Origin of the sequence: Pseudochrobactrum saccharolyticum (assembly GCF_008801715.1) — a bacterium.
Lineage (GTDB): Bacteria > Pseudomonadota > Alphaproteobacteria > Rhizobiales > Rhizobiaceae > Pseudochrobactrum > Pseudochrobactrum saccharolyticum.
Genome location: NZ_VZPG01000003.1, coordinates 1 through 55,053, shown reverse-complemented (window position 1 = coordinate 55,053; position 55,053 = coordinate 1). Strand labels below are relative to the sequence as shown.

General features: G+C 50.0%; 66 protein-coding genes. 21 read left to right on the top strand and 45 right to left on the bottom strand.

The annotated features are described in order from the left end of the window. The first annotated feature begins 169 nt into the window (after positions 1-169). The 4 genes from repA to F7P81_RS10340 all read left to right on the top strand — a co-directional run bounded on the left by repA (position 170) and on the right by F7P81_RS10340 (position 5,070). The gene (gene repA / locus F7P81_RS10355) at positions 170-1,432 is read left to right on the top strand and encodes a plasmid partitioning protein RepA (RefSeq protein WP_075656952.1); all 1,263 of its coding nucleotides are present in this window, start codon (positions 170-172) and stop codon (positions 1,430-1,432) included. After that, the gene (repB, locus tag F7P81_RS10350) at positions 1,429-2,514 is read left to right on the top strand and encodes a plasmid partitioning protein RepB (RefSeq protein WP_151159443.1); all 1,086 of its coding nucleotides are present in this window, start codon (positions 1,429-1,431) and stop codon (positions 2,512-2,514) included. The genes repA and repB overlap by 4 nt, the downstream gene beginning before the upstream one ends. Before the next feature lie 330 nt (positions 2,515-2,844). Then, a complete protein-coding gene (gene repC / locus F7P81_RS10345; protein ID WP_151159442.1) occupies positions 2,845-4,083 on the top strand; it encodes a plasmid replication protein RepC in 1,239 nt (412 codons plus the stop codon). Between the two features lie 228 nt (positions 4,084-4,311). Further along, entirely contained in the window at positions 4,312-5,070 is a 759-nt protein-coding gene (locus F7P81_RS10340) for an SURF1 family protein (RefSeq protein ID WP_151159441.1), read from the top strand. A 76-nt stretch (positions 5,071-5,146) separates the two neighbouring features. Here F7P81_RS10340 and F7P81_RS10335 read toward each other — a convergent pair whose 3' ends face one another. The 11 genes from F7P81_RS10335 to F7P81_RS10285 all read right to left on the bottom strand — a co-directional run bounded on the left by F7P81_RS10335 (position 5,147) and on the right by F7P81_RS10285 (position 17,994). Then, positions 5,147-5,977: a substrate-binding periplasmic protein gene (locus tag F7P81_RS10335; protein WP_210246215.1), complete on the bottom strand. Its 831-nt coding sequence runs from the start codon at positions 5,975-5,977 to the stop codon at positions 5,147-5,149. 23 nt (positions 5,978-6,000) lie between these two features. Beyond that, the gene (locus F7P81_RS10330; protein ID WP_151159440.1) at positions 6,001-6,654 is read right to left on the bottom strand and encodes an amino acid ABC transporter permease; all 654 of its coding nucleotides are present in this window, start codon (positions 6,652-6,654) and stop codon (positions 6,001-6,003) included. Then, on the bottom strand, positions 6,651-7,292 hold the full coding sequence (locus F7P81_RS10325; RefSeq protein ID WP_121993294.1) for an amino acid ABC transporter permease: 642 nt from the start codon (positions 7,290-7,292) through the stop codon (positions 6,651-6,653). Before F7P81_RS10325 ends, F7P81_RS10330 begins: the two co-directional genes overlap by 4 nt. After that, positions 7,292-8,062, bottom strand: coding sequence for an amino acid ABC transporter ATP-binding protein (locus F7P81_RS10320; protein ID WP_075656879.1), 771 nt, complete (start codon positions 8,060-8,062; stop codon positions 7,292-7,294). The genes F7P81_RS10325 and F7P81_RS10320 overlap by 1 nt, the downstream gene beginning before the upstream one ends. A gap of 300 nt (positions 8,063-8,362) precedes the next feature. Beyond that, positions 8,363-9,316, bottom strand: a complete 954-nt coding sequence (locus F7P81_RS10315; RefSeq protein WP_151159439.1) for a LysR substrate-binding domain-containing protein — start codon at positions 9,314-9,316, stop codon at positions 8,363-8,365. A gap of 81 nt (positions 9,317-9,397) precedes the next feature. Then, on the bottom strand, positions 9,398-10,603 hold the full coding sequence (locus tag F7P81_RS10310; RefSeq protein ID WP_151159438.1) for an NAD(P)/FAD-dependent oxidoreductase: 1,206 nt from the start codon (positions 10,601-10,603) through the stop codon (positions 9,398-9,400). After that, positions 10,600-11,415, bottom strand: a complete 816-nt coding sequence (locus tag F7P81_RS10305; protein WP_374828121.1) for an NAD-dependent epimerase/dehydratase family protein — start codon at positions 11,413-11,415, stop codon at positions 10,600-10,602. The genes F7P81_RS10310 and F7P81_RS10305 overlap by 4 nt, the downstream gene beginning before the upstream one ends. Next, complete coding sequence (locus F7P81_RS10300) at positions 11,416-12,633, bottom strand: pyridoxal phosphate-dependent aminotransferase (RefSeq protein WP_151159436.1); 1,218 nt, start codon at positions 12,631-12,633, stop codon at positions 11,416-11,418. Then, on the bottom strand, positions 12,630-14,249 hold the full coding sequence (locus F7P81_RS10295; RefSeq protein ID WP_151159435.1) for a hydantoinase B/oxoprolinase family protein: 1,620 nt from the start codon (positions 14,247-14,249) through the stop codon (positions 12,630-12,632). The genes F7P81_RS10300 and F7P81_RS10295 overlap by 4 nt, the downstream gene beginning before the upstream one ends. Then, the gene (locus F7P81_RS10290) at positions 14,246-16,330 is read right to left on the bottom strand and encodes a hydantoinase/oxoprolinase family protein (protein WP_151159434.1); all 2,085 of its coding nucleotides are present in this window, start codon (positions 16,328-16,330) and stop codon (positions 14,246-14,248) included. Before F7P81_RS10290 ends, F7P81_RS10295 begins: the two co-directional genes overlap by 4 nt. After that, positions 16,327-17,994, bottom strand: a complete 1,668-nt coding sequence (locus tag F7P81_RS10285; protein ID WP_151159724.1) for a thiamine pyrophosphate-dependent enzyme — start codon at positions 17,992-17,994, stop codon at positions 16,327-16,329. Before F7P81_RS10285 ends, F7P81_RS10290 begins: the two co-directional genes overlap by 4 nt. A gap of 245 nt (positions 17,995-18,239) precedes the next feature. On the opposite strand from F7P81_RS10285, the gene chrA reads away from it, so the two are divergent. The 4 genes from chrA (at position 18,240) to F7P81_RS10265 (ending at position 22,359) form a co-directional block, all read left to right on the top strand. After that, on the top strand, positions 18,240-19,472 hold the full coding sequence (gene chrA, locus F7P81_RS10280; RefSeq protein WP_151159433.1) for a chromate efflux transporter: 1,233 nt from the start codon (positions 18,240-18,242) through the stop codon (positions 19,470-19,472). A gap of 123 nt (positions 19,473-19,595) precedes the next feature. Then, on the top strand, positions 19,596-20,054 hold the full coding sequence (locus tag F7P81_RS10275) for a GNAT family N-acetyltransferase (protein WP_151159432.1): 459 nt from the start codon (positions 19,596-19,598) through the stop codon (positions 20,052-20,054). Positions 20,055-20,657: 603 nt separating this feature from the next. Further along, positions 20,658-21,194, top strand: a complete 537-nt coding sequence (locus F7P81_RS10270; RefSeq protein ID WP_151159431.1) for a lipocalin family protein — start codon at positions 20,658-20,660, stop codon at positions 21,192-21,194. Between the two features lie 466 nt (positions 21,195-21,660). Further along, positions 21,661-22,359 carry an outer membrane protein gene (locus F7P81_RS10265; RefSeq protein WP_028233229.1) on the top strand — a complete coding sequence of 233 codons (699 nt, stop codon included), beginning with the start codon at positions 21,661-21,663 and terminating at the stop codon, positions 22,357-22,359. Here the strand turns inward: F7P81_RS10265 and F7P81_RS10260 are convergent. Both F7P81_RS10260 and F7P81_RS10255 read right to left on the bottom strand, forming a co-directional pair. After that, positions 22,347-22,700 carry a hypothetical protein gene (locus F7P81_RS10260; protein WP_151159430.1) on the bottom strand — a complete coding sequence of 118 codons (354 nt, stop codon included), beginning with the start codon at positions 22,698-22,700 and terminating at the stop codon, positions 22,347-22,349. The two genes, F7P81_RS10265 and F7P81_RS10260, sit on opposite strands and share 13 nt — an antisense overlap. 406 nt (positions 22,701-23,106) lie before the next feature. Beyond that, positions 23,107-23,514, bottom strand: a complete 408-nt coding sequence (locus tag F7P81_RS10255; protein WP_151159429.1) for a lysozyme inhibitor LprI family protein — start codon at positions 23,512-23,514, stop codon at positions 23,107-23,109. Between the two features lie 373 nt (positions 23,515-23,887). On the opposite strand from F7P81_RS10255, the gene F7P81_RS17070 reads away from it, so the two are divergent. Continuing rightward, the gene (locus F7P81_RS17070; protein ID WP_022709160.1) at positions 23,888-24,043 is read left to right on the top strand and encodes a hypothetical protein; all 156 of its coding nucleotides are present in this window, start codon (positions 23,888-23,890) and stop codon (positions 24,041-24,043) included. A 72-nt stretch (positions 24,044-24,115) separates the two neighbouring features. Here F7P81_RS17070 and F7P81_RS10250 read toward each other — a convergent pair whose 3' ends face one another. The 4 genes from F7P81_RS10250 to F7P81_RS10235 all read right to left on the bottom strand — a co-directional run bounded on the left by F7P81_RS10250 (position 24,116) and on the right by F7P81_RS10235 (position 25,620). Continuing rightward, a complete protein-coding gene (locus F7P81_RS10250) occupies positions 24,116-24,475 on the bottom strand; it encodes a hypothetical protein (RefSeq protein ID WP_151159428.1) in 360 nt (119 codons plus the stop codon). Positions 24,476-24,579: 104 nt separating this feature from the next. Further along, a complete protein-coding gene (locus tag F7P81_RS10245) occupies positions 24,580-24,951 on the bottom strand; it encodes a hypothetical protein (protein ID WP_151159427.1) in 372 nt (123 codons plus the stop codon). Positions 24,952-25,024: 73 nt separating this feature from the next. Beyond that, complete coding sequence (locus F7P81_RS10240; protein ID WP_151159426.1) at positions 25,025-25,375, bottom strand: hypothetical protein; 351 nt, start codon at positions 25,373-25,375, stop codon at positions 25,025-25,027. A 29-nt stretch (positions 25,376-25,404) separates the two neighbouring features. After that, the gene (locus F7P81_RS10235) at positions 25,405-25,620 is read right to left on the bottom strand and encodes a DUF4287 domain-containing protein (RefSeq protein ID WP_075656894.1); all 216 of its coding nucleotides are present in this window, start codon (positions 25,618-25,620) and stop codon (positions 25,405-25,407) included. A 160-nt stretch (positions 25,621-25,780) separates the two neighbouring features. On the opposite strand from F7P81_RS10235, the gene F7P81_RS10230 reads away from it, so the two are divergent. Then, on the top strand, positions 25,781-26,356 hold the full coding sequence (locus tag F7P81_RS10230) for a DUF1003 domain-containing protein (protein ID WP_151159425.1): 576 nt from the start codon (positions 25,781-25,783) through the stop codon (positions 26,354-26,356). A 117-nt stretch (positions 26,357-26,473) separates the two neighbouring features. Here the strand turns inward: F7P81_RS10230 and F7P81_RS10225 are convergent, their stop codons facing one another. From F7P81_RS10225 to F7P81_RS10215, 3 genes are all read right to left on the bottom strand, one after another. Further along, positions 26,474-27,106 (bottom strand): LysE family translocator, encoded by a 633-nt coding sequence (locus F7P81_RS10225; RefSeq protein WP_151159424.1) that lies wholly within the window; start codon positions 27,104-27,106, stop codon positions 26,474-26,476. Positions 27,107-27,575: 469 nt separating this feature from the next. Then, on the bottom strand, positions 27,576-30,056 hold the full coding sequence (locus tag F7P81_RS10220; protein WP_151159423.1) for an HMG-box domain-containing protein: 2,481 nt from the start codon (positions 30,054-30,056) through the stop codon (positions 27,576-27,578). 149 nt (positions 30,057-30,205) lie between these two features. Continuing rightward, complete coding sequence (locus F7P81_RS10215) at positions 30,206-30,535, bottom strand: hypothetical protein (protein ID WP_210307635.1); 330 nt, start codon at positions 30,533-30,535, stop codon at positions 30,206-30,208. 176 nt (positions 30,536-30,711) lie between these two features. On the opposite strand from F7P81_RS10215, the gene F7P81_RS10210 reads away from it, so the two are divergent. Together F7P81_RS10210 and F7P81_RS10205 are read left to right on the top strand one after the other, a co-directional pair. Then, entirely contained in the window at positions 30,712-30,954 is a 243-nt protein-coding gene (locus F7P81_RS10210; protein WP_151159422.1) for a helix-turn-helix domain-containing protein, read from the top strand. Between the two features lie 22 nt (positions 30,955-30,976). Further along, a complete protein-coding gene (locus tag F7P81_RS10205; RefSeq protein ID WP_151159421.1) occupies positions 30,977-32,122 on the top strand; it encodes a lysozyme inhibitor LprI family protein in 1,146 nt (381 codons plus the stop codon). 141 nt (positions 32,123-32,263) lie between these two features. Here F7P81_RS10205 and rnhA read toward each other — a convergent pair whose 3' ends face one another. The 4 genes from rnhA to F7P81_RS17265 all read right to left on the bottom strand — a co-directional run bounded on the left by rnhA (position 32,264) and on the right by F7P81_RS17265 (position 36,580). Then, the gene (gene rnhA / locus F7P81_RS10200) at positions 32,264-32,749 is read right to left on the bottom strand and encodes a ribonuclease HI (RefSeq protein ID WP_151159722.1); all 486 of its coding nucleotides are present in this window, start codon (positions 32,747-32,749) and stop codon (positions 32,264-32,266) included. Between the two features lie 449 nt (positions 32,750-33,198). Beyond that, entirely contained in the window at positions 33,199-33,960 is a 762-nt protein-coding gene (locus F7P81_RS10195) for a ParB N-terminal domain-containing protein (RefSeq protein WP_151159420.1), read from the bottom strand. A gap of 599 nt (positions 33,961-34,559) precedes the next feature. After that, positions 34,560-35,174, bottom strand: coding sequence for a recombinase family protein (locus F7P81_RS10190; RefSeq protein WP_151159419.1), 615 nt, complete (start codon positions 35,172-35,174; stop codon positions 34,560-34,562). A gap of 548 nt (positions 35,175-35,722) precedes the next feature. Then, positions 35,723-36,580, bottom strand: a complete 858-nt coding sequence (locus F7P81_RS17265) for a DUF4236 domain-containing protein (protein ID WP_151159418.1) — start codon at positions 36,578-36,580, stop codon at positions 35,723-35,725. A 450-nt stretch (positions 36,581-37,030) separates the two neighbouring features. Here F7P81_RS17265 and F7P81_RS10180 point away from each other — a divergent pair, with 450 nt between their 5' ends. Then, on the top strand, positions 37,031-38,146 hold the full coding sequence (locus F7P81_RS10180; protein ID WP_151159417.1) for a TIR domain-containing protein: 1,116 nt from the start codon (positions 37,031-37,033) through the stop codon (positions 38,144-38,146). Between the two features lie 128 nt (positions 38,147-38,274). Here the strand turns inward: F7P81_RS10180 and F7P81_RS10175 are convergent, their stop codons facing one another. The 19 genes from F7P81_RS10175 to F7P81_RS10090 form a co-directional block, all read right to left on the bottom strand. After that, positions 38,275-40,047 carry a DUF6538 domain-containing protein gene (locus tag F7P81_RS10175; protein WP_151159416.1) on the bottom strand — a complete coding sequence of 591 codons (1,773 nt, stop codon included), beginning with the start codon at positions 40,045-40,047 and terminating at the stop codon, positions 38,275-38,277. A 140-nt stretch (positions 40,048-40,187) separates the two neighbouring features. Beyond that, on the bottom strand, positions 40,188-41,231 hold the full coding sequence (locus F7P81_RS10170) for a tyrosine-type recombinase/integrase (RefSeq protein WP_151159415.1): 1,044 nt from the start codon (positions 41,229-41,231) through the stop codon (positions 40,188-40,190). A gap of 181 nt (positions 41,232-41,412) precedes the next feature. Next, entirely contained in the window at positions 41,413-41,949 is a 537-nt protein-coding gene (locus tag F7P81_RS10165) for a hypothetical protein (RefSeq protein ID WP_151159414.1), read from the bottom strand. Beyond that, positions 41,939-42,082 (bottom strand): hypothetical protein, encoded by a 144-nt coding sequence (locus tag F7P81_RS17065; RefSeq protein WP_170265247.1) that lies wholly within the window; start codon positions 42,080-42,082, stop codon positions 41,939-41,941. The genes F7P81_RS10165 and F7P81_RS17065 overlap by 11 nt, the downstream gene beginning before the upstream one ends. Before the next feature lie 2 nt (positions 42,083-42,084). Beyond that, on the bottom strand, positions 42,085-42,687 hold the full coding sequence (locus tag F7P81_RS10160; protein WP_151159413.1) for a hypothetical protein: 603 nt from the start codon (positions 42,685-42,687) through the stop codon (positions 42,085-42,087). Continuing rightward, a complete protein-coding gene (locus tag F7P81_RS10155; protein ID WP_151159412.1) occupies positions 42,684-43,388 on the bottom strand; it encodes a hypothetical protein in 705 nt (234 codons plus the stop codon). Before F7P81_RS10155 ends, F7P81_RS10160 begins: the two co-directional genes overlap by 4 nt. Next, complete coding sequence (locus F7P81_RS10150) at positions 43,385-43,633, bottom strand: hypothetical protein (RefSeq protein ID WP_151159411.1); 249 nt, start codon at positions 43,631-43,633, stop codon at positions 43,385-43,387. Before F7P81_RS10150 ends, F7P81_RS10155 begins: the two co-directional genes overlap by 4 nt. After that, positions 43,633-44,040 carry an HNH endonuclease gene (locus F7P81_RS10145; protein WP_151159410.1) on the bottom strand — a complete coding sequence of 136 codons (408 nt, stop codon included), beginning with the start codon at positions 44,038-44,040 and terminating at the stop codon, positions 43,633-43,635. Before F7P81_RS10145 ends, F7P81_RS10150 begins: the two co-directional genes overlap by 1 nt. After that, on the bottom strand, positions 44,040-44,273 hold the full coding sequence (locus F7P81_RS10140) for a M3 family oligoendopeptidase (protein WP_151157915.1): 234 nt from the start codon (positions 44,271-44,273) through the stop codon (positions 44,040-44,042). Before F7P81_RS10140 ends, F7P81_RS10145 begins: the two co-directional genes overlap by 1 nt. Continuing rightward, positions 44,270-44,695, bottom strand: a complete 426-nt coding sequence (locus tag F7P81_RS10135) for a recombination protein NinB (RefSeq protein ID WP_151157913.1) — start codon at positions 44,693-44,695, stop codon at positions 44,270-44,272. Before F7P81_RS10135 ends, F7P81_RS10140 begins: the two co-directional genes overlap by 4 nt. Positions 44,696-44,703: 8 nt before the next feature. After that, positions 44,704-45,024 carry a hypothetical protein gene (locus F7P81_RS10130; RefSeq protein ID WP_151159409.1) on the bottom strand — a complete coding sequence of 107 codons (321 nt, stop codon included), beginning with the start codon at positions 45,022-45,024 and terminating at the stop codon, positions 44,704-44,706. Then, a complete protein-coding gene (locus tag F7P81_RS10125; RefSeq protein ID WP_151159408.1) occupies positions 45,024-45,647 on the bottom strand; it encodes a lambda exonuclease family protein in 624 nt (207 codons plus the stop codon). Before F7P81_RS10125 ends, F7P81_RS10130 begins: the two co-directional genes overlap by 1 nt. Further along, a complete protein-coding gene (locus F7P81_RS10120; RefSeq protein ID WP_151159407.1) occupies positions 45,647-46,420 on the bottom strand; it encodes an ERF family protein in 774 nt (257 codons plus the stop codon). Before F7P81_RS10120 ends, F7P81_RS10125 begins: the two co-directional genes overlap by 1 nt. Positions 46,421-46,502: 82 nt before the next feature. Then, positions 46,503-46,883 (bottom strand): DUF7694 domain-containing protein, encoded by a 381-nt coding sequence (locus F7P81_RS10115; protein WP_210246214.1) that lies wholly within the window; start codon positions 46,881-46,883, stop codon positions 46,503-46,505. Further along, the gene (locus F7P81_RS10110; RefSeq protein ID WP_151159406.1) at positions 46,880-47,137 is read right to left on the bottom strand and encodes a hypothetical protein; all 258 of its coding nucleotides are present in this window, start codon (positions 47,135-47,137) and stop codon (positions 46,880-46,882) included. The genes F7P81_RS10115 and F7P81_RS10110 overlap by 4 nt, the downstream gene beginning before the upstream one ends. Continuing rightward, a complete protein-coding gene (locus F7P81_RS10105; protein ID WP_151159405.1) occupies positions 47,137-47,340 on the bottom strand; it encodes a hypothetical protein in 204 nt (67 codons plus the stop codon). Before F7P81_RS10105 ends, F7P81_RS10110 begins: the two co-directional genes overlap by 1 nt. Continuing rightward, on the bottom strand, positions 47,337-47,612 hold the full coding sequence (locus F7P81_RS10100; RefSeq protein ID WP_151159404.1) for a hypothetical protein: 276 nt from the start codon (positions 47,610-47,612) through the stop codon (positions 47,337-47,339). The genes F7P81_RS10105 and F7P81_RS10100 overlap by 4 nt, the downstream gene beginning before the upstream one ends. Before the next feature lie 862 nt (positions 47,613-48,474). Beyond that, on the bottom strand, positions 48,475-48,672 hold the full coding sequence (locus F7P81_RS10095) for a hypothetical protein (protein ID WP_151159403.1): 198 nt from the start codon (positions 48,670-48,672) through the stop codon (positions 48,475-48,477). Further along, a complete protein-coding gene (locus F7P81_RS10090) occupies positions 48,669-49,187 on the bottom strand; it encodes a hypothetical protein (protein WP_151159402.1) in 519 nt (172 codons plus the stop codon). Before F7P81_RS10090 ends, F7P81_RS10095 begins: the two co-directional genes overlap by 4 nt. Before the next feature lie 602 nt (positions 49,188-49,789). On the opposite strand from F7P81_RS10090, the gene F7P81_RS10085 reads away from it, so the two are divergent. Beyond that, complete coding sequence (locus F7P81_RS10085; RefSeq protein ID WP_151159401.1) at positions 49,790-50,533, top strand: outer membrane protein; 744 nt, start codon at positions 49,790-49,792, stop codon at positions 50,531-50,533. Between the two features lie 338 nt (positions 50,534-50,871). On the opposite strand, the gene F7P81_RS10080 is transcribed toward F7P81_RS10085, so the two are convergent. Continuing rightward, positions 50,872-51,273 (bottom strand): hypothetical protein, encoded by a 402-nt coding sequence (locus tag F7P81_RS10080; protein ID WP_151159400.1) that lies wholly within the window; start codon positions 51,271-51,273, stop codon positions 50,872-50,874. 301 nt (positions 51,274-51,574) lie between these two features. Between F7P81_RS10080 and F7P81_RS17060 the strand changes: the two genes are divergently transcribed. The 7 genes from F7P81_RS17060 to F7P81_RS10055 are packed head-to-tail and all read left to right on the top strand — an operon-like array spanning position 51,575 to position 54,599. Further along, positions 51,575-51,883 (top strand): hypothetical protein, encoded by a 309-nt coding sequence (locus tag F7P81_RS17060; protein WP_170265246.1) that lies wholly within the window; start codon positions 51,575-51,577, stop codon positions 51,881-51,883. Continuing rightward, on the top strand, positions 51,876-52,184 hold the full coding sequence (locus F7P81_RS10075; protein WP_238481584.1) for a hypothetical protein: 309 nt from the start codon (positions 51,876-51,878) through the stop codon (positions 52,182-52,184). The genes F7P81_RS17060 and F7P81_RS10075 overlap by 8 nt, the downstream gene beginning before the upstream one ends. A 48-nt stretch (positions 52,185-52,232) precedes the next feature. Beyond that, complete coding sequence (locus F7P81_RS10070; protein WP_151159399.1) at positions 52,233-52,586, top strand: RusA family crossover junction endodeoxyribonuclease; 354 nt, start codon at positions 52,233-52,235, stop codon at positions 52,584-52,586. Then, positions 52,583-53,419 (top strand): YdaU family protein, encoded by an 837-nt coding sequence (locus F7P81_RS10065; protein ID WP_151159398.1) that lies wholly within the window; start codon positions 52,583-52,585, stop codon positions 53,417-53,419. Before F7P81_RS10070 ends, F7P81_RS10065 begins: the two co-directional genes overlap by 4 nt. Continuing rightward, positions 53,367-53,873 carry a hypothetical protein gene (locus F7P81_RS17055; RefSeq protein WP_170265245.1) on the top strand — a complete coding sequence of 169 codons (507 nt, stop codon included), beginning with the start codon at positions 53,367-53,369 and terminating at the stop codon, positions 53,871-53,873. The genes F7P81_RS10065 and F7P81_RS17055 overlap by 53 nt, the downstream gene beginning before the upstream one ends. After that, positions 53,870-54,325 carry a helix-turn-helix domain-containing protein gene (locus F7P81_RS10060; RefSeq protein WP_151159397.1) on the top strand — a complete coding sequence of 152 codons (456 nt, stop codon included), beginning with the start codon at positions 53,870-53,872 and terminating at the stop codon, positions 54,323-54,325. Before F7P81_RS17055 ends, F7P81_RS10060 begins: the two co-directional genes overlap by 4 nt. Positions 54,326-54,335: 10 nt before the next feature. Then, entirely contained in the window at positions 54,336-54,599 is a 264-nt protein-coding gene (locus F7P81_RS10055) for a DUF2312 domain-containing protein (protein WP_151159396.1), read from the top strand. Positions 54,600-54,617: 18 nt separating this feature from the next. Here F7P81_RS10055 and F7P81_RS10050 read toward each other — a convergent pair whose 3' ends face one another. Further along, a complete protein-coding gene (locus F7P81_RS10050; protein ID WP_139316432.1) occupies positions 54,618-54,836 on the bottom strand; it encodes a hypothetical protein in 219 nt (72 codons plus the stop codon). Positions 54,837-55,053 lie beyond the last annotated feature (217 nt).

Genomic DNA, 55,053 nt, shown 5'->3' with positions numbered 1-55,053 from the left:
CCACTGCATCTGTTATTTGCGTTTTCCAGTGTTGATTTAAGCACTTGCGTTAACAGATTAGTAATTTTGTCCGAATCGTAGCATGATGGACAAAGAAAAGCAGTGGTTTACGACTATACGCGGCCATTGCGCATAAAGGTTGGATAAATTGACGACGAATTGGGCAGATATTGTTGCTGATGCACAGCAGCATTTAGCAACCACAAACAAGGCTGCAAATGCACCTTTGGCGGCAGACCGTGCAATCGCTGCGGATGCCGAGCTTTTATCTGCGCAATTACAAGCCATGCGCGAACGTCTGTTTGCACCGGCGTCGAACAAGATCCTGCGCAAATTCAGCAGCAGTGAAGCAGCCAAGCTTATTGGCGTTTCCGACAGCTATCTGCGTCAACTGTCCATTGCCGGTGAAGGCCCGCAACCAGAAACCGGCTCCGGCGGTCGCCGTCTCTATACGCTGGAAGATATTAATGCGCTGCGTCATTTGCTGACCGAGCAAAATGCGAATAAAAACCGCAACTATCTGCCATGGCGCGATGAAGAACGCGGCGAGCATCTGCAGGTTATTGCCGTCACCAATTTCAAAGGCGGCTCTGGCAAAACCACAACCACTACCCATCTGGCGCAGCATCTGGCTTTGTCCGGCCTGCGCGTTTTGGCAGTTGATCTCGATCCGCAGGCATCTATGTCGGCCTTGTTCGGTTATCAGCCGGAACTGGATCTGAGCGGCAATGATACGCTCTATGGTGCTATCCGTTACGATGAAGCACAGCGCCCTTTGCGAGATATTATCCGTAAAACCTATTTTGACGGGCTCGATCTTGTCCCCGGCAATCTGGAACTGCAGGAATTTGAACATACCACGCCGCGTGTTCTCGCCGAGCGCCGCGGTCCTGCCGCTGATATGTTCTTCACCCGTGTTCAGGCTGCTTTGCAATCAGTCGCAGATGATTATGACGTGGTTGTTCTGGACTGCCCGCCGCAACTCGGCTTTCTGACCTTGTCAGCTTTGTGCGCAGCAACATCAGTGATTGTTACCGTGCATCCACAAATGCTTGATGTCGCATCCATGAGCCAGTTTCTGTTCATGACATCCGACCTGCTTTCAGTCGTACGTGAAGCCGGCGGATCGCTGAATTTCGACTTCCTGCGCTATCTGATTACGCGTTATGAACCAAATGACGGCCCGCAAGCACAAATTGCAGGTTTCTTGCGCGCCCAATTTGGTGACCGTGTGCTCACAGCACCCATGGTTAAATCAACTGCTGTTTCCGATGCCGGTCTGACCAAACAGACACTTTATGAAGTTGGTCGCGAGAATTTCAGTCGTGTCACTTATGACAGGGCGATGGAGTCGTTGACAGCTGTCAACGGCGAGATTGAAGCACTGATCCATTCCGCCTGGAACCGTCCGGCGAGGGGAGGTAAGGCATGAACAGCCCAAGCCGCAAAAATCAGTTAAAGGCATTGTTCGGTGCGCCCTTACCGGCAGCATCAGAGCCACAAGCTCCAGAGGTTTCAGTCTCATCATCACAAGCTGAGGCTTCGGTATCAGTACCGGAGAAAACACCCGATCAGCTGATCCGTCCTTCAGCCAGCCGTTCCGGCGCCGTCAAGGCTATGGGGCTGTCCTTGGCCGATATGTCCCGTGAGTTGGAAAGTGCCAAACAACTCTCTGAAAGCCTCGCCAAAGGCGATCAGGTGGTTGAACTTGATGCTTCGCTGATTGACGGTTCCTTCGTTGAAGATCGTCTGACCCGTCAGGAAACCGATGATCCGGAATTTCTGGCTCTGGTGCAAAGCCTGCATCAGCATGGCCAGCAGGTGCCTATTCTGGTACGCCCGCATCCCTATCAGGCTGGGCGTTTTCAGGCCGCCTATGGTCACCGTCGTATGCGTGCTGCTGCACGGCTTGGATTACCGGTAAAAGCGCTTATCAAGCCGCTGACCGATGCAGAGCTCGTTCTTGCGCAAGGTAAAGAAAACAGCGAGCGCCGTGATCTTTCTTTCATTGAGCGTGCTTTATTCGCTCAGGCTTTGATTGAGCGTGGTTTTGAACGCTCCACTGTTCAGGATGCTCTGTCGCTGCATAAGGCAGAAATGACACGTTTCCTGCAAGTGGCAGCAGCCATTCCGGAACAGATTATCCGTGCGATTGGGCCAGCACCAAAAGTCGGAAGACCGCGCTGGATGCAATTAGCAGATGTTCTGCGTGATAAGCTGCAGCTCAAACAGGCTCAGCGTATTATCACTGACAGTGACTTCAAAGATGCGGAAACGGATCTACGTTTTCAGCATCTGCTCCAGAAGCTCACCGCAACAGAGAAGCCGGAAATAAACAAACCTGCAGAGCAGAAGCTGCAAACACGCAATGGCGAGAGCCTTGGCTTGTTACGGTTACAGCAGGGCAGGGCGCAGTTTGATCTGCAGCGTCATGATGCGGAAGGTTTTGCGGAATATCTCGCCGGTGAGATGGCTGAGCTTTATGAACAATTTCAGCAGAAGAAAAACGGATAAATCTATCCCCGTCTTCTCTCTGCGCGTTAGTAATGCGTATCAGGCGTTACAAATAATTTCAGAAATAACAGACTGAAATTATCAACAGCATAAATGAAGGAACCACACGGTTTATGGAGTGAGAAGGGCGCTACCAGATCAAAAGCCCCGAAAACGACAGAGCCAGTTTTAACAGATAGGAAAAAACGGCAAGAAAAAAGGCCCCCTGAACGTTACCGAACCGGAAGCCCTCTTTCGATGTAGCAATTAGAGAGAATCACTTTCGCGATCAAAAGTCAAGAGTCGGCAATGTTCCGGCAGTGTTTTTGCTTGCCTCAAATGAGGTAACAAATGACTGAGCATTTTGCGACGTCCCCGTTTGGCGGACGAATGATGAATGCTGCGCATTTTCTGAGTTACGAGAAACTTCGTCAACAACAGAAAGAAGTGCGTCAGAAACAGAGTGAAATTGAACAGGATCATCACAGCTTTGATCGCTGGAAGTTGTTGCGTGCTTTAACAGAAGCCCGTGAAGCCTATCAGCTGTCTTCGCGCACTATTGCTGTGCTTGAAGCTCTGCTGAGTTTTTATCCCGATAAAATTCTCGACAGCCGCGTTGCTCTGATCGTCTTTCCGTCCAATCACGAGCTTTCCATGCGCCTGCGCGGAATGTCAGCCCCGACAATCCGTCGTCATATTGCCATTCTCGTTGAACTTGGTTTCATTTTGCGCCGTGACAGCCCCAATGGTAAGCGTTTTGTGCGCCGCGACAGCAATGGTGAAATTGCCATGGCCTTTGGTTTTGATCTGTCACCACTGACATTTAAAGCCTCAGAAATTGAAACCCATGCAACTGAATTGCGTGAACAGGCACGTATCCGTCAGCAATTGCGTTTCAACATTACAATTCATCTCCGCGATATTTCCAAAACCATTCTGGCCGCCCTCAATGAGGGGAGGGAAGGGGACTGGAATACTCTTTATGATCAGTTACAGGCACTTTCCGGCCGCGTTGAACGCAATGGCACGCTGGAAAATCTGGGTAAACGCGAACAGGCTTTGAGCATTTTACGCAAAAACGTGGAAAATCTTTATCTTTCAAAGGTTTCAGAACAAAAAACGAGCGGCAATGTATGCGAAAATGAGCACCACATTCAGAATTCAAACATAGAATCTTTTGATAACAAACAGGTACAAAATCGCGAAAACATTAAACCAGAGCCAATATCAAAAAATTTGCGGCATGACTCTAAAGTGCAAACTCATACATCAACACCTGATCTTCAGGAAATTTTACAACATTGTCCGCAAATCAGCCATTACGCACAGCATGGTATTCATCAATGGCGTGATTTAATCCTTACAGCAGGGCATATTCGTCCGATGCTCGGGATTACCGTTTCTGCATGGCAAAAGGCTTGTGAAATTATGGGAGAGATCAATGCAGCGGTTACCCTTGCGGCAATCCTTGAACGCTCAGATAAAATACGCTCTGCCGGCGGATATTTGCGAAAATTAACCCAGCAGGCAGAACACGGCCAATATTGCGTAAAACCCGCACTGCGCGCCCTATCCAATATAAGGCACTAAGCGTCTATTTCAAACTGAATCCTTTGTTTGTCGTATTATCGCAACCTGTCCAAGTTGATTTAACATGCTTGGGAAATGCTCTGAGTGAAGGTCATTGTACCGACATAGTCGCTTTTTATGACAACAACGCGTTCAAACAATTGTGCGTAATGTAAATTCTGATTTGCCTGACTAGGGATAAGGCATAGAGACAAAGACCAGCATCAAAGACATAAAGAGATTAAGTTCATGGCAGAAAATCAGACCCATTCATCCGGATCAAAACGCACGAAAATTGTGCTGATTTCTCTGATTGCCGGTCTGCTAATCACCGGTCTGAGCGCGCTTGGTCTCTGGCAGGTCAAGCGTTTAAGCTGGAAACATGATCTGATCGCCCGCGTCGAGCAAAATATCAATGCAAACCCTGTTTCCGCGCCTGATATCAATGCCTGGCAGAATGCTGACAAGAAAGCTTATGAATATCGTGCTGTGACGCTCTCCGGTCATTATCTTAATAATAAGGAGATCGCCGTCGGTGCACTGACCGAGCGGGGTTCAGGCTATTGGATTGTCACACCTTTTCTGCGCGATAATGGCGAGACCGTCTTTATCAATCGCGGTTATGTTGCAAGTGCCAGGCGCGATCCTCTCAACCGTACAAGCGGTCAGATTGAAGGCGAAACAACAGTCACAGGCCTGCTACGCCTGACAGAGCCGAAAGGCTTCTTCTTGCGTCAGAATGAGCCGGAAAAAAATATCTGGTATGCCCGTGATATTGAGGCTTTTGCCAAACATGCCGATGTGAAGAATGTGCCGGACTATTTCATTGATGCGAATGGCGCCCAAAACCGTGCTGACCGGCCGGAAGGCGGGCTGACCGTAGTAAAATTTGCAGATAATCATCTGGTCTATGCACTGACATGGTTTTCATTGGCCTTGATGGTTTTAGGCATGGCCGTCTTCCTGATCCGGTATGAAGGCAAACCCAAATCGGAAGACGATGATTAAATTATATAATAATATCAATTAGTTAAATATAACTCCCCCGCCTTCAATAAAGCAGGGGAGCCATCAATAAAACCTGTTACTTGATCAGGCGGGCTTCACCGACATCTGCAGCGCTCTCAGACAGGCCGTATTCTTTGAGAATTTCGACCATACGACCGGATTTATGCAGCTCTTTGACCACATCATCGGCGGCAGCGAGCAGATCCGGATTGTTTTTGGAAAGCGGCAGACCGGCCTGTGCCGGATAGACAGAGCTTTGTACGCGCTCGTCTTTTTCTGAAACTTTAATCTGAACATCTTTCAGCGCGCCGCCTTGCTGCGCGGCAGTACCGACAGCAACGCCGTCAATTGCGATCTCGATACGTCCGGCTTCCAGATCCTGATAAAGCGCGACATAGTTGTTATAGAGGCTGAGTTTATCGCCGAGAATGGCTTTCAGCTCATTGACCCAGAGATAGCCCTGTACGGTACCGACATTACGGCCTTCAAGCTGGGCAACAGCGGTCACACCTTCTTTGGAATAGAGCCCCATCTGATCGAGATAGAGCGGAGCGGAAAGATTGACCACTTTCTGCCGCTCATCGGTGCGGTAATAATTGCCGATGGCAATATCTGCACGACCTGAAACAACAAACGGAATGGCTGTTGCATATTCAACCGGTGCGATTTTGATTTTCAGGCATTCTTTGGCAGCGATTTCCTTGACGATTTCACCATCCACACCGCTGAGATCGCTTTCGCCTTTAGGAATGGAGAAAGGCGGGAAAGTCGGTGCTGCAATCGTCAGATAACCGGCTTCAACAGTGGTGATTTTATGCTGCGGCGTGCAATCTTGTGCAAAAGCAGCGCCTGCCAGAAAAGTGCTGCTAAGACCGGCAGCCAGTGTGAGTGTAAAAAACTTATTCATGATTTCCCCTTTTTGTTGCTTATTTAATGCTGCGCACGGGCTTCGATGACGCCGACAATCAGCGTCGCCGGAATGCAAATGAGCAGGTAGAGAAGACCAGCCAGGATCAGGGCTGGCAGATATTGGAATGTATTGGTTCCAATTTCATAGGCGCGGGCTGTCAGCTCCGGCAGCGCAATGGCAAAACACAAGGATGTGGTCTGAAAAATCAGGATCGCAAAGCCGAGCAGAGCCGGAATGGCGATACGCAGACCTTGCGGCACAACGATAAAGCGCATCATATCCAGCGGTGTCAGACCGATTGCTTGAGCTGCCTCACGCTGCCCAGCGGGGACAGATTGCAAACCGGCACGGATGATCTCACTGGTATAAGCACCGGTTGTCCAGCTCAGAGCCACAATACTGGCCGACCAGGAGGTTAGTGTCAGACCGACAGAAGGCAGGCCGAAATAGGCAAATTGCAGCAGAACCAGAGACGGCGCACCACGCCCCACTTCAACTAGCGTCAGCGCAGCCCAGCGGGTTGGTTTTGTCTTGGACATTACGCCGAGCGACAGAAAAAAGCCCAGCGGGATGCCGATCAGCAGGCTCATTCCGGTGACAATCAGGCTGATCCGCAGGCCGCTGAGCATTTGCGGTAGCCAGTTATGGAATTGTTCCGCCAAAACCGGGATCATCGGGACACCTTCTTTCGCATACGCGCATCAATCTCGCGTGACATCCATGCAACCGGCAGGCTGAGGGCGATATAGAGCAGGGCGACAAAGCTGAAGACTTCAAGCCCGCGATAGGTCGCCATAGAGGACTGATTGGCATAGAAGGTCATTTCAGAAACGCCGATTGTCGAGGCAATCGCAGAATCTTTCAAAAGACCGATGGCATAGGTTGCCATTGCCGGCAGGGCGACGCGGATAAGCTGCGGCATGATCACATCAATCCACATCCGCACCGGATGCATACCCAGAGCGGCAGCGCCTTCCCATTGACCACGATGAATGGAGAGAAGCGCGCCGCGATAAATCTCCGCCATGTAGGCCGAAGCAATCAGACCGAGACCCGCCGCAGCAGCGGGGAAGGGGGCAACACGGAAATAACCGCTGCCAAGCCCAAAAAAGATCACAAACAGCCAGACAATCGGCGGAATACTGCGCACAAAGGTAATCAGCGCCATGGCTGAGTAGCGCAGCCAGTTATGACGAGAAATACGTGCCAGCATCAGCGGCACACCGAGAATAAGCCCGATCATCAGCGCTGCAGCCGTTAAAGCGATCGTCGCAGGCAAGCCTCTGATAATATTAAAGATAATATCCTGCATCAGCGATCTCTCACGGCATGCAGAAACCGGCGTGCGCGTTCTGTCTGCGGATCACGCATCACGTCTTTGCTGATACCGGATTCAATGATGTTGCCGTCTGCCATGATCATCACATGGTCGGAAACGCTCTCGGCAAAATGCATTTCATGGGTCACGACAATCATCGTCATACCGTCTTGCGCCAGTTCACGCATGACCGCGAGAACCTCTAATCCGAGTTCCGGATCAAGTGCCGAGGTCGGCTCATCGAACAGCATGATTTTCGGGTTCAGTGCCAGTGCGCGGGCAATTGCGATACGCTGCTGCTGGCCACCGGAGCAGCGATGCGGATATTCGGCAGCCTTGGAGTCCAGTCCCACGCGTTTGAGGAGTTCAATAGAACGCTCATCGGCTTCCTGCTGCGAACGGCCGAGAACGCGTTTCTGTGCGAGCGACACATTTTCCAGCACATTCATATGCGGAAACAAGTTGAAAGACTGAAACACCATGCCTGCCGAACGGCGCAGATCGAGAATTTGCTTTTGGGACGGATGTTTCTCGGCAACAAGTTCCATATCACCGAGTGTGATGCGACCTTTATCCGGCACTTCCAGATAATTCAGACAGCGCAGCAATGTGCTTTTACCGGAGCCGCTGGGCCCGATAATAGCCAATACACCGCCCGGATTAACGCTTAAACTCACACGATTGAGTACTGTGAGAGCTCCGAAGCTCTTTTCAAGCGCTTCCACGCGCACCAGTGGCTTAATGTTATTTTGTGTCTGCTGCATTGCCTTTTCCGTCACCGCCGCCGGATAAAATCTGAGCGGCACTGAAATATGTTTCCCCGCAGGACGGCGGCGTGCTGGCAAAGCTGTTTTTATTTTGCAATTGTTTACACCGTCCCGTGCTGAGAGCAGTTTGCCGCGTCGGACGCGCGTACCAAATCAAGAAAAGTGGCTAAACGACAAGATTTTCTTGATGATATATTCAGGTGGAAATTTTGCAGAAAACGGGCGTGTTTCAGCACGCAGCCGCTTGCGAAAAGAGCAGGCTGACAGGTGCAGACGCAAGATAATCTGAGGGCTTACTTATATATCGTAAGGCATGTCGCCGATGGTCATTTCACGGCGCAGCATGGCTGACCAGTCTTCGCCTTTGATCCAGTCGCAAAAAGCCGCAATGGTTTTCACACGCCGGTAACCGCGCGGCACAACCAGATAAAAACCCGGAATATCTTCTTCTTTCATGGTGCTCAGGGCATCAATGCCGAGCGGTGCAATCAGCCGCCCCTGACGCAAATCATCCATAGCATCAATGGCCGAAACCAGCCCCATCCCCATCCCTGCCAGAGTAGCGCGGCGCATGGTGGCGGCATCCTGAAACTGCACATCGCCTTTGGCTTCAATATCCTGCAAATCCAGATGACGCAGTACTTTTTGCCATAGATTGGTGGCCAGCACCGGATGCAGCAACGTCATGCTCAGCAGATCTTCCGGTTTCCGCACCCGATGTGCGAGCGCCGGTGCACAGCAGATAATTTTCGGGTCACGCACCAGCAATGTCTGGTCGAATTCTGTCCACTCGCCGAAGCCCCATTGCACGGAAACGTCGATATCATCGCGGGAAAAATCAGGGATTTCCACCATAGTGGTCAGCTGTAATACCACGCCGGGCATTGTGGTGCGGAATTGCTCAAGGCGGTCCATCAGATAGCGGGTGGCAAAATAGGGACTGGCATTGACATTGATGCGGTTGCGGTGACCGGTCTTGGTGACGCGACGCACACCTTCGGCAAATTCGTCAAAACCGGCCTGCACAAAATGCGCGAGCAGAATGGCCTGTTCAGTCGGGTCAACCATGCGACCTTTACGGTCAAACAGCATGATCCCTAATGTGTCTTCCAGCAGTTTAATCTGCTGGCTGACGGCTTGCGGACTGACAAATAATTCGTCAGCTGCTTTGCGGAAGCTGCGATAGCGCATCACCGCATGAAAGACGCGTAAAGCATTGAGCGGGGGGAGGCGCGGCACCCTGTCATTCATGGTCTGTGACCATGTTTATAACGACCTGATTAATGTGCATTACCTGCCTCCGCTCGCCCTTATGCTTGCTTAGGGTCTATATCATATCACAGCCTTTTCAAGGAAAGGCTTATTGGCAATCACGCGTTCATAGCCGACTTCGGAGAGGTCGAGAGTACGGAACCCATTATAGGTGATCAGCTCGGATACAGCGCGTCCCGTTGCAGGGCCTTGTTGCAGGCCATGACCGGAGAAGCCATTAGCATAGATGAAGTTTTCCACCTCAGGGTGACGGCCGACAATCAGATTATGATCCAGCACGTTGAAGTCATAATGCCCCGCCCATTGGTTGACGACTTTGATCGCCTCAAAGGCTGGTGAGCGCTCTGCAAGAGCAGGCCAGATGATCTCTTCAAACTCTTCATAACGCGGGGTGAAATCATCCCAATCGACCGCAGGGTCTTCTACCGGCGGACAACCGGTTAGGAAGAAACGGCCTTCAGGACGGCAGAAAACACCGCTCGGATCAATCATCAGCGGCAGACGACCGCCGTTGACCGTGGCGCTGCCTTCCGGTGTCTGAGCACAGTCATAGACAAACAATGTGCGTTTGCGCGGTTCAATCGGCACGTCCAGCCCTGCCATACGTGCGGTCAATGCCGCACTGACACCGGACGCATTGACGATTGTACCCGCCGAGATGCTCTGACCGGATTTCAGCTCGACACCGGTGACACGATTGCCATCGCGATGAATGGCCACCACTTCATCAGTGATATAATCGGCACCGAGTTCACGGGCTTTGTTTTTAAAGCCATACATCAGGCCGGTATTGTTGAACCAGCCTTCACCGGAGCGACCATAGGAGGCCAGCAGAATATCGTCCGTATTGAGATGCGGGAAGGCACGGCTCAGTTCCTCACGATCCCACAGCACCACATCGGCACCGCAGGCGATCTGCACTTCGTGATTTTCGCGCAAAGTCTGCACCTGATCCGGCGTATTGGCGAGGAACAGATAACCGCCTTCATGGAACTGCTGATCCGGCTTGTCACCGGCAACCTGCATCACCTCCGCAAAATTGCGGATAAATTCTGTGCCGAAACGGCTGATTTCCACATTAATCGGGTTGGAAAACTGGTTGCGGATCGAAGAAGATGACAGCGATGTAGCTGCGCGCACATAGGTTGGGTCGCGTTCCACAACGAGGATTGAACCGTTAAAATCAGGGTTCTGCGACAGGAAATAGGCAACCGAAGAACCGATGACCGCGCCGCCGATAATCACAACATCATAATGCTGTTTCATGATTTTGCCTCATCATCAGGATGACCGATATCGACGAACCAGCCACCGAGATAACGGGTGGCAGGGGCATAAGGATCGGAGCGTTTGGTGCGGCTTTCGACAGCTGCACGATAGCTTTCCGTATTATCCTGCGGCTGATAGCCGAGATGACCCGCCTTGCTGTTATTAACCGGCGAGACACGGTTATCCGACATGCCGAAGCTGACGGTAAAACCAACACGCGGCGCAGTGAGGGCGGCGGAAACGAGACGCACACAATCATCAAAGGACAACCACGACCACAGCATGCGGCGGTCTGCCGGTTCAGGGAAGGATGAGAAAATGCGCAAGGCGACTGTCTCAATGCCGAATTTATCCCAATAGAGCCGCCCTAAGTCTTCGACAAAACATTTGGACAGACCATAGAAACTGTCAGGCCGGTGCGGGGCATCCGCATCAATATGGGTTTCCAGCTCGTGATAGCCGATGGCATGAACGGAAGAGGCGTAGATCACGCGTTTCACGCCATTTTTGCGGGCGGCTTCATAAATATTATAGCTGCCCTGAATATTGGAGCGCAGAATACGCTCCCATGACACTTCCAGCGGCTCACCACCGAAATGCAGGATCGCATCCACGCCTTCTGCCAGTTTCATGATCGTATCGGCATCATCAAGATCGCAGATCACTGCTTCTTCATTCGGCTGCAGATCATTGATTGCAACGCGGTCTGTGAGGCGCAATTTGCGCGCCAGTGGTGCCAAGCCGCGGCGTAGTTCGGTGCCGAGCCTTCCGGCCGCCCCGGTGATAAGAATTGTATCAAAATCCATGATTTATGCCTTTGATGCCGGTTTCAGACGTGCAACAGCACCGGCAATGCGTCTGATAGCTTCACCCAGAACCTCATCGGAGGTTGCTGTCGAGATGCGGAAATAAGGTGACATACCGTAAGCGGCGCCCGGTACAGCTGCGACATGGCCTTCATTGAGCAGGTAATTTGCCACCGCCGTATCATCATTCAGCACGGAACCGTCCGGACATTGCTTGCCGATCAGACCGGCACAATTGATAAAGGCATAGAACGCGCCTTCCGGCACGCGCAGGCTCAGGCCTTCAATCGCATGAATGCCTTTGACCACCAGATCGCGGCGGCGCTGGAAAGCATCGCGGAAGGTGCGGATATGATCCTGCGACCCTTCAAGTGCCGCTGTACCGGCGGCCTGTGCAATGGAGCAGACGGATGTAATCGACTGGCTCTGCACCGTGGCCATGGCCTTGATCAGCGGCAATGGGCCAGCAGCATAACCGACACGCCAGCCGGTCATCGCATAGGCTTTGGACATGCCGTTGACGATCAGGCTGCGGGTTTTCAGCTGCGGGCAGGCTTTGGCAAAAGAGATAAATTCCAGCCCGTCAAAGATGATGTGTTCATAAATCTCGTCGGACAGAACCAGCACATGCGGGTGCCGTTCCAGCACCGCGCCGAGCGCTTTGAGGCTGGCTTCATCGTAGACTGCACCGGACGGATTGCCGGGTGAATTGAGGAATAGCCATTTGGTTTTCGGCGTGATTGCCTGTTCCAGAATTTCAGGCGTTAAACGAAACCCGTCTTCTTCACGGCAATGGGCAATCACCGGTTTGCCGCCAAGCAATTTCGCCATTTCCGGATAGGATACGAAATATGGTGTCGGCAGAATAACCTCGTCACCATCCTCCAATGTTGCCATCAGTGCGTTAAAAATGATCTGCTTGGCACCGTTGGAAACGATGATCTCATCAGTGGTAAAATCTAGCCCGTTCTCGCGGGAAAATTTGGCGACGATCGCCTTGCGCAGTGCCAATGTGCCGAGCGCAGCGGTATAGAGCGTGTCACCGGCTTTGGCTGCCTGATAGGCAGCTTCGGTAATATGCGCCGGTGTCGGGAAATCCGGTTCACCAAGCCCCAGATCAATCACATCAATGCCTTTGGTACTCAGTGCTTTGGCAGCTTGTGAAACGGCCATGGAGGCAGACGGTTTAACCGCTGCCAGCCGTGAAGAAATATAGGTCATTGTCTCTCCTCCGTGACATAACCCTGAATTTTATCCTGCTCGCGTGCCTTTGCGCAGCGCTGTGCGGGGTCGCCATAGCCGCCGCCGCCCGGCAGGTTAAGCACCAGTCTTTTACCTGCAGGCACATGCTGCCAGCCTTTAGAGCGCATTGCGGTGCCGTCATCGAGTTTTACGGAGCCCGCAGTTCCGTTTTTCCCGCCATTGCGGCCACGCGGCGCTTGTGTAACACGGTCAAACATCGCGGAAAAATCAAATTCATGATTATCCGCCGCACCGATTTCAATGATTTGTCCGAGACCACCACGGAACTCACCGTCACCGCCGGAATCCGGTCGCAATTCCTTGCGCCAGATAATCACAGGGCCGGTATGCTCCGTGGCTTCAATCGGCATAGTGTGTACACCGGACGGGAAGGCGGTGGCCGACAAGCCGTCAAGGGCAGGGCGCGCGCCCATACCGCCGGAATTGAACATCAGCACTTCGGCATTCTGTCCGCTTTGTCCTGCCACAGGGCGTACGGAAATATGAATATTCCACAGCGCACCGGCACCTTCAGCCATAATCTGACCCGGCAAAGCCTTGGCCAGAGCACCAAACACCAGATCCGGCACCATATGACCGATCACATGGCGCAGGGATACCGGCGCAGGGCGTTGCGCATTGAGAATATTGGTCTCGGAAGACACGGTGAAGAAAGCCAGCGAGGCCGCATTATTCGGGATTTCCGGTGCCAGTACGCATTTCAGCGCATAGGATGCATAGGCTTTGGTATAAATGATCGGAACATTGATGCCCCAGCGGCTCATCGGATCGCTGCCGGTGAAATCCACATTCACCAGACCGTCTTTCATATCAACCACGGCTGCAAGACGGATCGGTTCATCATAACCGTCTGTCATCAGCTCATTTGACCACGAGCCTTCAGGAAACTGTGCAAGACGCTCACGCATAGCGTTGGTGGTGCGCGAGAAGATAAATTCCGACAGATTATCAAGTGATGTCAGGCCGATCTCACGCATCATATCGACAAGACGGCGATGACCGACTTCGTTACAGGCGGAGAGGGAGTAGAAATCGCCGATCACCTGATTAGGCTCACGCACATTGGCACGCAGAATACGGATCAGATCTTTATTGACCGCGCCGCGTTCGGCAAATTTCATAATCGGAATCTGAATGCCTTCTTCATAGACAGATTTACCGTCTGCGCCGAAACCACGACCGCCGACATCGACCACATGGGCGGTACAGGCGAAGAACGCGACCAGTTCGCCATTGAGGAAAGACGGTGAAACCATTGTGATATCATGGAGATGGCCGGTACCTTTCCACGGATCATTGGTGACATAGGTATCACCCTCGAACATCTCATCACGCGGAATTTCATTGATAAATTCCAGCACGGCTTCGGCCATAGTATTCACATGACCCGGTGTGCCGGTGACTGCCTGCGCCAGCATTTGCCCTTGCGGATCAAACACACCGGCGGAGAGATCGCCTGCCTCGCGCACCGAAGTGGAAAAAGCCGTGCGCAGCAAAGTCAGCGCCTGTTCTTCCACCACGGAAATCAGGCGGTTCCACATGACCTGCATGCGGATTTCATCCAATTCACTCATGCGGATTTTCCTTTTTTCACCAGCAGAATTGTGCCGTCATGCTGGATAACCGCATCAAAAGGCGCGGTCACAATGGTGGAGGTTTCGCGTTCGGTAATGATCGCAGGGCCCGCTACACGGTCGCCGCTCGCTAAAGAACCACGATCAAAAATGCCGGTCGGCAGCATTGTGCCGTTACTCGGATCAAACACATCGCGTTGTTGAGTAGGCGTGATGACACGATCGCCATAGCTGACAGTGCCGCTTTGCGTGACGCTTTGTTTGACTTCCACTTTCACCGACCATGTGACGATTTCAATCTCTGCGCCTTCAATCGGGCGGCCAAAGAAACGGGCATAATTCTCAAGGAAACGCTCGCGAATTGTCGCCAGTGCCTGCTCATTAAACGGCGGCTGCGGCGCGGTGACCGGAATTTCCCAGCCCTGACCGGCATAGCGCATGAAGGCGGTGACTTCACGCTCCAGCGGTGCATCAGTGCCGCTGCGCACAAAGCTTTCCGCTGCGGTACTGAGGTCTGCCAGCGTGGCATTAACCGCATCGAGATTGATGCCGGACAGCTTGGCCAGATGCGACACCAGAGCTTCATAGCCGAATGGTGCTTTGAGGAAGCCGATAGCGGAGCCAACACCGGCACCCTGCGGGATCAGGCATTGCTCAACGCCGAGTTTTTCGCACAGACGGGCGGCATGCAAAGGTGCGGCGCCGCCAAAGGCAATCATAATATTATCGGAGATGTTTTTGCCGTTTTCCACCGCATGAACACGGGCAGCATTGGCCATATTCTCATCGACCACTTCACAAATGCCGAAAGCAGCGGAAAGCGGTTTCAGATTGAGCTTGGAGCCGACATCTTTGTCGATGGCAGTTTCAGCATTCTGTACCGAGAGCTTAATCGCACCGCCGGCGAAATTATCGGCATCAAGTTTACCCAGCATCAGATCGGCATCGGTAATCGCAGGACGGGTACCGCCGCGCTGATAACAGGCAGGGCCTGGTTCAGAGGCAGCGCTTTCCGGGCCGGTCTGGATGCGTCCCATCGAGTCCACCCATGCAATGGAACCGCCACCTGCACCGATTTCGATCATCTCGATCACCGGAATGGAGATCGGCATGCCGGAACCCTTGCAAAAGCGATAGGTGCGGGCGACTTCAAAAGTACGCGCGGTTTTCGGGACAAAATTTTCGATCAGGCAGATTTTGGCTGTAGTGCCGCCCATATCGTAGGAAACGACATTCTCAATGCCGAAACGGCGGGCAATATCCGCGGCAAAGATCGCGCCACCCGCAGGGCCGGATTCCACCAGACGCACCGGAAATTCAGACGCTGTATCAACGGAAATCAGACTACCGCCGGAATGGATCATGAAAACAGGGCAGGTTGCGCCCATTTCTTTGAGCCGTACCTGCAAACGCGCCAGATAATCGGCCATTTGCGGGCGCACATAGGCATTGGCGCAAACTGTGTTGAAGCGTTCAAATTCGCGCATTTGCGGCGAGACTTCCGCCGAGATGGAAATTGGCACAGAAAGCTTGCGCTGCAAAATCGCACGGGCACGGCGTTCGTGCTCCGGATTCATATAGGAGTGGATAAAGCCGATGGCGACTGCGCCGAAACCACCTTCTGAAATCGCATCGGCGATTTCTTCCAGCTTTGCCTCATCCAGCGGCTGCAATTCCTGACCCTGTGCATTCATGCGGCCTTTGACGGTAAAGCGATGTTCACGCGCGACCAGAGGGGAAGGCAGTTTCAGATTGAGATCATATTGCTCGAAACGGTTTTCACTGCGCATTTCGATAACATCACGATAGCCTTCGGTGGTCACAAAAGCTGTCTTGGCACCTCGCCGTTCAATCAGCGCATTGGTGGCCAGTGTGGTGCCGTGAATAACAATATCGAGCTCGGCAGGGCTGATGCCTGCCTGTTCCGTGACAATGCGGATACCGTCGAGAATTGCCTGTTCCGGTGCGGTATAATTGGTCAGAACCTTGGTGGAATAGAGTGTTCCGCGCATATCCAGTGCGATATCGGTGAATGTGCCGCCGATATCGGCACCGAGCCGGATGTCGTTTCGGGATGTCATGCCATTTCCTTCGCTGCCAATGCGGCGGCGCGCATCTGGCTTAATGTCTGGCGGGGTGTAAGGGCTTCCGGTGAAATATTAAGTTCCAGCACCGCGCCGGTTTTTGATGCTGCAGCACGTTCAAAAGCGGCGGCGAAATCTGCCGTGGTTTCCACTCGCTCCGCATGAAAACGATAGGATTTTGCCAGTGTCACAAAGTCCGGATTTTCCATTGTGGTGCCGGAGACCCGTGCCGGATAATGCTTTTCCTGATGGGCGCGGATCGTGCCGTAAATCCCGTTATTGAGTATGAGGATGATCGGCTGCGCACCTGCTTGCATGGCGGAGCCGAGCTCCTGACAATTCATCTGGAAATCGCCGTCACCGGCAAAGCAGACCACCATACGTTCAGGCTCGGCAACTTTGGCGGCAATAGCTGCCGGAACACCATAGCCCATAGCACCGGATTGCGGGGCGAGCAGCCGTGCTTTGGTGCCGAATTTTGCAAACTTATTCGGCCAAACAGTGAAATTGCCTGCGCCATTGGTCAGGATCACATTTTCCGGCATACGGTCGCGCAAATAGGCCATCACTGCAACCATATCCACCGGCGACGGCTGGGCAGGGGCATCAAAACTGGCAAGATAGGCATCACGGGCGGCTTTGCGCCAGTCTGCCCATGCACCGCTGACCGGTTGCAGGCTTTGGGCAAAACTGTTCGGACAGGCGTGAATGCCCAAATCCGGCACATAGATTTTGCCGATTTCCGCATCGGACGGATGCACATGGATCAGCTTCTGCTGCGGCACCGGTACATTGAGCAATGTATAACCATCAGTGGTCATCTCACCAAAACGGACATTGATCGCCAGAATAAGATCGGCATCACGGATCAGCGCTTTGACATGGGGCAGCATGCCGACACCGGCTTCACCCGCGAAGGCTGGAGAGAAATTGTCGAACTGATCCTGATAGCGGAAGGCAGCAACCACAGGAATATCGGACTGTTCTGCGAAGCTTTGCAGTGCCGCACGACCTGTTTCTGACCAGTTGGTGCCACCCATTAAAATGACCGGTTTCTTCGCGACTTTCAGCATTTGTTGTGCTGTTGCCATTGTTTCTGCCTGCGGGGCAGGGGAGGCGATTTTAGCCGGTGCGGTCAGAGGCGCTTTGTCTGTCAGACTGGTCAGCATATCTTCCGGCAGTGCAATCACCACGGGACCCGGACGACCGGTTGTGGCCATTGTCCATGCGCGTGCCAGAATTTCCGGAATACGCTCGACCTGATCGATCTGTACCGCCCATTTGGCAACTGTGCCGAACATGGCGCGGTAGTCGATTTCCTGAAAAGCTTCACGGCCGGTCATATCGGTGCCGACTTGACCAATAAACAGCAGCATCGGTGCGCTGTCCTGCATGGCCGTGTGCACGCCAATGGAGGCGTTGGTGGCACCGGGGCCACGGGTGACAAAGCAAATGCCGGGGGTGTTGGTTAGTTTGCCGTAAGCGGCAGCCATAAATGCAGCGCCGCCTTCATTGCGGCACAGGATATAATCCAGCTTGCCTTTGGTGTCGTGAAGTGCGTCCAGCACTGCCAGATAACTTTCTCCCGGAACACCGAAACTCTTACGCGCACCAAGCGCGATCAGGCTTTCTACAAGGAGTTGTCCCCCGTTGCGCATTATGCCTTTACCTCCCGACATATAAACTCGCAAAAGCCGGAAATACGCATGACCGGCGGAGATTATAAATGCATGTCATGTCACGATCAAAAATCAAGAAAACACGTTAATCGACAAGATTTACTTGTCTGAATGGCTGCGCAAAATATTTTGTGTCATTTGTCTGACATTCAGGCACTTTATGAGCCGGTTGATTTGTATCGGATCAAATCTCTGCCAGAAACAAAGCGTTGCGGATGAGGGGCATAATGCGCTCAGGAAATGAAAGCGGATCACTGACAAAACCAGCACAGGGTTCCTGTGCTGAAGTTTTCCGCGTGTTTCTTAAACTCGGGCTGACATCGTTTGGCGGGCCGGTTGCACATCTGGGCTATTATCGAGACGAGCTTGTCGTGCGCCGCAAATGGATGGATGAAGCCGGTTATGCCGATCTGGTTGCCTTATGCCAGTTTTTGCCCGGCCCTGCGTCCAGTCAGGTCGCTTTTGCGCTTGGTCTTTTACGCGGTAATGGTCTTGCCGGTGGTCTGGCGGCTTCACTGGCCTTCACACTGCCATCAGCACTCCTTCTTGCGGCTTTTGCACTGGGCGCAGCATCATTCACAGGTGTGTATGCGGAAGGTCTGCTGCATGGTTTGAAACTGGTTGCCGTGGCAATTGTTGCGCAGGCGGTCTGGGGTATGGCGCGCAGTCTGACACCGGATAAGCCCCGCGTTTTCATTGCGCTTTCAGCAATCGTGCTTGTGGTTTTTGCAGCGGGAGCAATCGGGCAGATCGCGGCTATTACCGGCGGTGCCATGCTTGGCCTGTGGCTTTGCCGTGGCAATGGTACGGCTGTGACCGGCAATCTGAAATTTCCTGTATCGCGCAGAGGCGGCTTTATAGCTTTAAGCCTGTTTGCGGTTTTATTCGCATTTTTGCCGGTGCTGACCGCTGTTACAGGATATCAGCCTGTTGCTGTGTTCGATGCTTTTTATCGTGCCGGTTCGCTAGTTTTTGGTGGCGGGCATGTGGTTTTGCCGCTGTTGCAGGCAGAAGTTGTGACACCGCAATGGGTGAGCAAAGAGGCTTTTCTGGCAGGTTATGGGCTGGCGCAGGCTGTACCGGGGCCGTTATTCACATTCGCAGCCTATCTCGGTGCAGTGATGCAACCGGAGCCAAACGGAATTGCCGGTGCTTCTATTGCTCTGATCGCGATATTCTTGCCGGGCTTGCTGCTTGTTTATGGCATGCTTCCGTTCTGGGACAGGCTGCGTTTGCGCCCGACAGCACAGGCGGCAATGCGTGGTGCCAATGCAGCGGTTGTCGGCATTCTCGGCGCGGCACTGTATAATCCGGTATGGACAGGGGCGGTTTTTACCAATCAGGATTTTGCGCTGGCACTGACAGGGTTTTTACTGCTCACAGTCTGGAAAGTGCAGCCCTGGATTGTTGTCGTTTTGATGGCCTTTGCAGGAATGATGATGCCGCTTTTGCCGTTGTGATTGAGGTAGCAGATGGTTCGTTAAAGCTTTGAACAAACCTGACAGGTTCTTTGCAGCGCTATACTAGCTGGAGTTAAATCGGAAGTGTGTGGCTTTCTTTGTCGGGTATGATCGGAATTTAGTGTGAAATTAGAGATACGTCTGGCAGCGAAAGCTGAGAAATCAATCATAAGCGCTTTCATGACGGAATATTTCGCTGAAATGCGCGCTTACGAAGAGACAGACGATGATTATCCGTATTTTGATTTATACTGGTCAGAAGCAAACAGATGGCCATATCTGATATCTTTTGAGGGAAAAGATATTGGTTTTGCCTTTATCAATAACTGGTCACCTTCCGGTAAAGGCACGGACTATTCATTTGCGGAATTTTTCATTCTGAAAGCTTATCGCAAGCAGGGACTGGCACGCTATACAGCTGTTGAGATTTTGCAAATGCATAGCGGGGTTTGGGAACTGCGTGTCGCGCCAAAAAACACAACTGCGCTCCATTTCTGGCAGGCTGTGATCAAATCAGCTCAAGCTGAAGATGTAGAAAAGCTTGAAACTGAAGAGGATCTGATTTTCCGCTTCCGGCCATAGGCCGCAAGATTTTGCACATTATATGAGATAATCAGGGTGTTTAAATTAGGGTATGCTCTTATAAAGCCGTATATATAATTCCAAGAATTAAAATAAATGGAGTGAATGACCAGAATAATATAATTAATAATAGTTTTAAAATAATTATTGTTGTGTGATTATGAAGAATTAATTTTATCATTATTATATAATCTTCGTCTATATTATCTCTTATTTCATCTAATATCATTTTTGAGAATGGAAATAAGACAGTGCATAATCCGAAATAAATATAAATCGTAATGCTTAATTCCGTAAACTCATCTTTAAATATAAGAAGACTTGCATATAAGAAAATGCCTATCAACCACGATTTTATTAAATAAGTCTTTTCTAGACCGTTTAAAATTCGTCCTAGCATATTGTATCCAATAAATATTCGCGTGATTAAAATATTGTTTTAAAATCAATACACTTAAATTCTGAGAGTGGGAATAACACTTTTTAGTAAGTCATATTCTAAGGCAAAAAATGTCGATAATAGTTGATTTTTTGTTCTGCATCATAGTTTCGGGAACTCTCAATATCTATATGCGTTCACACTATAACTGACGGGAGTTTGTTATGAGCGTGAAAAAGCTATTGATGGCCGCTATCGGCCTGTTTGCCGGATATAAATTATATAAAGCCGCTAATCCTAAAATTCCTGATAATGTGGTGCCGGTTACCGGTTTCGAACTCAATCGCTATCTGGGGAAGTGGTATGAAGTCGCCCGTGTAGAAAACCGGTTTGAAAAAGGCCTGATTAAAACCACGGCTGAATATACACTCAATGGTGATGGCACTGTAAATGTGCTGAACAGCGGTGTCGATGAAATCTCCGGCCGGCATAAGCGTGCATCGGGGACGGCTGTTTTTGTACGCGGCCAATCTGAGGGCGCATTGAAGGTATCGTTTTTCGGCCCGTTTTATGGCGGCTATAATATAGTTGCTTTGGATGAGGATTATCGCTGGGCAATTATTGCCGGATCAAGCCCGAAGTATTTTTGGGTTCTTTCCCGCACGGCTGAAATACCAGAGGAGTTAAAAGACAGAGCGATTAAGGTTGCATCTGGGGTTGGTGTTGATCCTGATAATATTAATTGGGTAAAACAATTTTAAAAATATAAGCTGTCCTGATCTTTTTTAAGACACAATCACTGTCTATATACACGGCATAGACATTGCTAAGCAGCGCGTTTCTCACAGCGCTCGCAAATGTCTTCATCAATTTAAGCTTTTGACCACGGATGTACTGGCACTGGCAATTAATTGATGAGTAGGAAGGTCGGTGCATTTTTGCCCCGGCCTTTTTTATTGTCTGCATTTGAAATTTTACAACTCTGCATTGTGAAATGCACGAGAAACTATATCATCAGATCGGGATGTTGTTTCTTTTATATTTTTGATGATAGAGTATATATAATTATGATATTGAATATAAATGATAATTTAATGTCAGTTATTATGTTTTGTAAAAAATATTGCCTATATTTTAATTAATTATTATTACCTGTTGCTATTTTACTATATGAATAATTGTCTTCTATAATGTAAAAATAATTATCAATAAATAAAGGGGACAATCATGAAGAGTATTATTCTGGCCTCCGTGCTGGCATTAACAGCAGGCTCAGCTTTCGCTGCTGATGCCGTTGTATATAATGATCCGGCACCTGCAGTTGTCGACACCTTCTCCTGGACAGGTGGTTATATCGGTGTGAATGCCGGTTATGCAGGTGGAAAGTTCAAAACTGATTTCAACGAATTGCTTGGCGACGTTTCACTCAGAGGTAATGCCAGTGGTTTTATCGGTGGTGTTCAGGCCGGTTATAACTGGCAGTTTGATCAGGCAGTTGTTGGTATTGAAACTGATATTCAAGGTTCAGGCGTGAAATCCGATTTTGATGTCAGTGTTCCGGGCGGCACATTGGTGAATCTCGGAACCAAGGTTAGCTGGTTTGGTACAACACGTGTCCGTCTTGGTTACACCCCGGTCGATCGTTTTCTGGTCTATGCAACCGGTGGTGTTGCCTATGGTAAAGTTAAAACCTATGCGAACAACTATTTAGATGGCTCATCCCAGTCTGACACCAAAGTCGGCTATACGGTTGGTGCCGGTGCAGAATACGCTATTACAAATAACGTAACGCTGAAGACCGAATATCTCTATACCGATCTTGGTAAGCTCAAACTGGATTATGTTGATCTCGACAGAAGCTGGCGTATTGGTGAAGCCAAATCGCAGTTTCATACAGTTCGGGTTGGCTTGAACTATAAATTCTGAGCTTTTGGCTTGGTTTTTACTAACCCCGCTTTGGCGGGGTTTTTTATTGTCTGCTTGGCTTTGGCAGGCTGAGCCTTTGCGGCTTTTAACTTTTCCGTTTCTTCAGCGGCTTTTTTTGCTTCCAGAAATTTGTCTGCACATTTGTTTTTAGTCATTGCTGCATTGAGCTTCGCCTGACCTGTTTCATCAATGAGGGGCTTGGCGGTTTCGATGTTTCGGCACCATTCCAAATCCCTTACCTGTTGCGACACGCAGCCAGTCAGTCCGAGAAGGGGGAGTGCAAATGTCAGGCTGCGGATAAGTGAAATTCTGGTTCGTGCGCTCTCAGTCGGTTGATCCATGTTTCGCCCCTCAGTTATGTGCAGGAATTGAACAGCGACTTGCATAGTAAATCAAGAAAAATTCACTTGATGAGTGATGACACAATCAAAACGGCATTTGTACCAATGGTGATTAACGGCCGTTTCTCATAATGAACTGTTTGCAGGTTCTTGTGAAATCTTCCATTAGGTTAACCTGATACCCGAACACAAGTACTTCACCTTTCCCGCGGGTAACAAAACCATCTTGCATGACAATTTTTTGGACACGTTTTATTTCAGTGTATTTTACGCGGCATGCAGAGCCCGGCGTTGCTCTTTGCGTGAAAAAGGTTCCGTCACTGAGCTGGATGTGCGGTGTAGAAAATTGAGCGCCCTTTTCTGCTTGACGGGATTGCGGATCTCTTTCTCTTTCGGAGGGGGAGGGTTAATCTGCTGACGGTACAGGGCAGGTGAGATCGCCTTCTTCGCAGTTGAGATAATCTGATAATTGTTTGTTACGTGCAGTTGTTAATTGGGTTCTGCATGTTGCAACCATCATTGAATGAATACTTCCGCCGGATGTTGTCGATGTTGCAAAGTTACATTCTGCGTCTCTGAACTTCATCCAAAGGCGCTGTGAGCTTACCAATAATTTCTTGGTTTCCTCATCATCAGCCAAACGTTTTTCTATTTTTTTGTAGTTTTCGTTAAGTTGCTTATCTACCTTGGTCAATGCATCACTGGCGCATTTGGTCATTGTTGACTGGTCTTCGGCTTTGTCGCAGTCAGTAGATGCATAAGCTGGCAGCGATATAAAGATTGATCCCAAAGCAGCCAAAGTAACTAACTTCATTTCCACCTCCCTATATTATCTGATGATTGAAGCGTGACTTTCATGTCAAAGCAAGAGACATTTACAGAAGAGGTTTAGGAATGAAGAATAATCAGTAAAGAAATGCTGGTCTCATATATGTGAACTTCAGGTGGTAGTTAAATCTGTGTTGTTTCTTAAGCCTTCTAGAAGAGCATCACTATCCGCCGTATTTCATGTACTTGCCCACATCCCAGACATTCAAAATCATGGCAATAAAATCCGTCCCAGGCGTGTGAAGTAAGGGGGGATTTATCTGTTCACCAAAGCGTGATCAGATAAAAATGAGCTGTTTAATCAGAATTATTCTGCTAGTGCTCTGCACCATAGATTGCAGCATAGAAAGCTTCAAAAAATGGATTGGGTTCCTATCGTCTTCGGTATCTTCAAGCTTGGTGTATTAGGCGTTTGCATGTTCTTCGCTATCAAGTGGCATTATGATAAAGATAAGGAAGAAGCGCAGAGAAAAAGAGAAGAAGCGCAGATGAGCGGCGAAGCAAGCGGGCTGTAAGAGCCCGCCTATTGCATACCATATGCTAGATCATGCGAGTAAAAAGCGTGTACGAAGCGGGCGGGATGAGTGCTATATGTCAGGGGTATTGTTCGTTAACTTCAAGACAAGCATATCCTGTTGAGAAGCAATTTGTGATAGCTCTGGTTTGCCCTTAATAACTTTATCATGAACTTCAGATGCTAGCCCCCTCACAATAATTTTTATGCAATCAGGGTGGTGCTCCAGCACAGTTGGGAGCACCATAATTATATTCGTAGCAGCATCGCCTCGATCTCTGAATGTTGTCACTGATCTGACAGATATGTCCGCTCTCAACCTATCTGCAACCGATAAATTCTCTGGTGAATCAACGATCCAAAGATCACAATATTGGTCTTCCTGTCTAAGATTGAAGTGCTGTTCTGTAGAAAGAATGATGGTGTTTTCCATAACGCTATCCATTTGATATAATTATGTATTTTATTGCAAATATTTGCAAAATGAACGTTAAAGAAAACCGCCACACTCCTGCACTCAGCTATGCCTGTAGCTAATCAATTTTCCCGCACGGATACGATGACATAATCCTCATATATCTCAACGTAGATCAAAGGCGTTCCATTGAGAATTGCTTTTTCTGTGCCATCATAAAATTTACCTTTGGCGGCCATGCGTTCGAAACGGGCGCGGTTTTCTTTGGATGAGAATGTGTAATCAGGTTCATCTTCCTGATCGCGCTTGCCATAGACATGATAGTTTGCGCGATCCTGCCGAATAATCGCCGCAGCGGATGTAAGGCGCTTTCCCGCTGAATTGAAATGATCTTCTGCACTTAACCGCGCATAATAAGATTCAAGTGGTTTTTCTGCTCCATGGGCTGAAATAGCAGATGCCAGCAATATACCTGTAACAATAATTCCCCGCATATAATCCTCTTGATAGGTTGTTTCATGCTATTTCCGCAGTGACTATGTAATGGGCTGCCACTCCCTGAAACACTTATTTGGCTGAAGCAATCAAAACTGCGGCTCTCTCAGAAAGATAGCAGCCTCTGCCCCGCAAATATATGAGGGCTTTGCAGGTCATGTCACGATCACCTGTATTCCCGATGAATGTATTGAAGGTATCGTTGAACTCTATGACGATGTTTTCAGTACGCCATGCTGATCGGTAATCAACGCGTGAAATAGCCGAATATGGTTTCTGGCGAAGGCGGAATAACCGATACTCTATCTTGTCAGGATGGAGCGTCAGTACGGGTTTCATATTGTTGCTTCCCCATGCAAACCACGGAAGGGCTTTCCAGCCTCCAAATGATGCTTTGAGAGGGATGTTCAGGGAGGTTTGCATACTGATCTGTGATGGCCTTGATTGAAGAATTATTCTGCAGCTGAGGCCATATGATAGGCAACCAAAGCATTTGCGTGGCCATGGCCAAGTCCGTGTTCGGATTTGAGTATAGCTACCATTTCCATATGTTTTTTACCTTTTACCCCGCTTAAAATCTCTAGCCAATGACTGACTGGTTTTCCGTATGTTTTCTCAATGGACGGAAAGTATGAAGCAGGGCCTTTTACATTCTTATCTGTGGTCATGGTGTTCCCTTTATAAGAGCAAATATTATTGTTGCGAGGCTGCTCATTTCATTGATCTTCACGATTTTCTTGATGATGAAAATCGGTTGCTAAATCGTAATATTGCGGAATGATATTTGTCTATCGAAACATTGGTCTGGAATTTAGTGCGGAGATTCATATGCCTAAAAACTTAAAGTCAGAGGCAGATCAAAAATATCATTTTTCCGAGCAGGCGATCCATTATCTCGGGAAACCGTTAGAGTCCCTTACCGAAAAAGAAATGCGAATTTTTAAGCGTTTGGTTGATCGTCAGACTATTGCGCGTAACGTGAATGTCGCATTCGATGATAAATTAACAATCGGGCAGCGGCTCGCCGATAAAGTAGCCAAGTTCGGTGGTTCGTGGACGTTCATTTTTATCTTTGCTGTTCTGCTTGCTTCATGGGTAGGCTTTAATTCGCTTGCTGTGATCCGGGCATTTGATCCTTATCCGTATATATTTTTGAATCTCATACTATCTATGCTGGCTGCGGTTCAGGCACCTGTGATTATGATGAGCCAAAACAGACAGGCCGCAAAAGATCGTATGGATGCAGGTCATGATTATGAAATCAATTTGAAAGCTGAAATCGAGATACTGGCTTTGCACGATAAGCTGGACAAGGTTATCTCAACTGAACTGAGTGCGTTGATCGAAAAGCAACAGCAACAGATTGATCTGTTATCGAAATTGGTGTTGGGGCAAAAGCCATAGAACACTAACCAATTCATATCGTTGATGAAGAGGAGAAGCAGGCTGCTCGCTGAAGCATTATCACTTTTCCCGACGACAGCGGCCTTTTCTGTTCTTTGGTGATTTTTTATTGAGCCTCTAACGGCGCGCTTCCGTTGCCATACGTATGGCAAGGCCTGCGAGTACCGTACCCATCAGCCATCTTTGTATAACCAGCCATGTCGGACGGCTGGCAAGGAAGGCTGCGATTGAACCGGCAGCGATAGCGATCATCGCATTGACAGTCACGCTGATGATGATCTGCGTAAAGCCGAGGGCTAAGGATTGAACAAGCACACTGCCATGATCGGGGCTTATGAATTGTGGCAGGAGCGACAGATACATGACTGCGATTTTGGGATTGAGCAGGTTCGTCAGAAATCCCATCATAAAAAGCTTACGGGGGCTATCCTTTGGCAAATCCTTCACTTGAAACGGCGATCTGCCTCCCGGTTTTACCGCCTGCCACGCTAAATAGAACAGATAGAGCGCGCCTCCGAAACGCAGCGCGTCATAGGCGTAGGGCACAGCCATAACAATCGCTGTAATGCCGAGCGCAGCGCAGAGCATGTAGAACACAAAGCCGAGGGCAACACCGCCGAGTGAGATCAGCCCTGCCGTGCGGCCTTGGCAGATCGACCGCGAGATGAGGTAAACCATATTTGGTCCGGGCGTGAGCACCATGCCGAGTGCGATGAGCGCAAAAGCAAGCAGACTACTTATTTCGGGCACCGGGACACTCCTCTGCTTCTTCCTTATTTCCGCAGCAGGGAATGACAGAATTTCAGGAACTTCAATGAATGATCTTAAAATGTTTCATTGCGTATAAGAGTCAATACAGATTCGAGAGCCTGAGGTTGCTTGTGAACTGAACGGAAACCAATGTGCAGGGAATGATGTATGAGCTTGCTTGCACGAATCTTTGTTCCGTGCGTTCATGCAGAAATGAAAAAAGCGCCGGAATAAGGCGCTTTACATATATTTGATTTGTTAAGGAAAACTGGTGCTGCGAGAGAGGATTGAAAACTAAATCTCAAACGCCAACCAATTGAAAAGCAACGATCTTTTTTCAGGCAATTTCTGCTCTGTGTACCACCTTCATGTCTCATGCTCAAGGCCCAAAGTCCTGTTATTAAGCAAAGCCGATAAGCGGCCCCAGAGTTTCCCCTGAGGCGCACTTTCTTCATTCTCTTATCCGCCCTTAACGGCCCCTGTTCCTTTCATTAATCGCGTCCTCGGCTTTCTTCCCAACTGAGATAAAGTCCTGAGCGCCGTTGATCATTTCCGCCGCTGAACGCCCAGCGCTGCCGATTGTGGCGTCTGTTGCTGCCTTCACTGGTTTCGCAATCCGAGTTCCAGTTTCCTTAGCAATATCGCTATAGCTTGCATCGTTCTGCATCTCGTCGGCATACTTGTCGGCAACAGCAGATGCCGTGATCTTGGCACCCACAACAACACGCTGATACCATGTCGAAGCGGCCTTGAGTTTCTGGTTCATGCGCTCAGGGCGTTTGAAGACAGGTAAGCCCCTAGGGCTAATCGCAGTGGTCCTGCTGTAACGTTTCCCGGTCTTCTTCCAGTTTGGCGTCTGGCCTTCCTCAGCGGTGTTGTGCCAGATTTCCCTATTCGTGTTGATCCAGACAGTCGAACCGTCTTTATCGAGCGCCTGAAACAGGCCCTTGGCGTTCACGCTCTGGTTAAATGCGTTGTATGATGCGTTCGCATTATCGAGCATTTGACGGTTTGCGTTATCCCACGCCCTGAGATTGCTGAGCGTGAAGAAATGCATTGCCCCGTTGTCGTCAGTCACGGGGGACATGGTGTCTTTATCGACCAGATAGAAACGACCGTCCTTGTCACCAGTCTGATAGATCGTAACCTGAGATGCATCGTAAGCCTTCCCCTTGCTGTCCTCAAGGAACGCCGCAACCTGAGCCTCTACAGCCCCCTTGAAGTCACTCGGCATTTCAGCGCGGGTGTTGATTGAGCCGACATCTATAAGGGTGCCGTTATAATGGATTGCAGACTTCTCGATTGCCGACTTTGCAGCAGCAACCGCATCCTGACCGCTAAGACCAGCAGCGGCATACTTCTCCGACAAATCCCAGAGATGGTCTTCAACCATGCCCGAGTTCTCCATACTCGGATTATTCAGGCTGAACCATTTGCTATCCCTGAGCGCTTTCACAGCGTTGGTTATGTCGTGACGTGCGGCAAATACCCTACTTCTTGCCTGAGGTGACGGATTGGTGACTGCATAGGCGAATGATAAGGCGGCTGTATCGTCGCGGCCTAACGCTTCCCGTGCTGCAAAGAAGCCGTCAACAAACTCCTTGTCCTGCCCCTTGAGATAGGAAGCCGAAAGGTTCTTGTTCGTCTTGGTGACAGTGTTGATGAGTTCAAGGCGCTGAACAAGCTTCTCCTTGGCTTCCGGTTGCTGGAGGACCTCAGGTGAACCCGCCTGTGCAATGCTGTCGGTTGCGGCTTTAAGGTCAGGGTCCTGTAGCCCCGCTATGGCGAACTGCTGAGCGCGTCTCAAGATTGTCTGAGGAGGCGCTTCTCCAAGCCGCTTTGCTGTTGCATCGTCCTGCTTGATCCAGTTGCGGACTGCTTCGTCCTTCTGGCTTTCGACGCTATAGACCGTTTCTTCTCCTGAATGCGGATTGAATTGCACAAGGTCTCTGAGACCAAGGAAACCGTTACCACTTTCGATAGCCTGCGTATTGGCTGCAATGAGCGTATCCCGCTCCTGCCTGTTACGTTGAAGCTGGAGCGCAATCCCGGCTTTCCTGTCGAGAAGAATAGCGCGGTCTCGCGTTGCGGGATCGTCAATATATGAAGGGCGATTGCCACCGGCCCCTGTGCGTCCCTGATGGATCGCCGCAATGACAACCTGAGGGTTACTGTCAATGCGCCGCTCAAGTTCATCAAGCTGGTACTTGTCCACGTCTCCGTCTTCGAGCAACAAGGTGCCGCGCTTCCCTGCATCAGAAGCAGCCGTCAAAAGCTTCTTCGCGGTGACCTGAGGATCATCCCCGGCCTTCACACTGTCGTCAACCGTGAGCCGGAAATAGTCTGACGCCGCTCCCTTGATCTTCACGTCCATATGGTCGGCCTGTCGCTTAATACGCATTGCAGACACGTTCTGAATGAAGGACTGCCCTGCCTGAGAATATGCCGATACGAAAGTTGGTTCGTCCGTACGGCCTATTTCTTGCAGCTTATTTTGCAGGAAGCGTCTGGCGTATTCCTCAGGGTCACCGTTGTTCCAGTCGAACTCGGTCTGCATGTGCGTCTGAAGTTCACCTTGGACCATTTCAGCATATCGAGCACCATCCATCTTGCCGATTGCAGCAGCCTGTTTAACCTCATCCCGGTCAAGCCCGTGCTTCTCAACGATATAGCGCCGTTGTTCCTCAGGTGACGCCTTCATGAAAAAGTTCTGCCTTTCAGCTAATGCAGCATCATCCTTCTTATTCTTGGAAGCCGCTTCGGCTTGTCCAAGTGTCGGCGCAAGCTGGCCTATGGTGCTTGAGAAGGCTGATAAAGCGTCCACCAATCGTGCCGTGTTGTTATCCTGAGGTATCTGAGCCGGGGCTTCAAAGGTATCGACAGGTCGCGCCGCTGGTTTCAGGGCGAGATTATTCTTAAAGTCAGGCGTCTGAACTCTGCCTTGCTGCATGGAATTGTTCCTTTCGGTGTTGAATTTGGCAATGGAATGCCGTTCCCAGACACGACCAAGCGCATCTGAGGGGTGAATTTCAGGGGGAATGTGAGGATCAGTTAGGTGACGCCGCGCTTGTCGCCCGGGTCTTTCATTTCGTAGTGTTGTTAGCCCATCTCAGTCAGGCGTATCTCAAGCAACGCCTCGGGGTACGCATTCAGCGTCATTATGCCGTGGACCTTAAGTGCTGTCGGGGCTTCGACCTTCTTGACTTCCAGTCCCAGCATCCGGGCATACTTGGCACACCAGTCGTCATATTCTTTCATGCCACTGCCGCGCTGCATGGCGTTGCCCTCTTCGTCATCGTACATGGCAGGAAACCAGCCGTAACAGGAGAAGAAATAACCCAACACCGTGTCGAAGCCTTGAGGTACATTCGGGCTGACGTAAGGGTGACCTCCTGCGTCCATAAGGTCGATAGCTTCTCTCATGGTCATCTGTGAGTGATGCCAAGCATTGAAGCTTACGGTTTCGCCTGTGGTGGCTGAGATGAATGTCGAGGGTGAGATATGGGTGTTCATAAGTTACGGCTTCCACTTGCGTTAACATTGGTTTAAATTGTTAATGTTACATCGAGTGTAAGTCAAACATTTATTGATAAGGTTAGTTTAAAATGATCGTATCTGCTGCACAATGCCGGGCAGCTCGTGCTCTTTTGGGCTGGTCACAGGACCGACTTGCTGAGGCTTCAAAGGTAGCTAAAGCCACAATTGCGGCGTTTGAGCAAGGAAAGCGGACACCTTATGACAGGACGCTGGTTGATCTGCGCAATGCTCTCGAAGAGGCTGGAGCGGTCTTTCTTTCTGATGGAGATTTAATCGAAGGCGGACAAGGGGTTAGGCTAAGGGCGCTGTAATAGTTTGATTGGGGGATTGATCGTGTGGCGGAAACTCTGCTTCATTTTGGTGGTACTTTGCATTGCAGGCCCGGGATCGGCGGCAGAAATCGAACTTTTCAACATACCCGGCGAAATCGCATTGGTTTCCATCAAAGGCGAAATCGTGGATGGCGATGCTGACCGTTTTCAAGACTTAGTTCGAGGACACACGCGGATATCCGTTCTTCTCAACAGTCCGGGAGGGCTTGTTCGGGAAGCTCTGGGGATCGGTGCGCAAATTCGCCTTAACAACTATGCCACAGTGGTCTCACCGGAAGGCAACTGTTTCTCTGCTTGTGGCTTGGTCTGGGTTGCAGGAAGCAGACGTTATATGTCGGCTTCATCCAAAATAGGTTTCCACGCCGCATACAGCAAAGAGAATGGCGAATATATCACTTCGGGAGTAGCTAACGCTGAGATTGGCTCCTACCTGACCCACCTCGGCCTTCGTATCGAAGCAATACGGTATTTCACTTTAGCTGGTCCGAAGGATTTCCTTCTGTTAACACCTCAACTAGCCCGGGCGCTTGGCATCGAAATATTCGAGCAGGAGGGGAGACATGTCACTACGCCAACGCAAGCGCCAACCGTCGATACCTACGCCGACAGGTTTGTTGCATACGGCGTTTTACGGTCCCGCTGTGAAGGTTTTTTGCAGATGGATCAACACGAAGTTGAACGTGAGCATTTGAAAACCATCCAAGTTGGACAGCAACTCGCCGGGAACACAGTCTGGATCGGTGTTTGGGCACCTATGCTAGAAGAAGCAAAGGCTGGGTTGTTGAACAAAGGTCCGCTGACGGTGTGTCTAGAGACTGAGGAGCACCTCCGTAGTGTGGGACTGCCCACGGGAGTGAATGGGCCGAGTTTTGATTGCCAAAAGGCACATACGTCCACAGAGAACGCGCTGTGCAGCAACCCGCGCCTGTGGGCAAAGGATCGAGCAATGAATTCCATCTACCTTTTCATTCGTGGCTTTTCTAACACGAAACGCCGCAAAGCTCTCTTGGAAAATCAGCGTTTGTGGCTGAAAACCAGAGATGCTTGCGGCCCGGACGTGGCATGTTTACATCAGTCGTATGATAGCCGCTTTCAGACTATGAAGGATATTGATGTCTCTGCTCCCGCAATCGTGAATAAGCACTAGCAAACGGATTTCGGAAGGCGCTCTATCTGCAAGGATGGGAAAACATCACGGAAAGCAAGAATGCCGTCGCATGACAATCTCTGAGGCGTATGGCACGTATTCGTGGCCACTTGATCTTCCGCGCTATAGGTCCGGTTATTTTCATGCTGCATTCAGGTTCGCCGCCTGTTGCGCTGCTGTGTTCGCCAGTACGTCTGCCCGTTCGTTCCATTCATTCCCTGCATGGCCTTTAACCCACGTCCACGTAATGAGGGGCGTATTGAGGCTGTCTAAGATTTCCCAAAGGTCCTGATTTTTCACTGGCGCTTTTGCTGCGTTCCTCCAACCTTTTGCCTTCCACCCTCTCAACCAAGTTGTCATGCCGTTGATGACATACTGGCTATCGCTGATGATTGTCACAGGTGCGGTGACCGGTGAAATGGCCTTGATTGCCTCAACTACGGCAATAAGTTCCATTCGGTTGTTCGTCGTTGAGACGGTGCCGCCTGAGATTTCCTGAGGTTCGCTATTGTCGTGGAGGATTATAGCAGACCAGCCACCGGGACCCGGGTTCGATAGGCAAGAACCGTCAGTGTAGATTGTGGCGGCATGTGTCGTAACATTCAGAGCGGTTTCGGTGTTTGTCATTCTTTCCAATTAGTTATCTGTTCTTCTATTTTATCGCTTGGTCTTAACGCCTTGCTCTTTGGCTAGGCTCAGGGCTTCCTCGCATGTCACACCGTCGGCAATCGCTGGGTGTTCTCTTAAGATGAACTTCCACAGTCTGCGATAATCACATACGCGGGACACGGTGAAGCCAGTCGCCCGTGCTTGATCGTCCTGGCTACCGAGGCCTGAGCGAATAAGCCGCCATATTTCCTCCCTGCGCTCCTTAGCCGTCATCTGGAAATTTCGTTCGGGCGTAGCTGGAAGAAGTGTTCGGTTTCTCATATACATGCTTCAATTCTCTTCCTGTTTCATATTGTTTGTTTTGAGGTAATTTGGCGCTGCCCCCTTGCGGGACAGGGGTTTCGGGGCCCCACTGGCCCCCCGGAGATGTGAAATTTCACACCATTCTATCTAACCTATTGAATTTGTTAGAAATCGTCGTTGTCGTAGTCCTTTTGGACAGCACTCTCGGGGCGCTCTAGCCTTTCCAACTGAAGGAAGCTGTAGCGCTGCCTAATCTGGCTTCTGAGTTCCATATCCGTGAGCGAATAAAATGCCGATTTCACCTCTCCTGCGTGGATCATAATTTCCCTAGCCCGTGCTTTTTCTCGCTGGGCTTTCCCAAATGGCTGCTCTGGTTCGTCATTTGTGGCATCGGGTTCACTCATGAGTTTGTACACGCTGGGGAAGTCCTGCTGCATCCAATCAGGCAATCGACGGTGACTGACGATCCCTTGGAGTTCCTTCGCCATTTGTCTTGCCGACTTAACTTTTGCCTTGCCTATCTTCCCTGTTCGGTGTTCACCCGCCTTCACATACGCTCTGAACACCCTTCGCTTGTCCTTGCGTGTCAGGCTCAGGCCGTGGGTACGGTTGCCCTGAGCGGCAAGCCATTGGTATCTGTTAGGGTCCGCTTCAATAATGACATTGGCGTCTGTGTAATCGATCCCGAGTTCCTGCATGGCCCTGAACCTGTGCCAGCCGTCGATCAAGATGAAGCCCCTGCTGTCGTCTGTAGGGTCAACAGGAACGACCGTGATGGGAGGGAACTGAGTTTCCTGACGCATGGCCTCCCGATAATTCTTAACGACCTCGGGATTAATGCTCTTCTCTCTGATCTGGGTCGATGGATTGAGGACCACGCTGTCTAGCCGTATGGCAAGCAGCCGCGTTCCCTGAGGTTCTCTCATGGTTATTCCTTTGTTGTCTGAGGATGTTGTTTAAGTTGGTGTTGAGGTGTCTGACTGGCGTATCGCGTTTTGTCCTACGGACACCGATTAAGGGCCATACGTCCCAACATTGCGGGGGCAAAACGGCGTTAATGGTCGCAGCTTGGTTCGGTGACTGCTGCTGCTGTTGCCCCGATTGTCGAAATGTTGCCACTACGTGGTGAGCTATGTCTGTACTGCCACTGTGCAGGCTATTCGACTGAAGCTCCGACTGAGGGGCCCGTCGCCTTCGAATGGAAACGAACACGAGTATACTGCTATTAGGGTGGGTATTCGGACGAGGTGCTGCCACTGCGTAACCTATTATGGTTACTTTTGGTAACTGAGGACTTTTGGGCATATCCTGCTCCTGATCACCCTATTCGCCGTTGTGCTGTCTGAACTGGTCAAACGGCTGAGAATGGACAGGAGAACATTCCGAGTGGGACAGCTGGACGGTGCTGTTACTAGGCAGGCTATTCGAGCGGGTTACTCCTTCTGCGGCCCATTAGCTGGCAAACGTCAGTAGTCTTTCTTGATCAGAGCTTCGCCTCAATCTCCAGACATCCTCGAAAAGCCCCTCAACCGCCCCTTTCGCGTGTCTTTCCGGCTTCCTTAAGGATGTTAAATACGCTTGAGCGGCCTGCCCCGGTTTGTGCCATGATCTCAGCTACGGTCTTACCTTCATCCTTCAGCCGGATAATTTCGTCAGCTTGACGCTGTGCTGTAGGTACGCGTCCCTTGTATTTGCCTTCTGCTTTAGCGGCTGCAATGCCTTCACGCTGGCGTTCCAGCATAAGTTCACGCTCGAACTCCGCTATGGAACCCAATAGGTTCAGCATAAGCTTACCCGTGGGTGTCGCTGTATCGAGGTTCATGGCAAGAATTCGGAGCGCCACGCCCTTGCTGTTCAGCTTAGACGTAATATCCACCAAGTCGGCAACAGAACGCGCCAGACGGTCCAGCTTAGTGACAATGAACGTGTCACCTTCTCGCAAATGATCAAGGGCGCGTTGAAGTTCAGGCCGCTTAGCATCCTTGGCTGAGGTCTGTTCACTGAATATGCGGTCGCATCCTGCCGCGTGTAGGTCGCGTTCCTGAGCCGCCAGCCCTGCCTTCTGGTCTGTGGTCGAGGTACGTGCGTATCCTACAAGCTGGCCCCTGTAGGAAGCCGTAGTGGTGTGTGTCGAGTTCATCCGAGAGTTCCCTTAAGTCCAAATAGCGTTATAGACTTATCGGACAGGCAATCCATAAAGTCAATACCTATTCTAATTGGACTTTCGGGACGACATTTGGAGCAGTCCAGCACGATCAAGCCCTGTTGGACTATTAAGGCGACAGACGCGCTGCCTCACTTCTCGCACTGTATCCGCTGTCGGTCGTGACACTGCCACTGTAGGCCCTATTGATTGGTATGGTACTGCCACTGGGCAACCTATCCACCCCGCCCCTGCCGTGGACACCTCAGGTTAGCCGTTCTGTCTTGTCTGGCTCTGACCTATCGTACACCATAGGAAACGCGCATGTGCGCACATCAGACCGCTCAATGGCCTACGATTAGGGTGATCGAGGGGGTACACGGGGGGACCGCGCTAATCATCTATCTCAGATTGGCCGCTCAGATTTTTGTAATGAACATTTGCGCGGTGGCATTCCTAATCGGGATAGAAACAGCCGATAGTGGTTCACGACACCGTGACCTCAGGAGTTTGAACTTGGTTCCTTAATCAATGTGTCAACCGCTTCAATTGCAGAGATTACGGTCAACGTACCGCTTATTGCCGCTAGCCGTGTAGTAGTAACAACCGCCGCGAGGTCCACGCTGGTATCCATTATTCGATCGTTTCGGTGCACTCGGTCTTACTAAGCTGCTTGCTGGTGCCTTTGTAGTGGTCCTGCTTGGCTGGGCGTTTCTTGCTATAGAAGCAGGTCGCTGATCTGATAGTAAACGCTCGACTATCCAGCCAACCTCGGTCGAATGGGATACATTTACCCATCCATCTTGCCGTTCAAGAACTGTTACTGACGTACCAATATCTATAGTCTTGACAATCTTGGATGCTGTTCCCGGCATGGTACGGATATTTGCGCGTGATTTTGCAAACATAACCTCTGTGACTTTTGGTGACTGATCACCACGAGCACTTATGGCGTCTGGCGTTGATGCATTAGCGGGTGCCTGAATTAGTCCGAGCGGTTTCTCGGGTTTGGCAGCGCTATGTGCAACAGTTGCGTTGCTATCGGCGGAATTATCGGTAGAAGTATTAAACTGAGAGGCGCAGAAGGAAACGCCGAATAGTAGAAAAGCGATAGTAAGAATACCCTGAAAAATAGACGGCTTTGGCTTCGGTGGAGGCGGTGTGCCATCTGGAATGATCGCGAGTTTTTTCATATCACTCGCTGCACGTCTTTTCTTCGGCGTTGTCGTTTCAGAATACGAAAGACCTGAGCCGGGGATGCCGACAGTCGTTGTTCGCTTTCCCGTAGAGCTAATTGTATGCCCGAGACCTCGGGGGCCAATTCGAACACTCGTACTCTTCTTATTGAGATTAATCCGTATCCCCGGCGCGATCTTTATCGAACGTCTAACCCGCCAAATCATATCATCCCCCGCAATTGCCCTAATAAAGCTAAGCGGAAATTTGAGGCTGTGTCCATAAAGAAGAAAGTCGCTTTGGTGATGACGGTACGCCTGAACAACATTTGAACGCGTCCAGCACATTTAGGATGATCGAAGGTGTCCACAGGGGGACTGCCCTAATCATCTATCTCAGATTGGCCGTTCAGATTTTATAATAAGTATTTTGGGAGCAAGAGGCTTCGTCGTAGCAGCCGACTTAACAGACGCCTTAATTGGCACCTGAGCCAAGTGGCCGATTTAAGCTAGGAGGAAATACCGCAGGATACCTTCTTCTATCGTTTACTCCATTGCGCTTGCTCCAATAGACCTAACCGATTGCCTAACATGCAGGCTATTCACGTGTTTCTTTGGTCACCCCCTTGATTAAGAAATACGACACGTCAAAGATACCTTGTGTGACAGGGGTGTTGTATGAAGATTTTTCTAGGTTATCCAAACGAACATTATAATACGGCTAAAGAGGTAGCCGTTTACCTAGCAACATTAGGGCACGAGGTCTGGTTTGATAAAGAAGCTCTGGTAGGCGGAGACGACTGGGATGGGGAACGAAAGTCGGCTCAAGCAAGCGCCGACCTAATAATACATTTATGTTCGCGGGAGATATTAGAGCGTAAAGGTGTCGTTCTGCGTGAAATCAAATATACTCTTTTGTTGAACGAGGACCAACCATTCGGTCGTTTGTTTGCAATATTCTTGAAACTTGATGCATCTTCACTCCCTGCGGAACTGCTAAAATTTCACTATATTGAATATGAAAAGGGGAACTGGCGGGACGAATTAAGAAAATCTATTGATAAGGCATCTCTTCAGAGGGGTCATATAAAAGATATTGGAAAAGGTGTAATAATTATGAATAATGAGATAGTATCTTTCAGCGCGGAAATAATTGAAAAAACTGATAGAGCCTCCTATGAGGGTAAATATATACAATATAGCGGCTCCTCTGCAATATGGAAGCTAATAAACTCCACTATTGAGAGTGATGCTCTGGGAGCCTACTTTTCGAATAGAAAGTTTATGGAAGAAGATGACATAAACGAGAACCCTGAGTTACGATCTTTTTGGGAGTACAGCGCGAACGAGTTCTTTCGGAAAGATGAATTTGTTTCGTTGATTGTTGTAGCTAGTTTTCATTTCCAAGGTGCGGCTCACCCTAACCATTACGTGAAGACCTTCAACTTTTCAGAAAACTTGGGTGAGATCACCATACAAGACGTCCTCCGTGGAAATGATGAAACCGCCAGAAAACTTTTCAGTCTCTGTGAGAAAAAAATTACAGAAGAAAATGAAGAGATTGACACTGATGCTTTCTTGCTCAGCTTTCCCGAGCACATTAAAAATGACATCGAAAGCGTATGGGCTTTGTTAGCTCAGTTTAGTTTTAACGAAGCAGGCATTACGATAAATTTTAGTCCTTATGATATTTTACCCTACGCTTTCGGCTTTCAAGAAGCACGTATAAGTTGGGAAGAGTTAAATCAACTATCGTCAGGTGATTTCCTTCCAGTTCTTATCGGAAACAACTGAGCGCATCTTTGCAAAACCTAGGGAGATTGCTCATCTCCCTATTTTATCTTTTAAACCGTCGCAAATGCTTCACTTGTATCTTTGGATTGCTTCCTTCTTATAGCCGATACGGGGACAGTGAGCGTGTCCTAAGAATGTTCTCTAATAGGGGGACGCGGTGAAAGTACCAGTTTGCCTGATTTGGTCTTCTTTAGCTGCGCTTGGCTCTCACTTATCGGCTTCGGCTTCATAACCTTCAGCGTGGGCCGATACTCTGTTTCCTTCACGTTGAAGCGAGGAACCTTCTCGATCTCCCGACAAACTACACTCGGGGGCCAATCGCCATAAGCTTCTCGCGCATCAGTCGTTGATCGGCTACCGAGCATGTAGTCACGCGCTTCTTTATTTAAATCGGCAGGCCGCGTGACAGTCGTAAAGGTGTGTCGCCAAGCGTGATTAGGCCTCCCTCCCGGGGCCGTCTCGCCTAGCGTGGCTGTCACCCAATCGCCCACGCGGGAAGCGCTCTCCTTGGCCCGGTGCTTTCCCGATATCTTCTGCAGGTCCGTTCCAGACGGGTAGGCTCGATAGAAGGCAGGGCCGTCCCCCACAGCCTTGAACATGTCCAGAATGCCCATTTCGATCAGATGCGGGTGAATGCCTGTCGTCCATGCCTTTCCGCTCTTTGTGCTGCCATCCTCCGGAGTGATAACAAAGATCGGGTGGCCGTCCTCGTCCCGGACATTCTTGCCCTGAAGCTGTGTAATCTCACTCACGCGTAGGCCGGTGTAGGCGCAAATCCACGGCACCCAAAAGACAGCCCTTTGGTAATGCGGGTCAAGTTCCTTACTGGCCCCCCCAAATGTGGCCTGTAGGATCGTCTTAGCCTGTTCGAGTGAATACCCCTTGGACCCATTCGGCGCGGCTTGCTGTCGCTTATCCCGAATGCCATCAGCAACATTCTGGGTTAGACTGAACTCTGCAACGCCGTGGGCGAGCACTGCTTTAATGGCAGTGAGCCGCTTGTCGTTAATGGTCTTGAGGGAAAGCCCCTGAGCAATTAACGCGTCTCTCCACTCCCGAACATTGGCTTTGGTTATCCGCTCAGCGTCACTATGGCCGATGAACTTCACGAATTTGTCAATCTCGCTGCGGTAATCGCGGTGGGTCTTGGCCTTGCCCTTGTTTTTAAATTTGTGGTCGAGGAGGTTGTATAGGTCTAGCTTCGCACCGCTCCGTTCCTCAGTCTTTCTCGGCGCAGTCTGTGGCTTTTCTATAGGCACATATTCCGGGTAACGCTGGCGTATCGCATCAGGCGAATAATCGCCGTCCGCACGTTTCAGTATGGTGCCTGTCGATTGTTGTAAGGCTTCAGCAACGGCTACCAGAAGCTTATCACGGCTTTCTTGGTAAACTTGCTCTCCGGTATCAATCAGCAGCTTATCCACAAAGCCGCCGAAACGCGGTTCCAGAATGTCACGCTGGGTCACAGTCAGGGGGTAAGTCGGGCGTTTCCCTAGCTTCGCTTTCTTAAGTACAGTCGCGTTTATACGCTGCGACCGCTCCCAGAGTTCAGGGACCTCCGCATCGTCTTCGAATGTGTCAGCAAAGAATTTGTAGACTAGCCCTGCGCGTTCCGCGACTTCCTTCTGGGTCAGGCTGAGCGGCCCGTTCCGCATTGCCTCCCAGAACTTCGACAGCGCCGCGTCGGCGTCACGGTGACGCGCTTTGGCTTCTGTCGGGTCTTTCGTCTCAAGAGAAGCCTTAACGCCATCGCCCACTGTGAAGCTTTTGAGTGTTCCGCTTATTGGAAGGGCGACAATCCTGCCCCTCGCCTTATCCTTCAAATCAGCGGGGACCCGTTGTCTGAGATAATAGACGCCGGTCTTAGGATGCTTGTAAGGAGAAGGCATAGGCAAACCCATGTGTACCACCTCTGTGTACCAAGAGGCCGTCCAAAAGGTGTTGTCTTTCAAGAAGATAAGCACATTCAACGAGATAGAATGGTGCTGCGAGAGAGGATTGAACTCTCGACCTCTCCATTACCAAGAGACGCAGCCGACAGTCATTTTTCCTTTTGTTTTCCGAACCTTCGCCGTGACGGTTTGGGTGTGCTTGTCAAAATCGTGCCAGTTGGTGAATTTTCATCATTTAACAAAGCTGCAACACGTTTGCCGCCTTCATGACTGTGCACATAGGTTTCCATGAATAGCTTGGCTGACTTCCAGCCGCCTGCTTCCATAGCATCCTTTACGCGTGCTCCGGCCGCCATAACATTCGTTCCGAAAGAGTGCCTACCTGCGGAATGTGTGCTGCGTGGTTCAATACCGGCACGTTCGCAAACTGCTCTCATTCGCCGGTTAACTGCCTTCGGGTCTGTATATGAGAATACACGATCATTCGCCCCCGCACCAAGGCTTGAAATACGTACCGCCAGTTCTTCGGTGAGGTGTCGTGTTTCCCATTCATCTGTTTTGGTTTTCTCCAAAATGACCATGCGGTTTTCAAGGTCTACGTATTTGCCTTTAAGCCGTATTGCCTCGGAAACGCGGGTGCCGGTGTGGTTCATGAAAAGAACAAGGGCAGACAGATGATGCAGGTTACTTTTGTCTGCTTCTGTCAGGAATGCATCGAGCCACATGCGATCAACCGGTTTGTGCTTGAGTGATTTTTGCACTTCAAATTGCTTGACCTTGATGTGGCCACACCAGCCAAGATCGTGAGCGTGGTTGATGACAGCCCGGGCAGGGGCAACAGCTTGCCGGTTGCGCGTACGGGGTGCGCCAGTCGGATAAATCGATATTGCCATCTGACGAATTTCCGCTGGCTTAATTGAGCCAACAGCGCGGCCTTTAAAGAACTTGAGCACCTTCGGGAGAAAACGGCCTTCGCCACCCTGTTCAAGGTAGCTTAGTGCTGCTTCCTCGAACGTCCTTACTGCTTCTTCGCCGTAAGTGTGGCGTTTCCAGAGCTTCGCTTCATATTGGGCTTTAAGCTCCTCTGCGGTTGCTTTGTCGCGAGTGCCAAGGCTTTTTCGAATGCGCTTTCCTGCGACGGTGCCGGTAACGTGCCAAATTCCGTTTTTATGTTCGAGTTTGAGTCCTGACACGTTAAAGCATCCCGTAATAGTGCAATATGTTCGGGGTAAAACACCTTCTTTGCCCCGCGTCTCTCATAGTGGCTATGTTTTTTAATCGCATCGACAAGATATCTGCGTGACACGCCAAGCAATGTCGCCGCTCCGGCCATATCCACAGGCGTGAGGTTTGCAGTCCAGCTTGGTAGCTCTGTCAATTCTTCCCTCCTTCCGGTGCGAGTGGCGAGGCGTAGAGCGGGGTTATTTCGTAGCCGTCTGCATTTAAAATATCTCTTCTCGAAGGAGAGGGTGTGGTAATCGCTCTATCCGACCTTCTATCATCATGTACGCATAACCACATCACCGGCTCCTGCGCCTTGATCTGCGCGAGCTCGGCTTCTGCGGTTTTGTATCCGTCATTGCATCCGACTACATAAAGGCGATCGGACTTCATTCGCTCAATCTCCGCCGCCTGTTCCGCAATGATCTTGGCGGCTTCGGAGTGAAGGACGTATTCGCCGGTCTCATCCTTTCTCATATAAGCGTCTTCTCCATGCAACCCGTGGAAATCCAGATCATATCGCTGTAACCCCGCCAGCGGATCGGCGGAAGGCGTGGCGCGGGTGTTTAGTTCGACCTGACAGCGTTCAAGCAACTCGCGAGCTAACCCGCCGATACCATGCGGAACAAGACATCCATTAGCGTCGAGTGCTAAAAGGCTATCAATTTGGGAGATCAATTCACTTGTCATGCTGCTGTCCTTTCAGGGCGCGTTGATTGGCTTCCTCAACGAGTTGCTCCATCAACTTTGTGTCAGGGCAATCGATAGGATTGCTGCGCTGCCGTATTTGCTCACGGATTAATTTACTGGCTTCAACGGTCATGCTCACTCCCCACCTCCTTGCGCCAAGGCTGTGCGGCCTGCTTCATCAACTGCCGGTCTGACAAATTGCCGTTTCGTTGCGCTTTGGAGATAGCGGTTCATACGCCGGTCATTGCGAATGGTTGCCTGCTGTTCAAGGCGATCATTCCGCATTTTTAGGAACATAATTTCTTGCTTCATCAGTCCAATGTCGCGGCGCGTCTCGCCGGAGTTGCGGATCAATGAAACAATGAAGTCCCACGTCGGCTCGACTTTATCCCGCATCGGGGCTTTCTTACGTACGTGAAAAAAACGTCCATCCCATTCTTGAAGGCCAGCCCATTCTGGTATCTCTGATTTGTCGACAAGCCCGTTCGGTGTCACGTACCAAAAACGGTCAGTAAATGACAAAGCGTGCTGTTGCTTTTCCTCGCTGTCACGCTTGAAATCTGCACGACTGACCTTGATTTCATAGGCGCTTGAACGAAAGTGTTTTGACCGATGTGGTTCAAGCGTCCAGAAATCAATGCGGCGCTCTCCACCATTAAAAGCCAGCTCAGAAGCCCATATTTTATCGTCAGAGTAGGCAATCAGAGCGTTCAATATATCTTGCGCTGTCAGCTTCATTTGCCTGCCTCCGAGTTCGGGGCGGCGGGGATTAGCTTACCCAACCAGAACAAAGGTTCACTTAGGCCATATTCTCCCCATGCTGCGTCGCCTTCGCGGATACGAAAGCCGACAATACGCGCTGAACTGTCGTGTGGATCAGGAATACAAACACGTTCTTGTGGTAATTGCTCGCCCTGTGCTGGCTCTGCAGGGGAAAGGGCGCGGATGGCTGCTTCGGCTTGCTCGATATACATATGCCATTGTGGAAGCGGTTCATTGTTGGAACCGCAGATATCGCACAGGGATGCATAATCATCTGGGTCTTGCCCATATGAAAGGCAAATTTCCCGTGCAACTTTTTCCCGCACCGCCGCCACGTCAACGGGCTTGGCTAAGGCTTCGATTTCACATGCCATTTTATCAAGTCTGTCCCAAACATCATTATTCAGGATGCTCTGATCTGGATCGTGGCCATTGATAATCTGCTCAAGATCAGTGCTTGTTTGATTAATAATGTGGTTGCGCGATGTGTTTTCGTGTCTCTCCTCTTTCGTAGGTGCCGAAACAGCACAAGGCGCAGAGAGGTGAGGAAGGGCGGCGGCTAAAGCTTTCCGCATGTCCTGATAAGTCTCACAATTATTATCAGTGCTTTCGAATGATTTAATTGCAGCGCGAACAGCCTCAGCCGGTATATGCGCTGTGGTGTGTGTGCCTGTCATAGCGCACCTCCACGGGCTGCAAGCATGGCATCGGCAAGTTCATATGCAGCTTTTGATGCAGCGGCGTAAGCATCTTCGTAACGGACGTTTCTCCGGACACTTTGGGCGTATAGTTCACTGAGCAATACAGGGAGCGCCTTCGCAGCGAAGTAATCGCGCAGGGTCATACCCTCATGGACATAGTTCGTGTTTTCTGTGCCAATAATTGGAAACGCTGCACCACCGGTGTTGATCTGATCTGTCATTACATGCGCTCCTGTGGCTGGATTGGCTCATAAAGTGAGCGGCGGTGCTGAACTATCTTGGTGAGTGGAGGCTTTGGATGCTTCTTGCCGGAAAGCTTTGATGACGGGCGCTTTGCGCCGATATGCTTCCCGCGAACGCTTGCAACTTTTGCTTTCTCTGCTACGTCCTGCCTTGTCTTTTTAATGTGGCAGTGAGAGTGGGCAGGGGCTAAGTTGCTTTCACGGTTTTCACCACCGTTAATCAGTGCAATTCGGTGATCTGCATCCCACGTTTCAAAAGGGACTTTGATCGGCATATTGCAGCAGTGGCAGATGCCCTCTGCTCGGTCAAAAACCCTTTCGCGCACACGTGGCGGGATTTTCGTGTCGTCAGTCTTGCCGATCCATTCTTTGACTGTACGAGCCATCAGCGCCCCCAATCCAGAGAGCCATTGCGATATGGAATGCCGCGTTCAATGGCGACGATTACAGCTGTGGTTCTGAGCAGCTCCCGCTCAAGGTGGCTGTATCGTTTCTTGTCTTTCTTGGCCTTGGCGATAGTGGCCTTGAGAGTTTCAGCTGTGGCGCGAAGCTCTGGCAATGGATCGTCCTGAAAGCCAAGAAGCTTGCGCAGTTTTGAAATGAGGAACTGAATAATCATGCTGCCTCCATAAGGTAGCCTTGGCGGCGTGTGTCGGTGAGGGGGATATGGTGATCGGCGCACCATGCCAGCGCATATTCGAGCAAAGAGGCGGCGCGTTTAACTGACATGCGGGCGGTGCTTTCGCGGATGTTTACGAATTCACCTTCAAGCCCCGGCACAAATTCGACTTCACCTTGCGTTGCTTTTGTGTGACCGGAAACGAGCAGAACTTTCCATTCTTCCGGCTTTCGCGGTTTGCCAGCCCATTCAAAACCAGACTTCGCAATGTCAGAACAAATTGAATGAAAGAAATCATTCTGCCCTCCGCTTCTGGTAGGTGGTGCGAATGTCGCTGTGTGACCGTCAGGCAGAGCCATGAGCGCTCTGATTGCATTCTGGCGAACCTGCGGATTTACGATGGTGTAACGCTGTTTTTCCATGAAGCACCTCAGTACGGAATGGCGTCATCAGGGTGGAAGCCACCTGACTGATCGTCATAGCTTGATCGCTGGGTACCGCCGCTTTGCTGCGATGCATTGCGATCCTGCGGCACAAATGCGCTTATCAGGATGTTTTCGCGATTATCTTTGTCCGGTACGCCGGCAGGATTGAAGGTCTTGTCGAGCATAATGAAATAGCTGACTTCGCCGTTTTCCTCATTCTTCATGAGGACTCCGACATTCTTCCAGCGTGATTTTTCTTGGCCAGTATTGCGGTCAGTGTATGAGCCGACTTTAACCAGTAGATCGCGAATTTTCTTACTTGCCATTACGCTGCTTCCTTCGATGGTTCTTGTCCGTAGGCGCGGATGCGCTCGACCAGTGCCGCTTTTTCATCGTTGAAGCGGTCAATCTCATCGGACATAATTTTGATGTACGGATCATCGCGGTAAACGCGCGTGGTCAGCATTGGCAGGCGAGGCCAGTAAGACACGAAATCCCACCATTCACGTTCTGATATCCAAAGATTGCCTTGCACTTGTGCTTTATGTTCCGGTGGCAGCCGATCACGCTCAAGCCGGTCAATCTGGATGTGAGGCAGAGCAGTTTTAATTTCTAACCCGCCGTCAATACCAATCAGACTGTCCGGGCTTGCACCTTTATCTCCGTTGCGGATGAAACCGACCTGATAAGGCTCAACACTGTTGATGAAGGCATAAGTCTCGCGCGCTTCATCTTCCATCAGCTTGCCGCGCTCCATGTGCGGGGTAGTGAAGCCTTCTGCGAGTTCACCGGTTATAATCTCACCGGCAAGCTTGCGCATGTATTCAGCGCGAGTTTTGCCTTCGCCTTTTGCCATGACAGTTGAGAAGCGCGATGCCGTTGGGATGCCAGCACGGGCGGCAAACCATTCTGGCGTGCCTTGCTCGATATCGTTAAAAACCTGCATCATTACGCCATCCTCTTCTTACGTTCTTCAAGAAGGCTGACCGCTCTGTCATAGTTTTCAGAAATCATTTCTGGCAGAGAGTTGATTTTGCCGAGGCGGCAAAACGCTTCAATGTCAGAGCCTGTTTCTTCGATGAGCTGCAGGAGGATTTTCACCTGATCTTGTGAGATAGTGCTGTATTGTTTGGCAGGCTGGTTATTGCCGTCTGTGTCGTCACCAGTACTGATGTTGAACAGCATGCAAAGCAGGTACCGGCGGCCATAGGTGGCTGTGCTGCCAAAAGCCTGAGTGCCGGTTTTATTGACCTTGCCTTGTGCGCCTGCGCCATCGACAGGGATTTCACCTACGCCATTGCGTGAGTGGCCTTCTGCATGGGAAATCTCCCAGACAATACGCAGTTCGCCTTTATTATTGTAACCGTCCGGCTGAAATGAAACGGCAAAACCATGCTTATGAATGGTTGGCATTGCCTGTTCTTCGATTGCCGCCAGATCAGCATAGCGCGACTTAGTATGGTCGTTGCCACGATTCTTGATAACGACCGGTAATTCGGACTGGCATTTTGACATAGCGGCAAAATATGCCTTCTTTGCCTGACGCTCTTCATCTTCACGGGCGCGGTCTTCCATGCGCTCCTTCATGTCGAGCATCTTTTCAAGGCGATCCAGGGGGATATTGGGATCCATTGCGATACGCTCAATCATGGAGATCATCGGCGCATCGGCGCGATAAGATTGAGTTTCTGTAGGCGTATGAATTTCAAGTGCGGCGCTCATGAAAATGCTCCGATATAAGTGAGGAAAACAGCTACAAAGATTGACATTGAGGCGAAGGCGCAGAGGTCTTGGATAAAGCCGGTCATACGGCCTCCTTCGGCGCAACCATGTATGCTGGTGGCCTTGGTAATTCTGTTGTTTGCGGTCTCCACAGATGCAGGCAGTTTTCGTGAAAATTTACATGATCGGATGGTGGGACATGGAATTGGCAAGCGGTTTCATCGTCTTTAAAAAATAGGCGCTTTACATGTTCCATCTCAGCCCAATTTGGGCATCGGTTTCGCCGAGATACTGAAACGTGATCCCATCCTTCACCATTACTGGCGATTACGATCATGGTGGCGCCGTCAATAGGAGATTTCACATTGAAAATGCCGTTTCCTTCGTCGCCAGAGCATCCATAGATACGTTTTTCATCTGAGTGATTGCGATTAGCTGTAAGCAAGAAAAGGTTACGCATCATGCAGCCCTCCGAGCATCGGAGAGTAGAAATATGAGGTTTGGATTTATTTCTACCGGAGCAATTTCCTTCAGGAGTTGAAGCGCCTCGCGACAACTGCAGCCTGCAATGAGTTCGGCTAGGATATACCAATCCCGCCCACCAAAATCTGCATGTCCGGCTTTGCGGCTTTCTAACTCTTCAATCAGGGCTTCCGTCGAAACATCATCAAGATGATCCTCGATATCAATATCCACATCGACTGAAATGTAAGCCATCACGCAGCCCTCAATGTCGGTACGGGGAGTTTCTCTAAGCTGTAACCAAGCTCGAGCGCGATCTTTCGCAGTTCCTCCATTGCGTTTTCGCCGGATACTTGCGCCATGGTCGCATTGCCTGAATGCTCATAGGCGTGAGCCATGGCGGCTTCCTGAGTGAGTGCAGCGGCGAGTAAAGAAATACGGTAGTGATTGATCATCATGCAGCCCTCGGAAAACGGACTTCTTGATCTTCAATGAGACGCGTGAGCAGGTCGTCGTCGCACTCTGCTTTGTCCGCGATCATGTGAACGAGAAACTGCGATGCGCTTTCGCCTTTGGACAGGTTTGCACCGTCAACATAGACCGCGTTCACTTCAAGAACCGGCTCGCCGTTATCCCAGATCAGGGATACATCGACTTCACATTCAAAATCCTGAAACAGTGTAATGCCGAGAGCTTTATCGCTCAGATCAGTGCAAAACGGGTATCGCATGTTTCTCTCCATCGTTTAGCGGATCGGCGGGTGCTTCTTCGCGCTGTTGATGGTTTAAATATACACGCTTCTGCGTGCATTGCAATACTGTAAACGCAATAGCGTGTATTTTAATTGGGCTAAACCCCAGTCATGCTAGAATCAGGGCAGCAAAAAGCCCGCACGAGGCGGGCTGGGTGAGGCGGTAAATCAGCTGCTGGCGGCAACCCATTCTCTTAGGATTTCCAGAGATACCTTTCCAACTCCCGTAATCTCTTTATCTGGAAGGGATAGGAAGTGCTTTGGCTGCGGCTCCCATCTTTTGGGAATTACTGAAGTGTATCCGTTTGCTGACCACAGCGCGTTACGAAGCCGCGTATACATTGACTGATTAGGGCATAAGCTTTTAAGAGAGGGATGATGTTCCATGTAATGGGGTAACTTCACAATTCAAAAGAATTATCCCTGAGCTCTGCCGAGATTTTGCTTTTGTGGTTGATGTAATCCTTGCGGTTACGCACTCAATCTAACCACCTCACAGTGTCCCCCTCTGAGTGCAAAGAGATGAGAGTGCGTAACCTAATTAAAGTTTAGTATGATGATACCTGAGAGTCGAGAAATAATCACAAGCTCGTGATGCGGCCATATGGCGGCTATCGGATCTGCTTTTGAAGGTATCCGTAGAGTGAACGCAGCGCTCCAGAATATCGTCTCAAAAAAAGCCCCAGCAAAAGCTGAGGCTAGAGGGTGATACTCTTGGATAGAGTAAGGCAGTGAAATGGTAGTATATCAGATTGTGCTAGTCTAGCTAATGTTCCATTCTCGGCGCAAAAGAAAAGCGCCGGAGTGACCGACGCTTTATTAAGACTTAATTGAAAATTTGTTACCCGCAACGAGCTAGCATGGTTGTGTGCTCTGAATATAAGGTAGACGATTGCTTAAGCTGCTGCTCGGTAGGGCGAGATATAACGCCGCGAACAACAGGGTTCGCCATCCAGTTTTTCATGCGCTCGCCATGGCGTTCAGCTGCATTTTTGATCAATTCAATCTGTGTGTCGCGATCTACTGGTGCGGTACTCATAATGCACTCCCTGTGGTATCCAAATCCATTTCACGTATCTTCATGAACCAGGTTTGGTGTCCATTCCACGGATCCCCACGACCCGTGCGATAACCATGCTGCCCGAAAATTTGGGCAATTCGATGATATTTAAGAATTGCTTTTTCCGGCAGATAGGCCTCTCGTGTATGCATCTGTACTATAGAAGGGCGTGCTCGGTCAATTAAATCGTGAGTACACGTGCAGATAATTGCTAGTACCGTATTTCTCGCATGTTTATCGAGAAAACGGGTTTCCAGACCATCAGTGTAATCAATGAATGTATTGTCTGGCTCCACTTTTACAATGTTAAAAGCCAATTCAAAGCCATGTAGATCGCCATAGCCTGGTATAGGGGCTAAACATGTGATTGCGCTGTAGACACCATTTGTCTCATCGCAATGTCCTATGCCGCAACGCCTTATATGCTCTCCGTTGCCTTCTAATATATCGATTGAGAAATCTTCATTATCATTAATATCTAGAATAAATGCCAAGTCACTGCCCCATAGTGATTGCTGGATCATATTGTCTTATATGGTTTAGAAGTAACATGATCAATAAACTATAGGCCGTAATATTATTGCTTTACGTTATAATGCAGGTAATTCTGTCGACCCAAAGACACTCTTATCCACAGACCAAAACCCCGCATTTGTGCGCCTTCCCGCATCGCCCACCACATCTAGTGCATCCATAACCATCCGTTAAAAATCTGTTCGCTTGCGTTAAATCGTTCTTGATATGTTCACTGCATCTGGTCAAGATAAAGCTGAATCAGTCGCGGGGAGTTTGCGTTATGGCTGAACTGTTTGTGGTGCAGAGTTTTAATCAGGCTAAAGGCTGTTACTCGCTTTATGTTCCTGATAGTGCACTTGAGTGATGCAATTTAAATCGATTTTTAACTAATAAATTACCATTATTGCATCTAAAAATTTTAGTATAGTTATTAGGACTTTCATCTAAGCTGTTGATTATCAATTTATATTATAATCCGAAATGCATAAGGTGTTTCTTGGTGTCTTGTGTTGTATTTTTGCTATATTGAATAGATGTATTTTGACGTATTCTGAATTCACTTCAACAAACGGGGTGAATTATGAAACGTATATTATTAGCTTCTACCGTTCTTTTTGCTGCAAGCTCAGCCTATGCTGCTGATGCAGTTGTGTACTCGGAGCCGGCGCCAGTTGTCGCTGACACCTTTTCATGGACTGGCGGATACATTGGTCTGAACGCCGGTTATGCTGGAGGAAAATTTAAGCACCCATTCGCTGCGCAATATTACGACGCAGGTGATTGGTTTGATATCGCAACGGGCTCAGCAAAAATCACATCGAGCGGTTTTATTGGTGGTGTACAAGCCGGTTATAACTGGCAGTTTGACCAGACAGTTGTTGGTCTCGAAACAGACTTTCAGGCTTCTGGCCTGAAGGGTGAAGTTTCTGGCAGCCTTACCGATGGCTCTGACGTTATTGGAGCTGAACTGGGCACCAAAGTTAAATGGTTCGGTACAACTCGTGTTCGCCTTGGTTATCTGCCAACAGAACGTTTCATGATTTATGCAACTGGTGGTGTGGCTTACGGAAAAGTTGAAACCTACGGATCCGTTAATTTTGATGGTGACGTGGTTGGTTTCTCCAATTCCAAATCGCGTGTAGGATACACCGTTGGTGCTGGCGCTGAATACGCTATCAACGATAACTGGACAGTAAAAAGCGAATACCTCTACACTGATCTAGGCAAAATGAAATTCAGCCTTGGTGATGCGGACGAACGCTTAAACGTTACAACAAAATCGCCATTCCATACTGTTCGTATTGGTGTGAATTATAAGTTCTAATTTGTACCCACTTATGAAGAAAGCCACCCACATCGGGTGGCTTTTTTTATGTCTATCTAAAGTATTGGTGGCAATTATTTAGTACGTAAAACTGAAATTCGTTCTTGCTATGTTCTCATTTTATGAAATGATAAGCGCTTGCGGGAAGCGAGATTCTTGCAAGTGCAGTTAGCGTATTGTGAGAGGTTATCCACGGAGTTGGTGAATGATTAAGTTTGCTCGCATCCAAAAAGGAAAAGAAGCTGATAAGCTGGAATTGCTACGTGTGGCTACGCTTAATGGCGGCCTGCTGGCGGCTATGAGGAAGGTTGATTTTCAAGCTAAGGAATTAGCTGAATCTATGGCTTTGGCTCACGGAGGGGAGTGGCAAGCTCGCGTTGATCATCAGAGGATGACTGTTCTTGTTTGGAAGGCTGACGATTGATGACGGTATCAATCACCGAGAACACAACTTCCACGCCGCGCTGATCCAGACCTTCAATCCTGTGTAGGGTTTCGAGGATTTCTTTATCCCCGCGGATAGGCGATTTATCTTGATCGCCACCCCACAGTACATATCCAAGATTCAGGCCAAGCTCCGCGGCCAGCTTGAGAACTTTATCAATGCTGGGGGATTTATCGGTATTGCGCAGCTCGTTAACTGTGTTCACGCCAAGGCCAACCGCCAAGCTGATGGCTCGGTCGGATCTAGGGTCTTCATCAACAGCCTTTAATAGGCGGGTTTTCCAGTTTTCTACCATGTCTTGTTTTTATCATATGCACGGAAAAGCGTGTGCACGTAGTTGCGTGTATTGCATATGCACGCGATTGCGTGTATATCGTATTTATGAGCAATAAACTTCTCGAAGAAATTGAAGCTTTTCTATCTGAGACCGGAACTGGCGCGTTTCGCTTTGGGATCAAAGCGGCCAAAAACGGACGTCTAATTGAAAGGCTCCGTGCAGGCGGCAGAGTGTGGCCAGAAACAGAAATCGAAGTCCGCGCATATATGCGACTGGAGCGAGATAGGCTGCCTCATCCTAAGAAAAAGGATCGCGCAGCATGAGCCACGCGACCCCATCAATCAGTTTCATATCACCGGTCACTTTCCACGCCGGTGAGGCCGAGACGGCACTTTGCCCCCGCTTGATCGTCTCGGCCATCAATTCCCGTCCTTTGGCGGTGTATCTGCGCATGTCTGTTTTTATTCAGTATGCGCAGAGCAATCTTTCCCACTGGCTCCATGCACTGGTTGCTCCTGTTCGGTCTCAAATCGTCGCTGATTTGAAACGTAACAAAGGAGCCACCCATGAACGTGGGAATTTCATCCAAGAACGTGGATTTTTCAGCCAAGGAGCCGACGATGACTGATGTCGATATGGCCGCTTCTCTGCTGGACGAAATCATTGGTCAGCGCGGAGTACGCGAAACGATCAAGTCCATGTTGGAGCGGGCGTATTCAGATTTGAGTAAGCGCAACGGTGCGTGGACGCGCCGCAGAGTGAGGGCTGTCTTCAACAAAGAAGCTAGCAGGATTGAAAACAGAGAAATCGAAGAAATGAAGGCAATCCTCGATGGGAGAAGAAAACAAGCCGCATATCGCGCCGAAACCGCCCGTCTTGCTTCGTTGGCTGTCATTCAGTCGGCGGCACAAGATTGCGGTCAGCTTTAGAACTTGGGCTGCAGGTGCAGCTGAATGGATTTGTCCGGAGTTGAGAGAATGATGAGATTTGAATTACCATTCCCTCCCACCGTTTGGGACATTTATGTCGGTTGGGGCAAGACCCGCCGCAAGTCGCCTGAATATGCCAAATGGGTGCAAGATTGCGGCTGGTTTATCCGTGGCCGTAATGACCGGATTGATACGCCGTTTTCGCTCTGTGTTGCTCTCAAGCGCCCGCATAGCCGGATGGACTTAGACAATCGTCTCAAGCCCATTCTCGATGTTCTCCAACATTACCAAGTGATCAAGAACGACAATCTCTGTGAACGTATCACCATGACGTGGGATGCGGACATCAAGAGCGATTGCGTCGTCATAGTTCAACGCGCTGAGGAGGCGCTGGCAGCATGAGCAGAACGCCATTCATGCAGCTTTACGTCTCTGACTATCTCGGAGACACCATGCACCTCACGACAGAGCAGCATGGAGCATATTTACTGATCCTGATGACTATGTGGCGCCATAACGGTAGCCTTCCGGCCGACGATGCAAAGCTGGCAAGAATTGCCCGTGTGAATGCAAAGCGATGGCATCTTATTAAGGATGATGTGCTTGCTTTCTTCGATGTTGAAAATGGTCAGATCACGCAAAAACGCTTGAATGAAGAACTCCAAAAAGCGGTTTCGATATCGCAAAAACGGAAGACCTCAGGAAAGCTCGGCGGTTTGGCTAAGTCATTGAAAAGCAATGATCGGGCTCTAGCAAATGCTAAGCAAACGCTAAAGCATAGTCAGAAACCAGATACCATAAAGGTAAAAGAAACACTTAACAGTGTTTCACAAAAACGCGGTTCAAGACTGCCAGATGATTTCAATCCCGATCTGGAATTTGCCATGTCCGAAGGCCTTACAGCTTTTCAGGCAGAGCGAGAGGCTGCGCAGTTCAGAGATTACTGGATCCAGCAAGCCGGACAGAAGGGCGTGAAGCTGGATTGGCCTGCCACATGGCGAACGTGGGTTAGAAACTCGATCAAGCGAATGCCATCGCGAAACACAGCATACCCTCAAAAGCAAAACAAACCACGGACAGTAGGCGAAGCAGCCGTAGAAAGGATCAAGGAAAATGGACTTGGCAACGTACGGCCAGAATTTGCAGAAGCCCTCTTCGGCCGTAACCGCGGACGAAATCAGCATGGTTCTGTCTCGGCTGAAATCCTTACCCTCCCGTACGAGCGACACGGCTGAGATTGATCTCCTGTCTTTCGAGGATGCGCTCGAAGGCGTTTCGGCCACCGTTTTGCTCGAAGCCGTTCGTCAGGTCAATCAGGCGGTACTGGGGCATGCGTTTCATCCGTCCCCGCCAGAACTCCGAATGCTGTGCGATAAAATTCAACGTCAAATCTCAGAGGATAGGGCGCGAAAAGCCGAGGGCGAACGCCAGCGCCGTGAAAGTGAGCAGCGGCGTTTACAGCATGAGAAGACAAAAACACCAGAGGCGCGCGCGCGTGTTGCCACAATGCTTTCTCGTTTCAACCAAGATCACGAGGCCAGACAGGCGGCAGCGCGAAGTGATGGTTTGTCAGAGACTGCAGATCAAGTTCGTGACCGCCTCAAAGGACAGATCGGTGAAACAGCCTTCAACAACATCCCAGACCTTCCGGTCAGAGACACATTCAAGCAGGTAGGGCATGCAAGATGAAAAAAGTAGAAGTGGATTTTGGATGCCGCGGCTCCAGCGTTGAAGACGTGAGTATCTATCGCGGGATGAACCCTAAATTCGTTCAACGAGTATGGAAAAAGCGTCGATCTAAGCAGCGTGAACATAAAACGCAGACGCATAACGGCGCCATCCCTGACGTTTTAATGTCAGCTGAGTTGCTTGTTTCCATGCAGTTCAAGACATTTGAGGAATTGCGGATGATGGCCGCTGATCTGTTCAATGTCCCAAAGGAAACTTTGGATGAGAAAAACAGAACTGTTCGTGTTGTTCGAGCTAAACATGCTGCCATTTGCGCAGCAAAGCTCCATTGGCCAGACATTTCGCTATCTGCCCTTGGGCGAGAGTTTTTCGTAGATCACACAAGTGCGCTCCACGCGCTGCGGAAATACGGAATTTATACCAGCCAATCACAAACGAAATCAGCAGCATAAGGATTAAGCCATGAGTGACGACATTACCGGTGAAAGCGCACAGACAATCGCAGTTGGACAGCTTCGCGCTTTCATCGAGCGCATTGAACGGCTTGAGGAAGAAAAGAAAACTATCAGCGATGATATCAAAGAGGTTTTCGCTGAGCTGAAAGGCTCCGGCTTCGATGGGCCGGCCGTACGCACCATCATCCGCCTTCGCAAGAAGGAAGCGCATGAGCGTCAGGAAGAAGAAGCGATGATACAGCTTTATATGGATGCATTGGGAATGAGTTAACGCTGCAGACGTGTGTAGTCATTCTCTTTCGTATGGCTCTTCGTAAATCCACGGCGCTGAGTTTAGAGGTGCATAACTATGTAACCAATTGAGAGTTTCAGCATATCTTTCAGCCTCGACCTCAATCAATGCACCATACTTGACGCCACCAACAAAAGCCTCCTCACCAGTCAGGCAATCCATAACGATCCAGTCGTCACCTGACAAATGCCACTTCATAAAACGCTGCATACGCACTCGTTTACCCCTCAGATGATGTGGCAACAAGTTTCAATATTAGCAGTAGTTTATAGAGTTACAATAGATATTCAGCGCAGGGAAATACATATGGCGGCACCATCTAAAGAACAGCGCAAAGCAATCTCACGTGGCGAGGTGGGAACCCTCAAGTCCGATATTCGGGTGCATCGTGTTCCGAACCCGTTTTATTCACCGGATCATTCAGGTGAGAGCT

Bases quoted from the DNA above. Each gene is read 5' to 3' on its own strand.
- repB (WP_151159443.1), top strand. From the start codon at position 1,429: ATGAACAGCCCAAGCCGCAAAAATCAGTTAAAGGCATTGTTCGGTGCG.
- repC (WP_151159442.1), top strand. From the start codon at position 2,845: ATGACTGAGCATTTTGCGACGTCCCCGTTTGGCGGACGAATGATGAAT.
- F7P81_RS10340 (WP_151159441.1), top strand. From the start codon at position 4,312: ATGGCAGAAAATCAGACCCATTCATCCGGATCAAAACGCACGAAAATT.
- F7P81_RS10335 (WP_210246215.1), bottom strand. From the start codon at position 5,977: ATGAATAAGTTTTTTACACTCACACTGGCTGCCGGTCTTAGCAGCACT.
- F7P81_RS10330 (WP_151159440.1), bottom strand. From the start codon at position 6,654: ATGATCCCGGTTTTGGCGGAACAATTCCATAACTGGCTACCGCAAATG.
- F7P81_RS10325 (WP_121993294.1), bottom strand. From the start codon at position 7,292: ATGCAGGATATTATCTTTAATATTATCAGAGGCTTGCCTGCGACGATC.
- F7P81_RS10320 (WP_075656879.1), bottom strand. From the start codon at position 8,062: ATGCAGCAGACACAAAATAACATTAAGCCACTGGTGCGCGTGGAAGCG.
- F7P81_RS10315 (WP_151159439.1), bottom strand. From the start codon at position 9,316: ATGAATGACAGGGTGCCGCGCCTCCCCCCGCTCAATGCTTTACGCGTC.
- F7P81_RS10310 (WP_151159438.1), bottom strand. From the start codon at position 10,603: ATGAAACAGCATTATGATGTTGTGATTATCGGCGGCGCGGTCATCGGT.
- F7P81_RS10300 (WP_151159436.1), bottom strand. From the start codon at position 12,633: ATGACCTATATTTCTTCACGGCTGGCAGCGGTTAAACCGTCTGCCTCC.
- F7P81_RS10295 (WP_151159435.1), bottom strand. From the start codon at position 14,249: ATGAGTGAATTGGATGAAATCCGCATGCAGGTCATGTGGAACCGCCTG.
- F7P81_RS10290 (WP_151159434.1), bottom strand. From the start codon at position 16,330: ATGACATCCCGAAACGACATCCGGCTCGGTGCCGATATCGGCGGCACA.
- chrA (WP_151159433.1), top strand. From the start codon at position 18,240: ATGCGCTCAGGAAATGAAAGCGGATCACTGACAAAACCAGCACAGGGT.
- F7P81_RS10270 (WP_151159431.1), top strand. From the start codon at position 20,658: ATGAGCGTGAAAAAGCTATTGATGGCCGCTATCGGCCTGTTTGCCGGA.
- F7P81_RS10265 (WP_028233229.1), top strand. From the start codon at position 21,661: ATGAAGAGTATTATTCTGGCCTCCGTGCTGGCATTAACAGCAGGCTCA.
- F7P81_RS10260 (WP_151159430.1), bottom strand. From the start codon at position 22,700: ATGGATCAACCGACTGAGAGCGCACGAACCAGAATTTCACTTATCCGC.
- F7P81_RS10255 (WP_151159429.1), bottom strand. From the start codon at position 23,514: ATGAAGTTAGTTACTTTGGCTGCTTTGGGATCAATCTTTATATCGCTG.
- F7P81_RS17070 (WP_022709160.1), top strand. From the start codon at position 23,888: ATGGATTGGGTTCCTATCGTCTTCGGTATCTTCAAGCTTGGTGTATTA.
- F7P81_RS10250 (WP_151159428.1), bottom strand. From the start codon at position 24,475: ATGGAAAACACCATCATTCTTTCTACAGAACAGCACTTCAATCTTAGA.
- F7P81_RS10245 (WP_151159427.1), bottom strand. From the start codon at position 24,951: ATGCGGGGAATTATTGTTACAGGTATATTGCTGGCATCTGCTATTTCA.
- F7P81_RS10240 (WP_151159426.1), bottom strand. From the start codon at position 25,375: ATGCAAACCTCCCTGAACATCCCTCTCAAAGCATCATTTGGAGGCTGG.
- F7P81_RS10235 (WP_075656894.1), bottom strand. From the start codon at position 25,620: ATGACCACAGATAAGAATGTAAAAGGCCCTGCTTCATACTTTCCGTCC.
- F7P81_RS10230 (WP_151159425.1), top strand. From the start codon at position 25,781: ATGCCTAAAAACTTAAAGTCAGAGGCAGATCAAAAATATCATTTTTCC.
- F7P81_RS10220 (WP_151159423.1), bottom strand. From the start codon at position 30,056: ATGCAGCAAGGCAGAGTTCAGACGCCTGACTTTAAGAATAATCTCGCC.
- F7P81_RS10215 (WP_210307635.1), bottom strand. From the start codon at position 30,535: ATGACCATGAGAGAAGCTATCGACCTTATGGACGCAGGAGGTCACCCT.
- F7P81_RS10210 (WP_151159422.1), top strand. From the start codon at position 30,712: ATGATCGTATCTGCTGCACAATGCCGGGCAGCTCGTGCTCTTTTGGGC.
- rnhA (WP_151159722.1), bottom strand. From the start codon at position 32,749: ATGACAAACACCGAAACCGCTCTGAATGTTACGACACATGCCGCCACA.
- F7P81_RS10195 (WP_151159420.1), bottom strand. From the start codon at position 33,960: ATGAGAGAACCTCAGGGAACGCGGCTGCTTGCCATACGGCTAGACAGC.
- F7P81_RS10190 (WP_151159419.1), bottom strand. From the start codon at position 35,174: ATGAACTCGACACACACCACTACGGCTTCCTACAGGGGCCAGCTTGTA.
- F7P81_RS17265 (WP_151159418.1), bottom strand. From the start codon at position 36,580: ATGATTTGGCGGGTTAGACGTTCGATAAAGATCGCGCCGGGGATACGG.
- F7P81_RS10180 (WP_151159417.1), top strand. From the start codon at position 37,031: ATGAAGATTTTTCTAGGTTATCCAAACGAACATTATAATACGGCTAAA.
- F7P81_RS10175 (WP_151159416.1), bottom strand. From the start codon at position 40,047: ATGGGTTTGCCTATGCCTTCTCCTTACAAGCATCCTAAGACCGGCGTC.
- F7P81_RS10165 (WP_151159414.1), bottom strand. From the start codon at position 41,949: ATGACAAGTGAATTGATCTCCCAAATTGATAGCCTTTTAGCACTCGAC.
- F7P81_RS17065 (WP_170265247.1), bottom strand. From the start codon at position 42,082: ATGACCGTTGAAGCCAGTAAATTAATCCGTGAGCAAATACGGCAGCGC.
- F7P81_RS10160 (WP_151159413.1), bottom strand. From the start codon at position 42,687: ATGAAGCTGACAGCGCAAGATATATTGAACGCTCTGATTGCCTACTCT.
- F7P81_RS10155 (WP_151159412.1), bottom strand. From the start codon at position 43,388: ATGACAGGCACACACACCACAGCGCATATACCGGCTGAGGCTGTTCGC.
- F7P81_RS10150 (WP_151159411.1), bottom strand. From the start codon at position 43,633: ATGACAGATCAGATCAACACCGGTGGTGCAGCGTTTCCAATTATTGGC.
- F7P81_RS10145 (WP_151159410.1), bottom strand. From the start codon at position 44,040: ATGGCTCGTACAGTCAAAGAATGGATCGGCAAGACTGACGACACGAAA.
- F7P81_RS10140 (WP_151157915.1), bottom strand. From the start codon at position 44,273: ATGATTATTCAGTTCCTCATTTCAAAACTGCGCAAGCTTCTTGGCTTT.
- F7P81_RS10135 (WP_151157913.1), bottom strand. From the start codon at position 44,695: ATGGAAAAACAGCGTTACACCATCGTAAATCCGCAGGTTCGCCAGAAT.
- F7P81_RS10130 (WP_151159409.1), bottom strand. From the start codon at position 45,024: ATGGCAAGTAAGAAAATTCGCGATCTACTGGTTAAAGTCGGCTCATAC.
- F7P81_RS10125 (WP_151159408.1), bottom strand. From the start codon at position 45,647: ATGATGCAGGTTTTTAACGATATCGAGCAAGGCACGCCAGAATGGTTT.
- F7P81_RS10120 (WP_151159407.1), bottom strand. From the start codon at position 46,420: ATGAGCGCCGCACTTGAAATTCATACGCCTACAGAAACTCAATCTTAT.
- F7P81_RS10115 (WP_210246214.1), bottom strand. From the start codon at position 46,883: ATGATGCGTAACCTTTTCTTGCTTACAGCTAATCGCAATCACTCAGAT.
- F7P81_RS10110 (WP_151159406.1), bottom strand. From the start codon at position 47,137: ATGGCTTACATTTCAGTCGATGTGGATATTGATATCGAGGATCATCTT.
- F7P81_RS10105 (WP_151159405.1), bottom strand. From the start codon at position 47,340: ATGATGATCAATCACTACCGTATTTCTTTACTCGCCGCTGCACTCACT.
- F7P81_RS10100 (WP_151159404.1), bottom strand. From the start codon at position 47,612: ATGCGATACCCGTTTTGCACTGATCTGAGCGATAAAGCTCTCGGCATT.
- F7P81_RS10095 (WP_151159403.1), bottom strand. From the start codon at position 48,672: ATGAGTACCGCACCAGTAGATCGCGACACACAGATTGAATTGATCAAA.
- F7P81_RS10085 (WP_151159401.1), top strand. From the start codon at position 49,790: ATGAAACGTATATTATTAGCTTCTACCGTTCTTTTTGCTGCAAGCTCA.
- F7P81_RS10080 (WP_151159400.1), bottom strand. From the start codon at position 51,273: ATGGTAGAAAACTGGAAAACCCGCCTATTAAAGGCTGTTGATGAAGAC.
- F7P81_RS17060 (WP_170265246.1), top strand. From the start codon at position 51,575: ATGAGCCACGCGACCCCATCAATCAGTTTCATATCACCGGTCACTTTC.
- F7P81_RS10075 (WP_238481584.1), top strand. From the start codon at position 51,876: ATGACTGATGTCGATATGGCCGCTTCTCTGCTGGACGAAATCATTGGT.
- F7P81_RS10070 (WP_151159399.1), top strand. From the start codon at position 52,233: ATGATGAGATTTGAATTACCATTCCCTCCCACCGTTTGGGACATTTAT.
- F7P81_RS10065 (WP_151159398.1), top strand. From the start codon at position 52,583: ATGAGCAGAACGCCATTCATGCAGCTTTACGTCTCTGACTATCTCGGA.
- F7P81_RS17055 (WP_170265245.1), top strand. From the start codon at position 53,367: ATGGTTCTGTCTCGGCTGAAATCCTTACCCTCCCGTACGAGCGACACG.
- F7P81_RS10060 (WP_151159397.1), top strand. From the start codon at position 53,870: ATGAAAAAAGTAGAAGTGGATTTTGGATGCCGCGGCTCCAGCGTTGAA.
- F7P81_RS10055 (WP_151159396.1), top strand. From the start codon at position 54,336: ATGAGTGACGACATTACCGGTGAAAGCGCACAGACAATCGCAGTTGGA.